Source organism: Streptomyces sp. NPDC060049, from assembly GCF_042736715.1.
Taxonomy (GTDB): Bacteria; Actinomycetota; Actinomycetes; order Streptomycetales; family Streptomycetaceae; genus Streptomyces.
Genome location: NZ_JBHWVV010000011.1, coordinates 1 through 57,671 on the forward strand (window position 1 = coordinate 1; position 57,671 = coordinate 57,671).

Here is a 57,671-nt window from a genome sequence, read left to right on the forward strand (position 1 = left end):
GGGACCCCCGCGCCCGCGGCGGGTCAGGGGGGCGACCGGCGGTTGTTCGGGCTGACCCTGGAGGTCGGCCGGTCAGGCCCGGCCGCGGATCGGGCGGCGACGGCGGATCACGTGGGCGCCGGCGCCCAGGGCCGCGGCGCCCACGAGGCCCGCGCCGATGGCGGTCTCGGTGGCGGACGGGCCGAAGGAGCCGCCGAGGCCGCCCTGGGCGCCGTTGCCCTGCAGGATCGTGAAGCGGTGCGTGGCGACCAGGCTGCTGTCGTGGCACTTGACGGACAGCGTGTGGTGGCCGGGCGAGGCGTGGTTGAAGATGCGGACGGTCGCGAACCCGATGGAACCGGCCGACAGGTTCGTCTGCGGAAAGTTGCCGTGCGAGAAGACGATGCCGCCTCGGACGCAGCCGGCCGCGCTGACCTGCATCGAGGAGCCCTGGTGCACGGAGTACGGGTTGACGGTGACGTTGCTCGGACCACCGTTTCCGCCCGATGGCGGACCCGGGTTCGCGGAGGCGAACTGAGTACTGAGGCCGATCGCGGCGCAGGCAGCCGCGGTCACGGTAAGAGCGCGGAGAACACGCATGGTGGAACCTCCAGCGGGAAGCGCCCCGGAGCGGTGGCCCGGGCAAATCGACGAGAACGCGTCCCATCACGAACCCTCCGGCCGGGGCGCAACCAGCGCATTTCCGACTTTGGGCCGCAAGGTTGAGCGACACGCCGAGGCGCGGACAGGTTTGCTGACGGATCCGCAGGTCACGACCCGTCAGGCATTCATGTGACGATTACCTGGATGGGCGCACCCCTTCCGGCCCCACCACCCGTTCGCCCTTCCCCGATCGCCGTCCCGCGCACACCGCCTTAACGTGCGTGAAGCAGGGCGTACAGGGGTGGGAACAAGAACGCGGGTCGGGACCCCCGCGTCGGGAAGGGAGAACCATGACCGAGGACGAGAGTGAGAGGCCGTCGAGGAAGCGCTCCCCCTGGGGCGCCATCGCGCTGGTCATGCTCACCGGCCTCGCCATGATGCGCAACGGAGCCGATGTCGACGCCGGACCCCCGCAGCCGGCCGCCGCGGCGGCCGTCGGAGCGACGGCGACGGTCGGCTCGCAGGCCGACCGGACACCCGCCGAGCCACCCACGCCGCCGTCGGACATGGAGGTGCTGGAACACTCGTCGGTGCAGCGCGTCCGCATCCCGTCGATCAGCGTGGACGCACCGGTGATGACGGTCGGACTGGACGCTCAGGGCTGGATCGACGCGCCGCCCGCACAGGAGAGGAACCTGGCCGGCTGGTACCTCAACGGCATCTCGCCGGGTCAGCAGGGTTCGGCGGTGATCGTGGGCCACGTGGACAACGCGCAGGGCCCCGCGGTCTTCTTCGGCCTGGGCTCGGTCCGCAAGGGCAGCCGGATCGAGGTGGCGCGCTACGACGGGCGCACGGCGGTGTTCGAGGTGTACGGCGTGGAGGTCTTCGCCAAGAACGCGTTCCCCGGAGCCCGGGTGTACGGGGACACCGGGCACGCGGAACTCCGGGTGATCACGTGCGGCGGCGGCTACTCGAAGGCGGGGGGCTACGACGGCAACGTCGTCGTCTTCGCGCGGATGGTGGAGGCCCGCTGACCGATCGGAGGAACGGCGGACGGCGACGGCGGACGAAAGCCGCCGCCGTCGCGCCGGGTCAAGGGGTCCTGGTCCTCAGCGCGGCGGCAGAGCCGGCAGCGTCATCCGGTAGCCCCGCCCGAGCAGTTGCGGCAAGTAGTTCGCCAGCGCCTGCACGCTCTGCGAGCGGTTGCCGCCCGCGTCGTGGTTCAGCACGATCACGCCCGGCGCGGCCGCCTGCAGGACCCGCGACACGATCGTGGCCGTGCCCGGTTCCTTCCAGTCCAGGGTGTCCAGGGTCCAGGCGAGCGGCTCCATGCCGAGCTCGGCGCCGATCTCGAAGGCGGCCCGGTTCCATGCCCCGTAAGGAGCCCTGAACCACAGCGGCGCCTCGCCGACCGCTTTCTGTACGACTTCGCTCGTGCGGCCGATCTCGGAGGCGAGGGCGGGCCGGCTGAGCGTGGGGATGAGCGGGTGGGTCCAGGTGTGGTTGCCGATGACGTGGCCCTCGGCGACCATGCGGCGCAGCAGGTCCCGGTTGTCGGTGGCCATTTCCCCGCAGACGAAGAACATGGCCCGTACGCGGTAGCGCGCGAGGGTGTCGAGGATGTCCGGGGTGTAGCGGGGGTCGGGGCCGTCGTCGAAGGTGAGCGTCATGGCGCTCGCGGTGCTCGCGTCGGCCGGCAGTTCCAGGATCGGCCGGGTCCGTACGACGGGCTTCGCGGCGGCCACCTGCTCCGGGGCGCCTTCGGAGGTCATCGGCTGGAGCCGGTACGAGGACCCGCGCGGGCTCTGCGGCCGCACGGCGGGGGCTCCGGCGAGGGGCCCCGGCCCGCCGGCTCCGCCCGGTCCGGGTCCGAGGGGTGGTTCGCCGCCCGCCCCTAGGCCGGCGGCGGGCCCGGAGCCCGGCGGGCCGGGCTCGCCGCCGGTGACCATTCCCGCGGCGGCGGCGACCGCGAGGAAGACGGCGGAGCGCAGGAGCACGCGTCGCCCTACTGTCGGCTCGTCATTTTTCATTACTACTACGTATCAACGACATCGCCACGGATGTCGAGGGGCGCGGACGCGCCCTCTTGCACTCACCCGGTCAGCGCACCGGCCGGGCTTGTCATCCGCGGCGTACCAGCGGGAACGGCAGGGTCTCGCGGATCGTCAGACCCGTGAGGAACATGACGAGCCGGTCGACGCCGATGCCCAGCCCGCCGGTCGGCGGCATCGCGTACTCCAGCGCGTCCAGGAAGTCGTTGTCGATCTCCATCGCCTCCGGGTCGCCGCCCGCCGCCAGCAGCGACTGCGCGGTGAGGCGGCGCCGCTGTTCGACGGGGTCGGTCAGCTCCGAGTAGGCGGTGCCCAGTTCGGTCCCGAAGGCCACGAGGTCCCAGCGCTCGGCCAGCCGGGGGTCCTTGCGGTGCTGCCGGGTGAGCGGGGAGACGTCGGTGGGGAAGTCCTTGTAGAAGGTGGGCAGCCCGGTCCTCTCCTCCACCAGCCGCTCGTACATCTCCAGGACGACGTCGCCGCGGGTGTCGTCGGGCGTGTGCGGCACGGCCGCCCGGTCGCAGAGCCGCCGCAGCGCGTGTTCCTCCGTGTCCGCGTCGACCTCCTCGCCCAGTGCCTCGCTGATCGCCCCGTACATCGTCTTGACCGGCCAGGGACCGGAGATGTCGTGGACGACGAGCTTCCCGTCGGGGCCCGCCTTGTGGGCGACGGGCGAGCCGAAGGCGGCCGTGGCGGCGCTCTGGATCAACTCGCGGGTCAGGTCGAGCATCACGTCGTAGTCGGCGAAGGCCTGGTAGGCCTCCAGCATCGTGAACTCGGGGTTGTGCTTGTAGGAGACGCCCTCGTTGCGGAAGGTCCGGCCCATTTCGAAGACCTTCTCCATGCCGCCCACGCACAGGCGCTTCAGGTACAGCTCGGGCGCGATGCGCAGGTAGAGGTCGAGGTCGTAGGCGTTGATGTGGGTGCGGAACGGCCGTGCGTTGGCGCCGCCGTGGATCTGCTGGAGCATCGGGGTCTCGACCTCCAGGTAGCCCCGGTCCAGCAGGCCCTGCCGCAGGGCCTGGACCGCGCTGGAGCGGGCCCGTACGACGTCCCGCGCCTCGGGGCTCGCGACCAGGTCGAGGTAGCGGCGCCGGACCCGGGCCTCCGGGTCGGCGAGGCCCTTGCGCTTGTCGGGCAGCGGGCGCAGGCACTTGCCGGTGAGCTGCCAGGAGCCGGCGACCACGGACAGTTCGCCGTTCTTGCTGGTGCCGACCTCGCCGCTCACGATGACGTGGTCGCCGAAATCGACCTGCGAGGTGAAGGAGCCGAGCACCTCGGCGCCCGCCACGTCCCGGGTGAACATCAGCTGGACGTCGCCGGTCCAGTCCCGCAGGACGGCGAATACAACGCCGCCGAGGTCGCGGACGACCATCACGCGTCCGGCGACGGTGACCGGAACGCCGGTGCGGGAGCCGGACGGGGCGCCGGTGTGGGCGGCCTTCAGTTCGGCGACCGTGTGGGTGCGCGGGCGGATGCCCACGGGGTAGGGGTCGGTGCCGCCGGCCCGGATCCGCGCCAGCTTGTCGTGGCGGACCCGGACCTGTTCGGGCAGGCGCTCGGCCCGAGCCGCCCCGCCCTCCTCGCCCACGAGTTGCAGGCCGAGGGAGTCCATCGAAGGCAGGCCGGCCGTGTTGGCGGGTGCGGTGAGCCCGCGCGGGTGCCCGTTGCCCCACAGGGTGCGCATGCTCGGTACGGAGACGAAGCCCTCGGCGATGCCGGAGGCGAGGCTGACGCGGGCGAGCGAGCCGGCGTCCTGGTAGCAGAGGAACCGCGGGTACCAGTCGGGGCCGTACTTGACGTTGGAGCGGTACAGCGCCTCCAGCTGCCACCAGCGGGAGAAGAAGAGGAGCAGTCTGCGCCACAGTTTGAGGACGGGGCCGGCGCCGATCCGGCCGCCCTCCTCGAAGGCGGAGCGGAAGACGGCGAAGTTGAGCGAGATCCGGCGCACGCCCAGGCCCGGGGCCGCGGCGCAGAGCTCGGCGACCATGAACTCCATGACCCCGTTGGGTGCGGAACGGTCCCGGCGCATCAGGTCGAGGGAGATGCCGTCCTTGCCCCAGGGGACGAAGGAGAGCAGCGCGATCAGTTCGCCCTTGTCGTCGAACGCCTCCACGAGGAGGCAGTCGCCGTCGGCGGCGTCGCCGAGACGGTCCAGGGCCATGGAGAAGCCGCGTTCGGTCTCGGTGTCGCGCCACCGGTCGGCCCGGTCCACGATCATCTGCATCTCGTCCTCGGAGAGGGCGGAGTGGCGGCGGATGACGGTGGTGGCTCCGGTGCGCTTGACCCGGTTGACGGCCTGGCGGGTGACGCGCATGTCGCGTCCGTCGAGGTCGAAGCGGGCGACGTGCAGGATCGCCTCGTCGCCGAGCTGCAGGGCGCTGAGGCCGGAGCGGGCGTACGCGGTCGCGCCGTCCTCGGAGGCGCCCATGACGGCGGGCTGCCAGCCGTAGCGCCGGGCCACGGCGAGCCATGCGTCGATGGCGGGGGTCCAGGCGGCCGGGTCGCCGACGGGGTCGCCGCTGCCGAGGCAGACGCCGGCCTCGACGCGGTAGGTGACGGCGGCCTTGCCGTTGGGGGCGAAGACGACGGCCTTGTCACGGCGGGTGGCGAAGTAGCCGAGGGAGTCGGCGCGCCCGTACGCGCCGAGCAGGGCGCGGATGCGCGGTTCCTCGTCCCCGTGGAGGGCGGCGGTCAGCCGCTGGGAGCGGAAGAGGGTGGCGGCGGCGTTCAGCAGGGCGAGGGCGCCGAAGAGGCCGAGCAGGAAGTACAGCGGGCGGGGCGGGCGCCCGTCGAACTCGCGGGCCGAGAAGAGCCCGCCGAAGACCTGCTTCGCGGCCCAGTCCAGCCACTGCCCCTTGGGGAGGGTGCCGGGGAACAGCGCGACCAGTCCCCACCCGAGGAAGACGGCGGCGAGCAGGCCGAGGCCCAGCACGAGCATGGCCCGCCACAGCGCCCCGGGGCGGGAGGCGGCGTAGAACTCCTTGCGGGCGGCGACGAGGAGGGCGAGGGCCGCCACCGCGATGCCCAGGGAGACTCCGCCGACGACCTCGTAGCCGTTGGCGATGACCAGCAGGTTGACCACGATGAGCAGGGCCAGATAGGTGACGACGATCCACCAGGCGACCTTCTTGCGCATGCCCAGCGCGGCGGCGAGGAGGAAGAGGAAGACGGCATAGGCGAGGTTCTCGCTGACCGGGACGATGAAGAGGTCAAGGAAGCGCACGACGTGCCTCAGCAGCCGCCGCAGAGTCGGGGAGACCGCCAGCAGGGCGCAGAACAGGCCGAGCGCTCCGAAGAACGCGCCGAAGGCGTCGGGGACCCGGTTCAGCATGCGGTTCCGGGATCCGTGCGTCTCCTCCACCGTGGCAGTCATGATTCGCACTGTAAGGAGGGCGGCGCCCCTTCGCGCGTCGGGCGGTCGCGGGCCGTCCCGTAGCCTCGGAAACGTGAGAGAGCACGTGAACGCGGGATTCGAACGCGGTACGGACGGCCCGAAGGTGATCCTGGCCGGCGTCGACGGGTCGGAGTCCTCGCTCCGCGCGGCGGCGTACGCGGCAGGCCTGGCCCGGCGGCAGAACGCGCTGCTGGCGCTGGTGTACGTCCAGCCGGTGATGGCGGCCGGCGCTTCGCTGGGCGCACCGGTGGGCGCGGCCACCGAGGAGATCGCCGAGGGACTGGTGGCCGAGATCCGGGAGTCGGCGCAGCGCCTGAAGGGCGTCTACGACGTCCGCTGGCAGTTCCACACCTTCCGCGGCGATCCGTACTCCGGCCTGGTGGGCGCGGCGGAGGAGCTCCAGGCGGACGCCGTGGTGGTCGGGGCGTCGGAGCAGGCGGGGCACCGGATCGTCGGCTCGGTGGCGGTGCGTCTGGTGAAGGCGGGCCGCTGGCCGGTGACGGTGGTGCCCTAGCCTCGAGGGCCGGGGCCGGGCGCGGGGGGTGCGGTGTCCCGCGCTGACCTGCGCTGACCTGCGCCGGACTTCCCCCGGGGCGGCTACTTCGCCGCCGTCAGTCCGTCCTTGGCGGCGCCCCTGCTGAGGACGGCCTCGGTGATGGCGTCCCGGGCGCCCTCGTAGTCCTCCCGGCCGGGGTGTTCGGCGAGGGCGGCGGCGAGGTTGACGACCCGGCCGGCCGCGAGGTCCATCATCTGCGGGACGAACTCGGCCTTGGTGACCTGCCAGCGCTGCCCGGCGGCGGCCGGCGGCGCGAAGGTGAAGCGGCCGATGGAGCCGTAGTTGCCGCGCATGTCCCGGGCTCCGGTGTAGTTGAACATCTCGCCGGCCACCTGGTCGCCCATGCCGTAGACGACCCAGGTCCCGTTGACCTTCTCGTACGGCTGGGGGATGTGGGCGTGGGTGCCCAGGATCATGTCCACGTCGGGTCGCCCCGCGCTCTGTGAGGCGGTCAGCGCCTTGCCGAGCGCGAGCTGCTTCTCGTCGGGCTCGGTCTCCCATTCGGTGCCCCAGTGGAGGCTGACGAGGACGACGTCCGCCCCCGCCCGGCGGGCGGCCCGCGCGTCCGCGACGATCTTCTCCGGCTCCATCAGGTTGACGGCCCAGGGCTGCCCGTCGGGCATGGGGTAGCCGTTGGTGTCGTACGTGTACGCGAGGTGCGCGACCTTCGCCGATCCGGCGGTGTACATCGTCACGGTGCCCGCCTCGGCCGCCGTGCGGGCCGAACCGGCGTGCTTCAGGCCTGCCTTGTCGAAGGCGCCGAGGGTGCGCCCGATCCCGGCGGCGCCGCCGTCGAGGGTGTGGTTCGAGGCGGTGGAGCACCCGTCGTACCCGGCGTCCTTCAGCCCGTCGGCGACTTCGGGCGGCGACTGGAAGGCGGGGTAGCCGGTGAAAGGACCGCCGTCGGGCCCGTAGACGGTCTCCATGTGGCAGAGGGCCAGGTCTGCGGCGGAGACGACCGGCTTGACCCCGGAGAACATCGGCCGGAAGTCGTGGCCGTCGCCGTCCGCGTCGGAGGCCGCCCGCCGGATGACCGACTCGTGCGGCAGGACGTCGCCGCTCGCCACCAGGGTGAAACCCTTCGCGGCGGGGGCCGTGGTGGATCCGGGAGCTCCGGACGGTGCGGGAACCGCCGGCGAGCCGCCGAGGCGGGCGGGTGCGGGCCCGCCGGCGGAGCAGCCGGCGACGGCCGCGAGGACGACGCCGGCGAGGAGTGCGAGGGCGTGGCGGGTGCGTGCGGTCATCTGTCCCGGCTCTCCTCAGATAAGTACGACTAACCGATCAACTGCCAATCCATAGAAAGAGACGCCGCGAGTCAAGAGACGGCTCCGCATCCGGCCACCGCCTCACTCCAATGGCCGTTCGGCGCGCCGTTCGACCGTTCACCGCCCCGCGCGGCCGCCCACCGGACGACCCGGGTGCTTGGGCGCACCGGCTCCACCGGACGGTTCCCGGGCGGCTCCGTGCAGGTCAGGGTGGATCCGTCGAGCCCGAACGGCACCCCGAACAGACACCCGGAAGGAGCCTCTCGTGACCCTGGCCCCCACCCTCCGGCGCACGGACCCCGAGGCATTGGCCGAACTGCAGCACGAACACGGGAGGGCCCTGTTCGGTTTTCTGCTCGGCCTCACGGCCGGGGACGCGCAGCGCGCGGAGGACCTCGTACAGGAGACCCTGCTACGGCTCTGGCAGCATCCGGAGGTGCTGGCGAGCGGTCACGAGTCCCTGCGTCCCTGGCTGTTCACGGTGGCCCGGCGCCTCGCCATCGACGCCCGGCGGGCGCGCCTGTCGAGGCCGCTGGAGGTGGACCCCGAGGGCATGGAGCAGGCGCCGGCGCCGGGGGACGCGGTGGCGGGGTCGGTGACGGCCATCGACGTGCGGCGGGCCGTCGGGTCCCTGGGGCCGGAGCACCGGGAGGTGCTGATGCAGGTCTACTTCCAGGACCGCTCGGTGGCCGAGGCCGCGGCGGAGCTGGGCATCCCGGCCGGGACGGTCAAGTCCCGCACCCACTACGCCTTGAGAGCCCTGCGCAAGGGTCTCCAGGGCTACGGCTATGGCCTCGGCGCATAGGACCGGGGGGTCAAAGAATGACCCGAACGCTCACAGACCGGACATGAACCGCATCGAAATCGGCACTGGACCGTTCAAGTTGAGTAAACACGCCCCACTCCTCGATCCGCGCAAGGAAGGCTCGTGGCTGACGGCGGGACGGCTCGACGCATGCGGGAGAAGGTGGAACGGTGCAGCCCGAGGGTTCGAACGGCACCAGTGACGGCGGGGGCGGGCTGGCGGTCCCCATGGCATGGCTCTACGCGGAGTACATCGCGGACGAGTTGCTGCGCACGGGCCGGCTGATCCCGGTCAGCACGCTGGAGTTCCGTGCCGGGCGCGACACGCTCGCGCTGACGATCTACCTCTCGGACGCCGCCGGCGAGCTCTCCGGGATCCGGGTCGTCTCCCAGCTCGAGGAGTGGATGTCGCTGACGGCCTACGGTCACCCGTGGCGCGACTGGGTCCACACCCGGTTCCTGGCCCTGGGCGAGGAGGCCCGCGAACGCGGCCGCGGCGAGGACCCGGATCTGGAACTGGCCCGCGCGGCCTGGCGCTGGCTGGACCACACGGAACTGTTCGCCACCAACCTCGACCCCGGCCGCCACGGCCACGCCGACACCCCGCCGGGCCTGGACGAGAACGCCCGCATCTGGACCCCGGCCTGGCAACTGGGGCTCCCCCTGGGACACTTGGCGATGCACCTGTTCTGAGCGGTGCCCCTCGCAGCCGGCGCGGCTACCGCGGCCGGCGCGGGCCCGGAGCCTCCGCCGGGTCGGTGACCAGGCCGGTGAAATCCGCCTCGTTGCGTTCGGCCCGGACCACGTACGCGCGGGCGATGAGCCACAACACCGGGTACACCGGCACGCCGAGCGCGACCCAGACCAGCGGGCCCGAGGCGACGCGCGGGATCAGGAACAGGGGAGGCAGCAGCCCGACCAGCAGGACGAGCGCGGCCAGCGCGCAGAGTCCGGCGCGGAGCTGGCTGCGCATGAGGGCCCGCACGTAGGTGGCGCCGAGGGTCGTCTGCTCGGAGATCTCCGAGCGGGCCGGGGCGTGCGCGGGCGGCCGTCGGCGCACACCGCGCGGAACCCCGGTGACGACCTCCCGCCGGGGCGGCTGCGCCTGCTGTTCCTCGGCCACGGGCGGCAGTCTACGGGCTGTCCCGTAATCCCCGGTGGATCAGCGCGCGGCGTCAGATACGGTGCCCCGCAAGGCGGAGGAGCGTCCGCATACCGGGCGTATTCGGGCGTTCCGACAACGCGGCGAGGTGCCGTAGCTGTCGTCGTGCGCCCGCCGGGGATTACGGGACAGTCCTTAGGGCTGTGGCCGGGGCTGCCGGCGGGCTTGTGCGCGGCTACTTCAGCAGTCTGGAGAGCCGGCGGTCGGCGAGCGGCTTGCCGCCCGTCTGGCAGGTGGGGCAGTACTGGAGGGAGGAGTCGGCGAAGGACACCGAGCGGACGGTGTCCCCGCACACGGGGCACGGCTCGCCCGTCCGCCCGTGCACGCGCAGCCCGCTCTTCTTCTCGGCCTTGAGCCGGCCCGCGGCCACCCCGTGGGCCCGCTCGACGGCCGCGCCCAGGGTCTCGCGGACCGCCCGGAACAGGTGGTCCACCTGCGCCTCGTCGAAGGACGCGGCCAGTTTGAAGGGCGAGACCTTGGCGTGGTGGAGGATCTCGTCGCTGTACGCGTTCCCGATCCCGGCGATGACGGACTGGTCGCGCAACACGCCTTTGATCTGCCGCCGTTCACCGGCGAGCAGCGCGCCGAAGGCCTCGCGGTCGAAGCCCTCGGCGAGCGGGTCCGGGCCGAGGCGTGCGATGCCCGGCACCTCCTGCGGGTCGTGCACCACATATACGGCGAGCCGTTTCTGCGTGCCCGCCTCCGTGAGGTCGAAGCCGCCGCCGTCCTCCAGTACGAGGCGCAGGGCGAGCGGCCCCTTGCCGGGGCGCGGCGGCTGCGCCGGGACCTCGTCCATCCAGCGCAGCCAGCCGGCCCGGGCGAGGTGGGTGACGAGGTGGAGCTCGCCAATCGGCAGGGCCAGAAACTTCCCGTGGCGGGCCGTGGCCCCGGCCCGCTGCCCTTCGAGCGCGCTCAGGGGCGGGTCGTACGTCTTGAGCACGCTCACGGCGAGCGGGAGGACGCGCTCGACCACCCGCCCGGCGAGGTGCTCGTCGAGGAACTCCCGCAGGGCCTCGACCTCCGGCAGCTCGGGCATGTCCCCAGCCTGCCGTGGCCTCAGGCGAAGCGCGAGCTGGGGACGGGCCCGCTGGAGCCGATCCGGTCCCGGGGGCCGGTGAGCCAGAGCGGCGCGAGGGCCGCGGCATAGGCCCGGAACGCCCCGTCGGGGTCGGGCGGGGTCGCCCCGTCGCCCCCGTCCGGCGCCGGGTCGGCGGCGGCGACCTCGCGGGCGATCTCCTCCTCGGGCCGGGTGTCGTCCTCCCACGGCCTGACGGCGAACTGGGCCTGCAGGACGCTGAAGTCCGCGCTGACCGGCGGCGGGTCCGTCCACCGGGTGGCGTGTTCGTACAGGATCTGCCCGTCGGCCCGCTCGCCGAGGCTCGGGTCCGCTCCGCCGAGGTCGTAGGAGACGACGAGGGTGTCCGGCCGGCCGGGCTCGTACGGTACGGCGGGCAGCGCGAGCACGGTAGCGGCGGCCAGTCCGAGGATCCGGTCGTCCCGTCCGGGCAGCAGGGAGACGCGGGCCGGGCGCCGCCCGGTGGCGTCCAGGGCGATGGCGAGGCGGGCGAGGCCCCGGCGGCAGGTGGCGTAGGAGTCGCCGAAGTAGGCGTAGCGGCCGGTCATGCCGGCGTCGTAGCCGTACGGGGAGAGGGTGGCGAGCAGGGTGCCGGTGAGGGCGAACTGCCAGCCGCGCAGGTCCGTGGAGTCGAGCGGGCCGGCGGTGGCGGCGAGCTCGGCGCGGGCGAGCATGCGGCGCTGGCGGGCGTGGGCCCACTTCCAGGTGTCGTCCTCGGGCTCGGGGAGCCGGGCGGCGACGGCACGGGCGGCGGGAAGGTCTCCGGCGAGAAGGGTGTGGTGCGCGAGGAGGTACGTCTCGGGCCAGGCGGGCAGCCGCTCCCCCCGGGCGGCGAGCAGCGCGGCGGCCTCGGCGTGCCGTTCTTCGTCCTCCAGGGCGGAGGCGAGTTCGGCGAGCAGTGTGCGGGAGTCGGGGACCCGGGCGAGCGCGGCGCGCAGCGGGGCGACGGCGAGGAAGGCCAGGCCGTGCTCGACGCAGCCGTATCCGAGGTCGTAGAGGGCCTGGGGGTCGTCCGGCCGCTTCGCCGCGGCCCTCGCCGCACCGGCCAGCTCCTTGAAGCCGGCGGCATCGGCCAGGGCCCTTACGGCCAGGGCGAGTTCGGGGAGGGGCAGGGTCTCGGCGCGCGGGCGCAGCGAGCGTACGGCGCCGGGCAGATCGCCGGACTTCAACAGCTTGCGGAGTTCGTCCATGGCTTGGGTCATCGCCGCCGATCATCGGCGAACCGCCCGCGCGCCCGCAACGGACTTTCGGGCGCCCGTCGGGTACGGACGGGATCCTGCCGTCGCCGGCGAGTCCGCGGGCGGTGCACGCGCGGTCCGCCGGCGGTCCACCCGGGGGCCCGGAGCGGTTCGCAGCCCGCGTCCCGGATCACGTCATCGCGAACTCGCACCACACGCACTTGCCGCTCCCCCGCGGCTCCACGCCCCAGGCGTCCGCCAGCCGCTCCACCAGCAGCAGTCCGCGCCCCGACACTCCGGAGTCGCCCGCCTCCCTGCGTCGGGGCAGGGCGCTGGAGCGGTCCTCGACCTCCACCCGGAGGCGGCGTTCGGGGCCGGTCAGGACGCGCAGCGTCACGATCGCCGGGCCGTCCGTGTGCATCAGGGCGTTCACGATGAGTTCGTCGGCGACCAGTTCGATCTCGTCGGCCCGGTCCCGCGCGCCCCACGCCCGGACCGCCGCGCCGATCATGTGGCGGGCCGACACCAGGGCCTCCGGATCCGCGGGGGCCACGTGCTGCTGGAGGCGGCCACCGCCCTGCGGGGCGTCCTGCGCCTCGCGGCGCAGCAGGAGCAGCGCCATGTCGTCGTCGCCGCCCCGGTCGTCGACGACCTCGCACAGGCGGTCCGCGAGGAGCGCCAGGTCCGCCGGTCCGGTGCGGACGAGGGAGGCGAGGTGCCGGATGCCGTCGTCGAGGTCGGCGCCGGGCTGTTCCACCAGGCCGTCCGTGCACAGCAGAAGCGTTTCCCCCGGTCCCATCTCGACCGTCGTCACCGGATACTCCAGCCGCCCGAACTCGGCGGACAGCCCCAGTGGCATCCCGCCCTCCAGCATCAGCCGGCCGCACTCTCCGCCGCGCGTGCGCAGCAGGGGGTCGATGTGGCCGGCCCGGACCAGTTGCAGCACCCCGGTGGTGAGGTCGGCCTCGGCGTACGTGCAGGTCGCGAAGCGGTCGGTGTCCAGTTCGTGCAGGAAGACGGAGGCCCGCGCCATGACGGTGGCCGGCGAGTGCCCTTCGGCCGCGTAGGCGCGCAGCACGATCCGCAGCTGTCCCATGACCGCCGCCGCATGGGTGTCGTGACCCTGGACGTCGCCGATGACCGCGCCGACCCGGCCGCCGGGCAGCGGGATGACGTCGTACCAGTCGCCGCCGATGTCCTGGCCCATCCGGGCCGAGCGGTACCGCACGGCGATCTCCGCGCCCGGCACGGAGGGGATCCGTCGGGGCAGCATCGCCTGCTGCAGCCCCTCCGCGAGGTCGTGCTCCTGCTCCAGGAGCATCGCCCGCTGCAGGCTCTGCGCGATGCTGCTGCCGAGTGCGACGAGGAGGTTCCGCTCGTCCTGGGTGAAGCCGTCCTTGTCCTGGTAGAGCAGCCCGATGGCGCCGATGGGACGGGCCTGGGCGATCAGCGGCAGGTAGGCGGCCGCCGAGATGTGCATGGAGGAGATCTTCGCCCAGAGGCCGGGATACCCGGCGGCGAACTCGTCCGCCGAGTCGAGGAAGCGCGGCTGGAGGGAGCGGACGACCTCGCTCATCGGGTACTGCTCGTCGATGCGGGTGTAGCGGGTGCCGGGGACGAAGCTGCCCTCGGGTCCCTCGGCGACGAGGTGGATCCGGCCGGCTTCGACCAGGCCCATCACCATGCCCATGGAGCCGAGCCGTTCCAGGCCGTGGGCGTCGCCGAGCGCGTCGATGACGTCCTGGACGGTACGGGCGTGCGCGAGGGCGGCGGTGGTGCTCTCGACCACGGAGGTCTGGCGGCGCCGCTCCTCGTCCAGTCCGAGGCGTTCCGCCGAGTGGCTGAGCTCCTCGGTAGCGTCCCGGACGATGCCGATGATCCTGAACGGGCGGCCGTCCGGGCCCCGCATGACCCGGCCCTGGGTGTGCGTCCAGCGGTGCCGGCCGTCGCGGCAGCGGATGCGGAAGTAGGCGCCGTAGCTGTCGACACCGCTCTTGAGGGCGGAGGAGACCAGGGCGTCGAGCCGGACCGCCTCGGCGGGCGCGACGCGCGGCGCGAGGGACTCGGGCCGGCCGTCGTACTCCTCCGGGGGCGTGTCGAACACCTCGAGAGCGGCGGAGTCCATGTGCATGAGACCGGTGACGAGGTCCCAGTCGAAACTGCCCATGCGATTCAGCGCGAGCGACCGGTCCGGGTGCGCGGGCCAGTCGTCCGGCAGCGATACGGCGGTCAACACCGGTCCACCATGACACACGGGCCGGTCAGGCGCTCTCCAGGTACTGGCTGTCGTACGGGGACGAGGGCTGCTGGTCGGGGACGGAGTGCGGATCGGCGTAGGGGTCCGCGTAGGGGTCCGCGTAGGGGTCGTAGGGCGCGTACTGGTCGCTGGGGAGCGGGGACGCGCCGTCGGGGCCCACCGGGGCGCCCGGGTCGGACGGAAGGTCCCCCGGCAGGTCCGACGGGAGGTCGGACGGGAGGTCGGAGGCGGGCGGCGGGGCCGTGGGCCGTCCCGGGGGGACGTCCGCGGGAGGCGGCGTGGGAACCGCCGGGGTGTTCGGCGCGGTGCGCGGGGCGTCCGGAGGGCAGTCGGCCGCGTCCGGGCCGGGGCTCAGGCCGAGGCCCTGACCGGAGCTCGGCGTGCCGGGCGTGGGCGGCGCGGTGCGGGCGAGGCTGTTGCTGTCCCGGCTCGGGCAGGGATCGGCCGGCGTGGTGCCGGGCGGCGTCACGGGCCCGCTGGGAATGCCGTCGGCCGGGTCGTACGGGGGCGGTACCTGCGGCGCGCGGTCCTGGGCGCCGTCGTCGCCGGTCTTGCGTTCGAGCCAGGTGTTGTCGGTCATGTTGACGATGACCAGGTTGTTGATCACCTGGATGGTCGGTTCGATGACGATGACCTGGTTCGGCTGGTAGCCCGCCCAGGGGTCGCCCTTGAGTACCGGGGCCCCCGCGGCGGTGCGCGGCGCGAGCAGCGGGTTTCCGCAGGCGCAGCGGACGCGGGGCATTCCGTGGGCGTCAACGAGGACGGCGGTGCCGGCCTGCAGGACGGACTGGAAGGCGTTCGGCCGGCCGTCGGCGAAGCCGTGGTTCGTCACCCGGGTGTCGGCGCGCAGCACGACCGGGGTGAGGCCGCGCAGGAACTCGGGGATCCCCTCCTGCTCCACCTGGGTGGCCTCGGCGAAGGCACGGGCCTTGCCGTCGTCGGTGGTGAGGGCCTGGACCTGTGCTTCCACGTCGCAGCTGCCGAGCCGCTGGGTTCCGCCGTACAGGCCGGGGGTGGCCGCGTTGACGGTCCGGATGCCCTGGCCGCTCTGGTTGGGCAGCGGGGGCTGGACCGGCGCCGACTCGCCGGTGGCGGAGGAGGTCGTGAAGGGGTCGGGACCGGCCGAGGAGACGGGCTGGAGGTGGATTTCCTGGCTCTCGGCGACGGGCCCCTTGGTCTGCCCGTCGTCGCCCGGGGCGCCGCAGGCGGCGGCGAGGAGTCCGAGGACGGTGAAGAGGGCCGCACGGCCCGGTGCGTGACGACGCGGCGCCTGACGAGGTGTCGGTGCGTGCACGTTGCATCTCCCTTTTCGCCCCGGTTGCTCCCTCTTGTCTGCCGCATGCGGACGTCCCGCGCAACCCGGGGAGCGCCGGCCCGGTGGTTCCCCTCCCGCGGCCGCGCCGCGACCGCCGGATCGGCCGCCGTGTCCGCGGTCTCGCCGTGGACGCCCGCCCCGTCGGATACTGGACGGGATGGACTGGTTCACGGCGCCCGGATACTGGCTGGGGCGGCTGATCTTCCAGCGGGCCCTGGCCGGTGTCTACCTCGTCGCCTTCGCCGGGGCCGCCCTGCAGTTCCGGGCACTGATCGGGGCGCACGGCATGCTGCCCGTTCCGCGGTACGTGCGGTACGTGCCGCTGCGGCGCGCCCCGAGCCTGTTCCAGCTGCACTACTCCGACCGGTTCTTCGCGTTCTGCGCCTGGACGGGGGCGGCGCTCGCGGCGGCGCTCGTCGCGGGGGCCGCGGACGCCGTGCCGCTCGGCGCGGCGATGGCGATGTGGGCGCTGCTGTGGGTGCTCTACCTGTCCATCGTGAACGTGGGGCAGACCTGGTACTCCTTCGGCTGGGAGTCGCTGCTGCTGGAGACGGGCTTCCTGGCCGTCTTCCTCGGCAATGGCACGGCCGGGCCGCCCGTGCTGGTGCTGTGGCTGCTGCGCTGGGTGGTCTTCCGGGTGGAGTTCGGCGCCGGGCTGATCAAGATGCGGGGTGACGCCTGCTGGCGCAAGCTCACCTGCCTGTACTTCCATCACGAGACGCAGCCGATGCCCGGTCCGCTGAGCTGGTTCTTCCACCACTTGCCGAAACCGCTGCACAGGATGGAGTGCGCCGCCAACCACGTGACCCAGTTGATCGTCCCGGTGCTGCTCTTCGCCCCGCAGCCGGTGGCCTCGTACGCGGCGTTGGTGATCGTGGCGACGCAGCTGTGGCTGGTGCTGTCCGGGAACTTCGCCTGGCTGAACTGGCTGACGATCGTGCTCGCCGTCCCGGCCGTCGACTTCCCCCGGCTCTCCTGGATCCCGGGGCTCGGCGGGGCCGCGGGGACGCCCCCGGAGGCCGCTTTCAGGGAGGGTCCGCTCTGGTACGCGGTCCTGGTGTGCGCGCTGACCGCGCTGGTACTGGTCCTCAGCCGGCATCCGGTGGCCAACATGCTCTCCCGCGGCCAGGTGATGAACCGGTCCTTCGACTCCCTGCACCTGGTCAACACCTACGGGGCGTTCGGCACGGTGGGCCGGATCCGCGAGGAGGTCGTCGTGGAGGGGACCGCCGACCGGATGCCCTCCGAGGACGGCGCGTGGCGGGAGTACGGGTTCAAGGGCAAGCCGGGCGACGTGCGCCGCACGCCGCGCCAGTTCGCCCCGTACCACCTGCGCCTGGACTGGCTGATGTGGTTCGCGGCCCTGTCCCCCGGCTACGCGCGGGACTGGTTCGGGCCGTTCGTGGAACGGCTGCTGGCGGGCGACCGGGACACGCTGCGACTGATCCGGCACAACCCCTTCCCGGACGCCCCGCCGCGCTACGTCCGGGCGCGGCTGTACCGCTACCGGTTCACGACGTGGCGGGAACTCCGCGAGACGGGGGCGTGGTGGCACCGCACGCTGGTGCGCGAGTACATGCCGCCGACCCGCCTCGCGGAGAACCGCCGGCCCGGGTCCTCAGAGCCCGAGTAGTGCCGCCTCCCGCTCCGGCGATATGCCCTTGGCCGGCCGGTCGGAGCGCTGCGGGGCCACTCCGCCGAGTTTCTGGAGCCAGGTCCAGGTGTCGGCGACGGTCTCCTCGACCGGCCGGCACTCCAGGCCCGCAGCGAGGGCCTTGGTGACGTCGCCGCCGAACATGTAGTCGTGCAGCTCGCCCTCGGGGAGCCAGATCGGCAGCTCGGTCCAGGGTTCCACGCCGGCTTCCTCGATCCGGTCCTGGCCGGTCCAGTGGAACTCCGCTCCGCCGCCGGTCACCGCCGCGCAGGCGGCGAGAAGACCGCCCATCGTGGCGTGCCCGGGCGGGGAGACGACGTTGTACGGGCCGCCGAGCCCGGCCTTCGCGGCGTCCAGGGTCCAGTGCGCGAGGTCGCGGACATCGACGTACTGGAGCGGGAGACCGGGCCGGCCGGGGGCGAGCGTGGGACCGCCCCGCGCGGTGCGGTTCAGCCACCAGGGCAGCCGGCCGACGTTCTCGTACGGGCCGATGATGAGCCCGGCCCGGACCAGCAGGGCGCGGTCGCCGAAGGCTTCCACCGCCGCCATCTCGCCGCCGCGCTTGTCCTGCGCGTACTCGACGGCCTCGGCGTCGGGCGAGCCCTCGACCAGCGGGCCGTCCTCGGCCAGCCCGGCCGGAGCCGGGTAGGAGTACACCGAGCGGCTGGATATGTAGGCGTACCGGCCGACGCGGCCTGCGAGCAGCCGGGCGGTGTCGCGCACGGCGGTGGGCGCGCCGCCCCAGGTGTCGGCGACGAGGTCCCACTCCCCGTCGGCGAGGGCCTCCAGGCCGCCCGGGGCGGTTCGGTCCCCGTGCAGGGCCGTGGTGCCCGGCGGGGGCGCGTGGTGCCCGCGGTGGAAGACGGTCACGTCCCACCCGCGGTCCAGGGCGTCTTCGGTGATCGCGCGCCCGACGAATTCGGTTCCACCCAGCATCAGCAGCTTCATGATGATCAGCGTGCCCCGCGCGGGGCGTGCGCGTAACCCTTGATCGCCCACAGCGATGACGCCGACGGCGTACGGGTTCGGGGAACTTCCGAGCCCCCGTCGCCGGTCGTCGGCGCGGGGGCTCGGAGATGCCTCGGGGCAGCGGCCGCCTAGGGCCGCGGCCGGCCGCGGGTCAGTCGATGCCGGGCAGGATGTGGGGCTCCGCGAGGTCGTCCTCGTAGCCCGCGAGACGGATCGGGGCGGACCGTGCCCAGACCTCCAGGTTGCCGAGCGTCTCGGGGCGCTTGCCGCTCCGTGAACCCGTACGTTCCATCAGTGCCTGGTCGGTCTTGGTCAGTTCTGGTGTCACCGCGCACTCCTTCGTGTCGCGTAACCCGGCGGGCGGGACCGCGAGCCGGGACAGGAATAAAGGGATTCCGGACGCGGTGGCGCCTTGGTGGAGCGAGTGCCCGGGTGGGGCTCTCATGCCGATCAGAGTACACATATGAGCGGACCCCCGCTCGATGGAAAGGCAAAATCCACTCCGGACCGATTGTTTTCTCCCCGAATCCAGTACTAGCACCACGGCGCGTCGGCGGCGGCTGCTCCGCTCGGCGGCCGCCCACCGCCGGGGCACGTAACCCGGCCGTGGGCGTGTCGCGGGGCGGGCCCGGTACGGGAAACGGTCGCCGCGTGACCTACGACCGAACGGGTGGAACGCGGCGCGCCCCCGGTCCCTCTCGAAAGAGGGGCCGGGGGCGCGGAAGGGGCCGGGTGGGGCGGGCGGCCTACCAGTTGGCGGGCGCGTAGTCCTTCAGGAAGACACCGAACAGGTCCTCGCCGGCCTCGCCGCGCACGATCGGGTCGTAGACCCGGGCCGCGCCGTCGACCAGGTCGAGCGGGGCGTGGAAGCCCTCCTCGGCGAGACGGATCTTGTCCGGGTGCGGACGCTCGTCGGTGATCCAGCCGGTGTCCACGGCGGTCATCAGGATCTGGTCCTTCTGGAACATCTCCTGGGCGCTGGTGCGCGTCAGCATGTTGAGCGCGGCCTTGGCCATGTTGGTGTGCGGGTGGCCGGCGCCCTTGTAGCCGCGGCTGAAGACGCCCTCCATGGCGGAGACGTTGACCACGTACCGGCGGCCGGCCTCGGCCGCCGCCATCGCCGGGCGCAGCTTGCTGATCAGGATGAAGGGCGCGGTGGAGTTGCACAGCTGCACTTCGAGCAGCTCGATCGGGTCCACCTCGGACACGGTCTGGATCCAGCTGTTGGTGTCGTGCAGGTCCGGGACCAGGCCGCCCGCGTCGATCGCCGTGCCGGCGGCGATCCGCTCCAGGGAGGCGGAACCGGAGACGAGCGCGAGCTCGGTGATGTCCTGGGCGCTGAGCTTCTCGCCCTTGCCGGTGGGCAGGGCGGCGACGCGGTCGACGGTGCCGCTGCCGAAGGTGCCGATGACCTCGGCGGCGGGCAGTTCGCCGGCCGGCAGCGGAGCGCCCTCGGCGGCGACGAGCTCGCTGTAGGCGCCCGGGGAGCGGCGGACGGTCTGCGCGGCGTTGTTGATCAGGATGTCGAGCGGGCCCTCGGCGGCGACCGAGTCGGCGAGCGCGACGACCTGGGCCGGGTCGCGCAGGTCGATGCCGACGATCTTCAGGCGGTGCAGCCACTCGGAGCTGTCGGGCATCGCCTTGAAGCGGCGGATCGCGTCACCGGGGAAACGGGTGGTGATGGTGGTGTGCGCCCCGTCGCGCAGCAGCCGCAGCGCGATGTACATGCCGATCTTGGCGCGGCCGCCGGTGAGCAGGGCGCGCCGGCCGGTCAGGTCGGTGCGGGCGTCGCGTCGCGCGTGGTTGAAGGCGGCGCAGTCCTGGCAGAGCTGGTGGTAGAAGGCGTCGACCTCGACGTAGCGGGTCTTGCAGACGTAGCAGGAGCGCGGGCGCTGCAGTATGCCGGCGATCGGGCCCTTGGTGGCGGCGGTCAGCGCGTTGCCCTGGGTCTCGTCGTCGATGCGCTCGGCCGAACCGGTCGCGGTCGCCTCGGTGACGGCCTTGTCGTTGGCGGTCTTCGCGGCGCGGCGGTCCTGGCGGCGGCGCTGCTTGACCGTCCGGTAGAGGCCGGCGGTGGCGCGGCGTACGGTGATGGCGTCCGGGTGGTCGACATCGAGCTTGTCGAGCTCGTCGAGCACACTGAGGCAGAGGGCCAGCCGGTCGGGGTCGACGCCCGGCCCGTAGCCGTGCACGTGGTCCTGGCTGTCTTCGGTCACCGTCATGCCCGCTGCCGTTCCTTGATCACTCGTCCGCGTCCGCCTGCTGCGGAAGTCCTCAAAAGGGCTAGTGTACGGACCACCCGTCCGGGAAGACAAACCCGCTCCCGTGTACTGCGTACGGACTACTCCTCACGCCTGACGCGTGACCGAATGTAGGGGTCTGTAGGGGGAGGAATAGCTCCCGCCGGTCGGGCATTGTGGAATTCATGAGTGCCCTTGCCCTTTCGGTCCTGCTCTGCCTGGTGTCCGCGGTGGCCTACGCGGGCGGAGCGATCGTCCAGGAGCGGGTCGCGTCCGCCACGACGGGCCGGCCGTACGCCCCCGTGCGCCACGTCGGCTGGTACGTCGCCATCGCCCTGAACAGCTTCGGCGCGCTGCTGCACGTGGTGGCGCTGGCCTACGGGCCGCTGAGCCTGGTCCAGCCGCTCGGAGCGCTCACCATCGTCTTCGCGCTGCCGATGGCCGCTTTGTTCGTGGGGCGCCGGGCGAGCGGCGCGGCCTGGCGCGGGGCCCTTCTGGCCACCGCCGGGCTGGCCGGGCTGCTGGCCCTGACGGGCGGCGGCGGCTGGGCGGAGCAGTCCTTGTCCGGCGGGGAGCAGGCCATGCTGCTGGCCGCGACGGGGGCCGGGGTGGCCGTGCTGTTCGCGGCCGCGCTGCGGACGCGGCGGGCCGCCGCGCGCAGCGTGCTGCTGGCCACGGCCGCCGGTGCGGCTTTCGGCATGGCCTCGGTGTTCACGAAATCGGTGGCCGAGAGCTTCGCCCCCGACGCGCTGGTCCCACTGTGGCCGGAGCTGACCGCGGTCGCCGCGCTCGCCGGCGCCGGACTGCTGCTGTCGCAGGCGGCCTACCGGGGTGCCGGGCTCACGGCGCCGCTGGCCACGGTGACGGTGGCCAATCCGGTGGTCGCGGCGGCGGTCGGCATCGCGCTGTTCGACGAGGGCTTCCGGTACGGGGCGGCCGGCACCGCCGCGGCGCTGGCGAGCGCGGCGCTGGCGGGGACCGGGCTCGTCCTGCTCACCGTCGCGCCCCGCGGCGCGCAGGGCCTCATACCGTCGGAACCGCCGCGGGCCGGGGCTCCGGCCCCGGCCCTGACCCCGGCTCCGATGTCAGATGTCGACGCCGTGGGCCCGCAAGTACTTCAGCGGGTCGATGTCGGAGCCGTAGCCGGGTCCCGTGCGCATCTCGAAGTGCAGGTGCGGCCCGGTCGTGTTCCCGGTCGAGCCGGATCGGCCGATGCGCTGCCCTCCGGAGACCTGCTGACCAGCCTTGACGGTGAGCGCCGACAGGTGCGCGTACTGGGAGTACCGGCCGTCGGAGTGCCGGATGACGACCTGATAGCCGTACGCCCCGGCCCAGCCCGCTGAGACGACCTCGCCGGTGGACACGGACTTGACGGAGGTGCCGGTCGACACCGGGAAGTCGACGCCGGTGTGGTAGCCGCTGGACCAGGAGGAACCGGACACGCGGTAGGCGGTGCCGAGACCGGCGTCGACGGGAGCGGAGAAGCCTCCCGAAGGGGACTCCTGCTGGGAGGAGGCGGGCTGCGCCGCCGGCTTCTCGACCGGTTTCGGCGCCGGCTTCTCGGCTGGTTTCGACGCCGGCTGCTCGGCCGGTTTCTCGGCCGGCTTCTCCGCCGCCGGGGCGACGGGCTTGACCGGTTCAGCCGTGCGCGGCGGCTTCTCCGGGTTCTGGACGGGCGGCGCCGACGGCGCCGTGGTCACGCGCAGGGTGAGCCGCTGACCGGGGAAGATGAGGTCCGGATCGCCACCCACGGTGCCCCGGTTGGTCTCGTACAGCGCCTGCCAGCCGCCCTCGACGTGTTGTTCGGTGGCGATCGCCGAGAGCGAGTCCCCGGGCGCGACCACGTAGGGGTTGGGCAGGACCGTGGTCCCGGTCGGTTGCGGCGCGGTCTTCGACGGCGTGCCCTGTGGCGCGGCGGCCGTCCTCTCCTGGAGCTGCGCCCGCGCCTGGTGGGCCGGGGCAGCGGTCCCGGACTGGCCTCCGAGGGCCGGCGCCGGTCCGCTGCGGCTCAGTCCGGCCTGCTTCCCGCAGGCCGGCCAGGCCTGAGGGCCCTGCCCCTTCAACACCTTTTCCGCGACCGCGATCTGCTGTTCCTTGGTCGCCAGGTCGGCCCGGGCGGCGTATGCGGCGCCGCCGAAGGCGCGCCAGGTGCTCTGGCTGAACTGGAGCCCGCCGTAGTAGCCGTTGCCGGTGTTGATGTGCCAGTTTCCGGTGGACTCGCAGGAGGCGACCTTGTTCCAGGTGTCCACCGGGGCGGCGTGCGCGGCTCCGGCCCCGATCAGGGGTAACGCGATCCCGGCGCCACCGGCCGTGACCGCGAGCGAGGCCCGGTTGATGCCGCTCGGCTGATACCGGCGGTGCCGGCCCCGTACACCCATGGGTGCCCCCACTGCAGACGTCAGGAACCGCACAACTTAACGTCACGACCCGAGCATGACAAGGTCCACAACAACAGCTGCCCGAGCGGTAGTTGATTACCCGCCAAAGACAGGGGGGGTAGGGGGATCCGCGCCGATGTAGCGTCGGTGTCCGGCCTTCGTCCGCACGTCGAAGCAGCGCGCGGGCACCGCCCAGGCACCATGCAGGCATGACGGAAGCAGCACCGAAGCAGCACCGACGCACTCAGGAGCGCACCCCATGAGCAGCAGCACGGCCCAGATCGGCGTCACCGGTCTCGCGGTGATGGGCAGCAACCTCGCCCGCAACTTCGCCCGCAACGGATTCACCGTGGCCGTCCACAACCGCACGGCCGCCAAGACCACCGCCCTGGTGGAGGAGTTCGGGCACGAAGGCGCCTTCGTTCCGGCGGAATCCGCGAAGGAGTTCGTGGACGCGCTGGAGCGCCCGCGCCGTCTGATCATCATGGTGAAGGCCGGCGAGCCGACCGACGCCGTGATCCGGGAGTTCGCTCCGCTGCTGGAGCCGGGCGACGTCATCATCGACGGCGGCAACGCCCACTTCGAGGACACCCGCCGCCGCGAGAAGGAGCTGCGCGAGCAGGGCCTGCACTTCGTGGGCGTCGGCATCTCGGGCGGTGAGGAGGGCGCGCTGCTCGGCCCGAGCATCATGCCCGGCGGCTCCGAGGAGTCGTACGCCTCGCTCGGCCCGCTCCTGGAGAAGATCTCCGCGAAGGCCGCCGACGGTACGCCCTGCACCTCGCACGTGGGCCCCGACGGCGCCGGCCACTTCGTCAAGATGGTCCACAACGGCATCGAGTACGCCGACATGCAGCTCATCGCCGAGGCCTACCACCTGCTGCGCGAGGTCGCCGGCTACTCCCCCGCGAAGATCGCCGAGACCTTCCGCACCTGGAACGAGGGCCGGCTGGACTCGTACCTGATCGAGATCACCGCCGAGGTGCTCGCCCACGAGGACGCCGCGACCGGGCTGCCGTACGTGGACGTCGTCACCGACGCCGCCGAGCAGAAGGGCACCGGCCGCTGGACCGTGCAGATCGCCCTGGACCTGGGCGTTCCGGTGTCGGGCATCGCCGAAGCCGTCTTCGCCCGCGCGGTCTCGGGCCACGGCGAGCTGCGTACGGCCGCCCGCGACCTGGCCGGCCCGAAGGCCGAACCGCTCTCCCCGGAGGCCGCGGCCGCCTTCGCCGCGCAGGTCGAGCAGGCGCTGTACGCCTCGAAGATCGTCTCCTACACCCAGGGCTTCCATCAGATCCAGGCCGGCAGCGAGGAGTACGGCTGGGGCGTGGACCTGGGCGCCGTCGCCTCTCTGTGGCGCGGCGGCTGCATCATCCGGGCCGCGTTCCTGGACCGGATCCGCGCCGCGTACGACGCCCGGCCGGAGCTGCCGAGCCTGCTGGCCGACGCCGGGTTCGCCGAGGAGATCGGGGCCGCGCAGGAGGGCTGGCGCGAGGTACTGGTGGCGGCGGTCCGCCAGGGCGTTCCGGTACCGGCCTTCGCGGCTTCGCTGGCCTACTACGACGCCCTGCGCTCGCGGCGCCTGCCGGCGGCCCTGACCCAGGGCCAGCGTGACTTCTTCGGGGCGCACACCTACCGGCGCACCGACCGGGAGGGCTCGTACCACACCCTGTGGAGCGGCGACCGTTCCGAGGTCCGTACGGCCTGACGCGCGCAGCGAACCCCTCGGCGGCGCGGCGGGGCGAGAGGCCCGTCGCGCCGCCGGCTACGGGCGGCGCGACGGAAAGAGACGGCTTGGTGCTGTGGCCGGGAAGGTGTGCCGGGTCGCGGTGTTCGGTGCGGTGCATCTCCCCCAGCTACCGCTGGGAGGTGCCACCGGGGCGGAGGGCCACGGCTCGTACCGGACGTACCGCCGTGGCCCGACAACGCGGCGAAGTGCCGTGCCGGGCGCCGCGACCCGGTGGACCTTCCCGGTCACAGCACTGGCTGACCGGCTCGGGCCCCGGCGAGGGCGCGGGACCAGGGGGCGGCGGGATCGGATCGGGCTCGGGTACGGGACCCGGCGTCGGCGGCTCGGGCCTGGGCAGCGGCGCGGGATCGGGGAACGGCTTCGGGACCGGGACCGGATCGGGAATGGGAGGCTGTGTCATGCCTCCACCCTCCCCCGTCCCCGGCCCCGACGCCCGCCGGGCTACTTCCCCAGGGCGGCCGCGAGCCCGGACGCGGGGCTGGACAGGACCGGCACCGGGGTCGTGGCCAGGGTCGCCGCGCCGGCCATGGAGACCTGTGCGAGGACGATGACGTCGGCGTCGGTGACGGCGTCCGCCGAGGCGGCCACGAGGCCGAGGGAGCCGGCTTCGTCACCCGCCGCGAAACGGTCCCACGCCCCGTGGACCAGCCGGGTGCGGACCGACACCGGCCGGCCCGCCCTCAGGGCCTCTTCCCCGAGCAGCTCCGCCGTCGGGCCGAGCGTCGACTCCACCGTGGCCAGGACGACGATCCGCGGCCCGGCGCGGACCGCGGCGGCCGCCATGGGACGGTCGACGCGCAGTACCGGTACGCCCAGCTCGTGGGCCAGGGCCTCGCCGACGGCCCCGATGGTCGAGCAGGTGACCAGTACGGGCCCGGCGGACCCTTCGAGCAGTTCCCGTACGGCCGGAGCCTGCGACCCGGGTCCCAACACCCGGGCCCGCTCCAGCAGCTCCGGCACCACGAGGTGGCGCAGCCGCGCGCCGGGGTGGTGCCGCTCGCGCAGGGCCTCGAAGACCGGGACGTGCACGGGCGAGGTGTGCAGCAGGGTCAGGGCCGGCGCGGACGGCGTCACCACAGGTCCGGGTCCGCGTCCAGCTGCGCCTTGGCGGCCGCGACGACCCCGGCGGCCGCCCCGGGCGCCTGGTCGGGGTGTTTGGCCGCCCACCTCGCGGCATAGGGGCACAGCGGGACCACGGGCACGCCCTCGTCGGCCGCGATGCCGTAGAAGGTCCTCACCAGATCGCTGGCGATCCCGCGGCCCTCGTGCCCCGGCTCGACGACGGTGTGGACCGCCACGAGGGCGTGGGGCGCCCCGGCGAGCACGAAGTAGGCGAGGGAACCGACCACCGCTCCGTCCTGGACGGCCAGCAGCCTCCCGGACGTGCGGTCGTCGGCGATCGCGATCGGTCCGGCCTGCGGCATGGTTCCGCTCCCCTCAGACGGCAACAGCGTGGGGGCTGCGCTCCTGGTCCGTTCCCGGAACCGGGGCGGACGGATCGGCGCCCAGCTCGATGATGCGGTTGTCCGCGTCGACGTGCACGACGCGCGGCTTCAGCACCCGGGCCTCGGCGTCCTCGACCTGCGCGTAGCTGATGAGGATGACCAGGTCCCCGGGGTGCACGAGATGCGCGGCGGCCCCGTTGATCCCGATGACCCCGGAGCCGCGCTCGCCCTCGATGACGTACGTCTCCAGCCGGGCCCCGTTGGTGATGTCGACGATGTGCACGAGCTCTCCGGGCAGCAGGTCCGCCGCGTCGAGCAGATCGGCGTCGACGGTGACGGAGCCGACGTAGTGCAGGTCGGCCTGGGTGACGGTGGCCCGGTGGATCTTGGACTTGAACATGGTGCGAAGCATGAAGATACTCCCGATTCGTCTGCTCCCTGCCTGGTCAAGTCAGGTCAAGGGCGGTCTCCGGAGCCTACAACGATTCACTTGTCCGGTCAGCTGTCCCCGGGTCCGCCCGCCCGACACCGGACCCGGGTCGGCTCTGGGTCGGGGACGGCCGGCGCCGCTCCTTGGGCCGACCGGGTCGAGCCGGAGCACGGTCGGGGCACGGCTCCCCCGGCCCGGGCGCCGGCGCCCTAGGGTCTGGCTCGGTATCCCTACTTGAGATGGGACAGGCGCCCCCGGACACCTGGCACTCCGGCGGGGCGCAGGCGCCCGGTGCCGGCGGATGCCCCGGTTGAGGAGCGTGGATGAACGCCTGGGCCGTCGTGGTCGCCGGGGGTGCGGTCGTCGCCTACGGGGCACTCTCGCGGCGTCTGTCGACCACGGTGGTCTCGGGGCCGCTCGTGTTCGTGCTGTGCGGGCTGGCGCTCGGCCCTCTGGGCCTGGACCTCGTGGACCCGGCGCGGGACCTCGAGGTCACGCGGACCTTGCTGGAGAGCGCGCTCGTGCTCCTCCTGTTCGCGGACGCGGCCGGGATCAAGGCCCGGGACCTGCGCCGGGAGGAGTTCCTTCCGCTGCGGCTGCTCGCGGTGGGCCTGCCCGTCACGATGGCTCTGGGATGGCTGGCGGCGTGGCCCCTCCTGCCCGGGCTGAGCGTGTGGGAACTGGCCCTGGTCGCGATCATCCTGGCTCCGACGGACGCCGCGCTCGGCCAGCAGGCCGTCTCCGACAAACGGGTCCCGGCACTGGTTCGCGGCGGCCTGTCCGTGGAATCCGGACTGAACGACGGTCTGGCGCTTCCGTTCTTCGTGCTGGCCCTGGCGGCGGCGGGCGAGGGGCACGGCCATCCCGGCGTCGCCGAGACGTTCCTGCGGGCGCTGGTGCTCAGCAGTGCGATCGGAACCGTGGTCGGCCTGGCCGGCGCGAGGCTGTTGCGCTGGTCGCTCTCCCGGCAGTGGAGCAGCTCCGACTGGCAGCAGTTCCTGGTACTGGCCGTTCCGGTCATCGCGTACGCGGTGTGCGTCGCGGCCGAGGGCAGCGGCTTCATCGGCGCCTGGGTCACGGGACTGGCCTTCGGCGTCCACTTGCGCCGGACGCCCGCCGACCCGGGTCCCCGTCCCCGGGGCTTGGATCCCGAGCGGAGCACGAAGTTCACCGAACGCCTCGGCCTCCTGCTCTCCTCCCTCAGCTTCCTCGTCTTCGGCGCGGTCATCCTGGGACCGGTACTCCAGCACCTGACGTGGAGGCCCGTGGTCTACGCCCTGATCAGCCTGACCGTCCTGCGGATGCTGCCGGTCGCCCTCGCACTGGCCGGCACCGGTCTGCGCCCCGCCTCCGTGGCCTACATCGGCTGGTTCGGCCCGCGCGGTCTCGCCTCCTTGGTCTTCGGCTTGATCGCCTTCGAAGAGCACCTGCCCGGAGGGACCCTGCTGAGCGAAGTCATCGCCGTCACCGTCGGCCTGAGCATCCTCCTCCACGGAGCCTCCGCCCCCTACCTGGGAAGCCGCTACGGCGCGTGGTTCACCAGGACCCTGCACGGCAACCCGAACCTGCGGGAGAACGCGCTCTCCCCCGACGACGCGCCCCGCTGAAGGGCGGGCGTTGCCCGGCGCCCGCGCCGACGCCCACCGCTCCGGGGCGCCGGGGCGACCCGCGCTGCCATGCGTGGCGACCGGGACGGACCTAGGGTGGGGTGAGGCCGGCACTCACGGACACCCGATGCTCCGCCACCGTTCCCGGCCGGGCGCCGGGGGCACGCGGGAACCACATCCGGCATGGCCGCTCCATCGGAACCCCCGTCCTGGAGCCGCGCCCCGACCGACTCGACGGCCGCAGGGCCGGGCAGGAGGGCCTTGGATGCTGCAGCACGCGACCACGTCGATGCGCGCGTCACTCCACGCCACCCCGGAGGAACGCGCGGCACTCGGCAAGGAGGCCCGGCGCCGCTCACCGCGGTCGGGACACGCGGTGTACAAGCCCTCTGCGAACGGACGGGACCCGCTGGCGATCCTGGAGGCGCAGTCCGCGACCCGGGTGGCGGAACTGGTGCCGATCCGCTACAGCCGGATGACCGAGTCCCCGTTCCGCTTCTACCGGGGCGCCGCCGCGGTCATGGCCTCCGACCTGGCGGGCAGTCCCGACTCGGGGATCGCCGCCCAGTTGTGCGGGGATGCGCACCTGCTGAACTTCCGTCTGCTGGCGTCACCGGAGCGCGAGCTGATGTTCGACATCAACGACTTCGACGAGACCCTGCCGGGCCCCTGGGAATGGGACGTCAAGCGCCTCTCCGCGAGTTTCGTCATCGCCGCGAGGGCGAACGGCTTCGACGACGCCGAGCGCGCCCGCATCGTGAGCGGCACCGTGCGCTCGTACCGCGAGGCGATGATCCGCTTCGCCGGCATGGGCAACCTCGATGTCTGGTACGCGAAGATCGACGCCGAGCGTCTCAAGGCCCTGACCACCGGCCGGCTCCACAAGCGCGGACAGAAGAAGCTGGACCGCGCCCTGGCGAAGGCGCGGTCCCGGGACACCCTGCAGGCGTTCGGCAAGCTCACGCGGGTGGTCGACGGCCGGCCGATGATCGCCGCGGACCCCCCGTTGCTGGTACCGATCGCCGACCTGCTGCCGGACGCCGAGCGGACCACGCTGGAGCGTCAGTTCAGGGGCCTCGTCGAGCGGTACGGGGTAACGCTGCCCACCGACCGGCGTCACCTCCTGGCGGACTACCAGGTGGTGGACATCGCCCGCAAAGTGGTCGGGGTCGGCAGCGTCGGCACCCGGTGCTGGATCTTCCTGCTCCTCGGACGCAACAGCGGGGACCCGTTGCTCCTGCAGGCCAAAGAAGCCGACACCTCCGTGCTCGCCGAACACGTCGGGGCGAGCCAGTACCGCAACCAGGGCGAGCGGGTGGTCGCGGGACAGCGGTTGATGCAGGCGGCGAGCGACATGTTCCTCGGCTGGGAGCGGGTCGAGGGGATCGACGGCAAGCGTCGCGACTTCTATGTCCGCCAGCTGCGCGACTGGAAGGGCATCGCGATGCCGGAGACGATGTCGCCCGGGCAGCTTGAGGCGTTCGGCGGCGCCTGCGGCGTCACCCTGGCCCGCGCGCACGCGCGCTCCGGCGACCGGATCGCGATCGCCGCCTATCTGGGCGGCGGCGACTCCTTCGACCGGGCCCTCGTGACGTTCGCGGAGGCGTACGCCGACCAGAACGAGCGCGACCATCAGGCACTGGTCGACGCGGTGCGGGCGGGACGGCTCCCCGCAGAGGAGCCGGGAGGCGAGAGCGGTGACTGACCCGGGTACTTCGGGAGCCCCGTCGAGGGCGCACCGACGGGTCCTCGCACCCCTCGCCCTCGCGCAGTTCATCTGCAGCTTCGCCGGCTCCAACATGAACGTGATGATCAACGACATCAGCGAGGACCTCGACACCACGGTGCAGGGCGTGCAGGTCGCGATCACGATCTTCCTGCTCGTCATGGCCGCGTTGATGATCCCGGGCGGCAAGCTGACCGACCGGTACGGCCGCAAGCGCTGCTTCCTGGCCGGCCTCGCCGTGTACGGCGTCGGCGCCCTGCTGAGCGCCGCCGCCCCCGGCCTGGGCGTCCTGATCCTCGGCAACTCGATCCTCGAAGGTGTCGGCACGGCCCTGCTCATCCCGCCCGTCTACATCCTCACCACTCTGCTCTTCACGGACATGGCCTCCCGGGCCCGCGCGTTCGGGACCATCATGGCGTTGGGCGGCATCGGCGCCGCGGCGGGGCCGCTGATCGGCGGCCTCATCACCTCGTGGCTCAGCTGGCGGGCCGCCTTCGTGTTCCAGGCCCTGGTGATCGCATTGATCATCGTGCTGAGCCGTCACCTCGAAGACCCGCTGCCGCCGGATCCGACCCGCACCTTCGACACCGTGGGAGCCGTCCTCTCGGCCGCCGGCCTCGTCCTCGTCGTCATGGGCATCCTGGCCGCCGACGACAACGTATGGCTGATGATCGGCCTGCTCGTTCTCGGCACGCTCACGCTGCTGTGGTTCTTCCGCTACGTGCACGCTCGCGAGGCGGCGGGCAAGGAACCGCTGCTGTCCATCAGCCTGTTCCGCAACCGCACCTCCAACCTCGGCCTCGTCACCCAGAACGTGCAATGGCTGCTGCTCATGGGATCCTCCTTCACCGTGGCGGCCTATCTGCAGGTCGTACGCGGCTACGACGCCGTCCAGACCGGCGTCATCTTCACCGCGGCGACACTCGGACTGCTCGCCACCTCCCTGGCGGCCGAACGCCTCGCGAAACGGCGGCCCCAGCGCACCCTCATCACGGCGGGATTCGTCGTGACGATCGCCGGCGTCGTCCTCCTGATCGCCATGGTCAACAGCTTCCCGAGCGCATGGGCCTTCGTCCCCGGACTCCTCCTGCTGGGACTGGGCCTGGGCCTGATGCTGACCCCGTCGGTCAACATCGTCCAGTCGAGCTTCCCCGAGGCGCAGCAGGGCGAGATCTCCGGCCTGTCCCGCAGCGTGTCGAACCTCGGCTCCTCGCTGGGCACCGCGGTCGCCGGCACGATCCTCGTCGCCGGACTCAGCACGGGCGCCTACGCCACCGCCATGATCGTGCTCGCGGCCGTCGGTCTCATCGGACTCGCCGCCGCACTCGCCCTGCCCAAGAGCACGGCCGCAGGTGCCACGGCGGGGGCCCCGCGCTAGAACCACGCACCACCGCGATCAAGGGCCGTCTCGGCCTGCGGCATTCCGCAGGCCCGGTCAGCCGGCCCCGTGCCCCTCGTCTTCGCGCCGGTCGAGGAGGACGACCGCCACATCGTCCGCCAGGCGGCCCTCGGTGTGGCGCAGCAGTGCCTCGCGCAGGCCGTCCAGGAACGCCCGCCGGGTGCGGTCGCGCAGGGCCACCATGGTCTCGGGCAAGTCGAAGAACGCGCTGTCCCGGTCGCGGGCCTCGATGACGCCGTCGGTGCACAACAGCAGCCGGTCCCCCGGTGCGAAGGAATAGCTGTCCGTCCGGCCGGGCGGACCGTCGATGAACTCCTCGAGGCCGAGCGGCGGCAGGGGGACGGTGGGCGTCAGGGACCGGACCGCGCCGTCGCGCAGCAGCAACGGCGGCGGATGGCCCCGGTTGATCACCTCGATGTGCGGGCCGTCCGGTATCTGAGCCACGAGCGCGGTGACGAATCCCTCCAGGAGCGCGTCGCTGCCGCCGGCCACGCCCGCACCCGCGTCCGCCACGGCGGCGTCCCGCCGCAGCGCCGCGCCGCAGTGGTTGATGACCTCCACCAGGTCGTCCTCGTAGTGCACGGCCTCCCGGAACGCGCCCAGCACGACCGCGGCGGCCCGTACGGCGGGCAGTCCCTTGCCCCGGACGTCCCCGACGATCATCCGGACCCCGTACCGGGTCTGGACCACGTCGTACAGGTCGCCGCCGATCTGCGCCCCCGCCTCGGCCGCCAGGTACATGCTGGCCGCCCGTACGGGGCCCAGCCGGTCCGGGACCGGCCGCAGCAGGACCTCTTGGGCGGCCGTGGCGATCCGGCGGACCTGGTTGAGTTCCTTCTCCTGGCGCGTGCGGGCGGCGCGGCTCATCGTGAAGCTCGCCACCGTGACCAGGAACAGGGCGAAGAAGTTCGTGTAGACCTGCTGACCGCCCCAGGCCTGGTTGTAGGTGGCGGTGGTGACGCTGACGCCGACGGCCACCCCCGCCGCCGCGAGCGTTCCCCCGGGACCCATCGTCACCGCCGCCAGAGCGGGTGTCGCCACCAGCAGGGGGCCGGTGTACACGACGTGCGCCGGGGTGAGTTCGATGAGGAGCACCAGCAGGGCGACTGCGAAGGGCACGCACTCCGCGAGCACGAAAAGGACCTGGTGTCGGCCGCCGGCTCCCGATCCTGGGGGCGAGCGCAGGGGCGCTCTCATGACTACAGCCTGCCTCCACCGGAAGCACGGCCGCCACTCCGGTGCACCGGTGCACCGGTGCCCGGAGGCGGCCGGCCGGTCGCGGAACCGCGCCCGGACCGCTACTGACAGTGCTCCCCGCTGCCGATGGCCCCGTGCGGTTGGAAAATGAAGTATGGGCCACCTCCTTGGACGGTTCCGGCGCCCGCTGCCCGGCTCGACCACGAGCTCTTCCCCTCCGCCCAAAGGAAGGGCGCGGCGGCCGCAGCGCCTGTCCTCCCTGCTGAGCGTGCGCAGCGTGGCCGGCGAGGTGTTCCTCCTCCAGCTGGCCGTCGTGGTGCTCCTCGTCGCCGCCGCGGTGGTGGCGCTCGTGGTGCAGGCCCGGAGCGCCGCCATGCTGGACGCCCGGAACCGTACGCTCGCCGCCGCCGGAACGTTCGCGGAATCCCCGGGCATCGTCGCGGCCCTGCGCAGCCCCCATCCGAGCGCGGTGCTGCAGCCGAGCGCCGAGGCGGCCCGGAAGATCGCCGGGGTCGACGGCATCAACGTGTACTCGCTCGACGGAGTCACCCTCACCCACAGCGACCCGCGACAGATCGGGAAGCACGTCGTCGGCCCCTTCTCCAAGGCGGCGGCCGGCAGGTCCTTCACCGAGACGTTCGAAGGGTCCCTCGGCCAGTCCGTGGTCTCGGTGGTCCCGGTCAAGGACTCCGACGGCCGGGTCATCGCCGTCGTCGCCTCCCCGGTCACGGTCCAGAACGTCCAGGGCATGGTGAACCGGCAGCTGCCGGTCGTCGTCGGCAGCGCGGCCGCGGTGCTCGCCCTGTCCGCCGGCGGAACCGCTCTGGTGAGCCGTCGGCTGCAGCGCCGGACCCATGGTCTGGGACCGGCCGAGATGACGAGGATGTACGAGCACCACGACGCGGTGCTGCACGCCGTGCGGGAGGGCGTACTGATCGTCGGCGGCGGCGGACGGCTGCTGCTGGCCAATGACGAGGCGCGGCGGTTGCTGGACCTGCCGGTGGACGCGGAGGGGCTCCCCGTCACCGAGCTGGGTCTGGAGGAGGGGCTCGCCGATCCGATCGCATCGGGCCGTTCCGCGACCGACGAGCTGCACATGGCCGCCGATCGGCTCCTGGCGGTGAACATCCGGCCCACCGCGCCCTTCGGGAAGGCCGGGACCGTCGTCACGCTGCGGGACACCACCGAGCTGCGGGCCCTCTCCGGCAGGGCCGAGGTGGCCCGCGAGCGGCTGAAGCTGCTCTACGACGCGGGGGTGCAGGTCGGAACGACGCTGAACGTGGAGCGCACCGCGGAGGAACTGGCAGAGGTGGCGGTCCCGCGGTTCGCCGACGTGGTCACGGTCGACCTGCTGGACCCGGTGGTGCGCGGCGAGGAGCCGCCCGAAGCGAGCACCGAGATGCGCCGCACCGCCGTCGTCGGCCTCCAGGGCGACCATCCGCTCTCCCCCGTCGGCACGCTGATCCGGTTCGCTCCCACCGGCCCCATGGCCGCCGGGCTGGCCGGCCGCCGCGCGGTCCTGGAGGCGGACCTGCGCGCCTCCCACCGCTGGCGTGCCCAGAACCAGGCCAACGCCCTGCAGATCCTGGACCGCGGCATCCACTCCCTGATCGTCGTGCCCCTGCGGGCTCGGGGCGTGGTGCTGGGGATGGTGGGCTACTGGCGCGGCCAGGACTCCCCGCCGTTCGACGAGGAGGACGTGTCCTTCGCCGAGGAGCTGACCGCCCGGGCGGCCCTGTCCGTCGACAACGCCCGCCGCTACACCCGCGAGCACAACATGGCCGTCACCCTGCAGCGCAGCTTGCTGCCACGGGGCGTACCGGAGCAGTCCGCCGTCGAGGTCGCGCACCGCTACCTGCCCGCCCAGGCCGGGGTGGGCGGTGACTGGTTCGACGTCATCCCGCTGCCCGGCGCCCGAGTGGCCCTGGTGGTCGGCGACGTCGTCGGCCACGGTCTCCACGCCGCCGCCACCATGGGCCGCCTGCGCACCGCCGTCTACAACTTCTCCACACTCGACCTGCCCCCGGACGAACTCCTGAGCCACCTGGACGAGCTGGTCACCCACATCGACACCGACGAGCAGGAGTGGCAGGGGATCACCGGAGCCACCTGCCTGTGCACCATCTACGATCCCGTCTCCGGGCAGGTGACGGCCGCCACCGCCGGGCATCCCGGCCCCGCTGTGGTCGGCCCCGACGGAACCGTGTCCTTCCCCGAGGTGCCGGTCTCCCCGCCCCTGGGCCTGGGCGCGGGTCTGCCCATGGAGACCATGACGGTCACCCTGCCCGAAGGCTCCCGGCTGGCACTCTTCACCGACGGGCTCATCGAGAGCCGCGACCGCGATCCGGACGCGGGCCTGGCAGCGCTGCGCGCCGCCCTGGCCGGGCCCGCCCGCACCCCGGAGGAGACCTGCACCGCGGTGATCGACGCGATGCTGGCCACCAGGCCCAGCGACGACGTCGCGCTGCTGGTGGCCCGCACCCGCCGGCTGGATCCCGCGCGGATCGCCGAGTGGGACGTGCGACCCGACCCCGCGGCGGTCTCCCCGGTGCGCAACGCGTGCGCCCGCCGACTGGCGGACTGGGGCCTGGAGGACATCGCCTTCACCACGGAACTGATCCTCAGCGAGCTGCTGACCAACGCCATCCGCTACGGCACGGAGCCCATCCGGGTGAGGCTGCTGTACGACCGCAGCCTGGTCTGCGAGGTCTCCGACGGGTCCAGCACCTCCCCGCACCTGCGCCGGGCCGCGGACACCGACGAGGGCGGCCGCGGCCTGTTCCTCGTCGCACAGTTCGCCGAGCGCTGGGGCACCCGTTACACCGCCCGCGGGAAGATCATCTGGAGCGAGCAGGCCCTCCACGACGGGGCCGCGCCGCCCGCGATGGACCTCGGGGAGGCGCTCCTGGCCGGGTGGGGCGACGAGGGGTTCTGAGTGCGCGCCGGTACGGCAGCCGCGGGGAAGACGGCGAACACCACCGCAGGGGACTGCGCGGGCGGGGCCGCCGACCGTACGCTGGCCTCGATCCGTACGCGAACGCCCGTTATGGAGCCTTTGTGCCCGTACCCCGTCTCCGGACAGCCTGTGTCGCCGCCTGCCTGGCCCTCGCGGCAGCGCCCCTCGGCGCCTGCGGTGACAAGCCCGCCGCCGCGCCCAGAGCACCCGCGGTGGCCACCTCGGCGGCGGACGCCGGCGGCATGGCGGCACTGACCGCGGCGGCGAAGAAGGAGGGGACGCTCCACACGATCGCGCTCCCGCGCGACTGGGCCAACTACGGCGCGCTGATCGACGGCTTCGAGAAGAAGTACGGGATCGAGGTCGTGGTGGAGAACCCGGAAGGGACCAGCCAGGACGAGATCAACGCCCTGAAGGAACACAGGGGCGACGGCCGCGCCCCCGACGTGATCGACGTGGGGGGCTCGTTCGCCCAGTCCGCGGCCCGCCAGGGGCTGCTCGCTCCCTACGAGGTCGCCGAGTACGACCAGATCCCCGAGGAACAGAAGGACCCGAAGGCCCGCTGGTACAACAACTACGGCGGCTACGTCTCGATCGGCTGCGACGCCAAGCGCGTCAAGACCTGCCCCGCGACCTTCGCCGATCTGCGCAAGCCCGAGTACAAGGGAAAGGTCGCGCTCAACGGCGACCCCACCAAGTCCGGCTCCGCCTTCGCCGGGGTCTATGCCGCGGCCCTGGCGAACGGGGGTTCCTTCGACGACATCCAGCCCGGTATCGACTTCTTCGCCGAGCTCAGCAGGAACGGCAACTTCATCCCGGTCGAATCCTCACCCGCCTCGATCGCCAAGGGCCAGACCCCGATCAGCATCGACTGGGACTTCCTCAACCTCGGATACGCCGACGAGTTCCGCGAGAAGGGAGCGGACGTCGACTGGCGGACCGCCATCCCCTTCGACGGCAGCTTCGCCGAGTACTACGCCAACGGGGTGAACAAGGATGCCCCGCACCCCGCGGCGGCACGTCTGTGGCAGGAGTACGTCTTCAGCCCGGAGGGCCAGAACATCCGGCTCGGCGCCTACGCACGCCCCGTCCTCATGGACGCGATGGAGAAGAACGGCACCCTCGACAAGGCCGCCGCCGAGAAACTGCCGACGGTCGAGGGCACGCCGACGTTCCCGACGGAGGCCCAGACGGAGAAGGCCAGGAAGACCGTCAACCGCGGCTGGGCCGAGGCCGTCGCGCGGTGAGGACACGGCGGTCCGGCCGGGCGTGCCGCCGCCCGGTCCGCCTGTCGGGTCGTGGACGTACCGAGGCCGGGCGAGCCCTCGCGGGCTGCCCGGCCTCGTCGTACGCGGAGCTCCCTCCAGGCGGGGCGGGCTGTTATTCGAGCAGCTCCGCGTACGAGCCCATGGCCAGGGCGATGTCCGCCTGGGCCCAGAACCGGTGGTACGTGAAGACGGGCGCGGCGCCGCCCGCGAGGTAGGCCTCGACCTTCGGCCAGGCCGGGTCGTCCTGGTAGAAGGTGCGGAGCGACGCGAAGGTGGACGAGGAGTTCACCGTGTCGCCGTTCGGCATCGTGCCGGTCCACGCGTCGGGCACGTACACCGGGTCGTCGAAGCGGTTGTAGTCGGTGCGGGTCTCCTGGACGGCGACGCCCAGCGGGTCCTGGTGGTGGGCCCACATGCCGTCGAGCAGGGCCTTGGCGACCCGCTTGGCCTCGGCGTGCCCGGACTTCGCCGCGTAGTAGGTCAGGGTCTTGGCGTAGGCCGCGGCCACGCCCACGTCGTCGGTGTAGTCGGCGACGGTGACGTGCAGGCCCGCGTTGGCGCCGGGAGCGGACGCGTTCCAGGTGTCGGGTGCGCCCGACCACTGGAGGGTGGAGGGGACGCGGTAGGTGCCGTCGGGGTTGATGGTGGTCTTCGACAGGGCCCAGCCGACCCACTTGTCGAGCACGGCCTTGGCGGCCGCGTCGCCCGACTGCCGGTAGTACTCGGCGACCCGCTCCATGGACCAGGCCTGGAAGCCGAACCACTGGTTGGACGCCGGGTCGTGGTAGACGGGCTTCTCGTCGTAGAAGAGTCCGTGGAAGGTGGGGGTCCCGGCGGGGGGCTGTGCGTAGCGCCCCTGCCAGCTGTTGGTGGCTCCGCCCGCGATGGCGCCCTCGTCGGACTGGAGCCAGCGGTAGAACTCCAGCTGCCGGTCGAGGCTGGTCGCCCAGTCCGTGGCGCCGGTCGATGACTGGGGCTTCAGCGGGGCGTACTCGCTGAGCGCGTAGGCGGCGAGCGGGTTCTGGTAGCCGCCGTGGGCGTGGCTGGAGCCGATGCGCCAGGACCAGCCGGCCGAGGTGTCGGCGGCGCCGCCCCAGGCGTAGTACCAGGACATCAGGTAGTGCGCGCTGTCCTTGCCGGTGCCGGCGGGGCAGGCGGTCGGGCCGACGCAGTTCCCGGCCTTCTTGAAGTACTTGTCGAACATGGAGTACCGCAGGTAGTCACCCATCTTGGCCGCCTTGGAGACGGTCGCGGTGACCTGGGTTCCCTTGCCCTGCTCCTTGGCCCAGACGTCGGCCCAGTAGGCGGCCTGGACGGCACGCGCGTCGGCGTCCGGGGCGTTGGTGAACTTCCACTGCTTGGCGTAGGAGGAGTCACCCGTGAAGAGGTCGAGGTAGCCGTTCTTGCCGCCGAAGGCGAACTTGTCGCAGGTGGGGTGCGGAACGGTCTCCCAGACCGACTCCTGGGGTCCGCGCTGGAAGGTGTTGATGTACGAGGGTCCGGTCGCGGCCGGTCCGGCGGAGCACTTGCCGGGCTCGTTGCCGAAGCCGTAGACGTTGTCGACGTCCTGGAGCCAGTGCATGCCGTAGATGTCGTCCGTGCCGTACGCGCTCTTCAGTTCGCCGGCGATCGGGTCCACGCCGGCGGTGACCGTCCCGTCGAGCTTGGCGGGGTACTGCGAGGGAAGGTCGTGCTCGGGGGCGTAGGTGGCGGGCTTGGAGGCGTTGTAGGAGCCGGTCGTGGCCTGGTCGGCATGGGTGGGGATCATGAACTTCTCCATGGTGTCCCACGCACCGTTGAACTTGGTCCAGTCCCCGGTGATCTTCCCGTACATCGCCTGGAGCCAGATCAGATAGCTGTACGCCTCCGAGGTCGTCTCGTGCCCGTGGTCAGGGGCCTCGACGATCAGCGTCTCGACGGAGTGGTACGGGATGCCCTCGGGCGAGAAGTAGCCGTTGGCCGGGTTGGTGATCTTCCCGTGGAGGTCGAGGAAGCGGGCGTCGTAGGTGGAGCCGGCGGCGAGTTGGGTCGCGCCGACCTCGACCTTCGCATGGCCGGGCGCGGTCGCGGTGAAGACGGCGGAGCCGCTGCCGGTGGTCCCGGCGGCGACCGTCACCTTCTGGGCCGTGCTCCAGTTCGCCGGGGTGAAGGTGAGCGTGGCGGGCGTCGCGGCGAGGTCGGTGTTCCCCGAGGTGCGGGCGACGCTCACCGTGACGTTCGCGGCCGGCTGCTTGGAGAGCTTCAGATCGAAGGTGCCCGTCTCCCCGCGGCGTACGGAGAGCTGCGCGGGCGCGGCGACGAGCGCGGGGCCGGCCGCCACGGTGATGCCGACGGGCGCCGACTCGGCGGAGGCGCCGAGGCTGTCGTAGGCCTTGGCGTAGAGGGAGTGCGAACCGGCGGCGAGGGCGGTGGCGGAGAGGGCGAAAGGCGCCGTGGTGTCCGCACCCAGGAGCGTGGTGCCGCTGTAGAACTCGACCTTGCCGACGGTGGCGCCGTCGGCCGCCGCGGCGGTTGCGGCGAGCGGGACGGGGTCGCCGGCGGTGTAGACGGCGCCCGCGGCGGGGCTGGTCAGGACGGCGACCGGGGGCTGGTGGGCTCCGGTGCACGAGGTGCCGTTGACGGCGAAGGAGGTGGGGGCGGCGTTGGTCCCGCTGTAGGAGAACTGGGCGCCGGCGGTGACGGCGGCGCCCGCGGCGACGGTCTTGTTCCAGGCCGCGGCCGCGACGCTGACGGTCTTGCCGGACTGGGACCAGGTGCCGTTCCAGCCGTTGGTGAGCTGCTGGTTGCCCGAGTAGCCGTAGGTCAGGGTCCAGCCGTCGAGCGGGGTGGCGGACCGGTTGGTGAGGGTGAGCTCGGCGGTGAAGCCCGAACCCCAGTCATTGGCCTTGTAGTCGACGCTGCACTGCACCGCGGCGGCCGCGGCGGTGGTGGCGCCGACGGCCGTGAGGCCGAGGGGAAGGAAGAGGGAGAAGGCCGCGGCCGACGCGGTCAGCAGCCTGCGTCGTCCGGGTGGTCTGGGTGGGGGGTGTACAGACATGCGGATGGTTCTCCTCGTGGCTCGGGGAGACGGGGATGGGCGCGCACAAGCTCCCCATGAGTGGGAGCGCTCCCATACGATGCGCACGAGCTTTGACCCAGTGGGAGCGCTCCCACTCTGCCGACGCCACCCACCGCCGTCAAGATGCGGGAAGAGTCGAAGGCTTTCCGCCGGGAGTTTGGGCAACTCCGCTCGGTTGCCGGTCAGTTGCCGATGCGGGCCACGAGGAGGGCGACGTCGTCGTCGGCCGCCGCCGGGACGAGGTGGGTGATCAGCGAGTCGCACAGGTGGTCGAGCTGGCGCTGCGGATCCGCGAGCCTCAGCGTCAGTTCGGCCAGCCGCTCGTCGAGGTCGGCCCCGCGGGCTTCGATCAGTCCGTCGGTGTAGAGCACGAGGAGGCTGCCGGGAGGCACCGTGAACTCGGTGGGAGTGAAGGCGACGCCCCCGACCCCCAGCGGGACGCCGGGCGGGGTCTCCACGAGGCTGACCGTGCCGTCGGGGAGCACGAGCGCGGGGGGCGGGTGTCCGGCCCGGGTGACGGTGCACTGACCGGTGGACGGGTCGCAGACGATGTACAGGAAGGTGGCCAGCATCGGCTCGGCGAGATCACCGAGGACGGCTTCCAGCTGGTGCAGCACCCCGACGGGCGAGAGGTCCAGGCGGGCGAGGGCCCGTACGGAGGCGGACAGCCGGCCCATGACCGCCGCCGCGGCGATGCCGTGCCCCATGACGTCGCCGATGAGCAGGGCCGCCTTGCCGCCGGCCAGGGGCAGGACGTCGTACCAGTCGCCGCCGACCTCGTTGACGTCGCTCGCGGGGAGGTAGCGGTGGCCGACCTCGAAGCCCGGGGGCGGGCTGATGTGCTGGGGGAGCATGCTGCGCTGGAGGATGACGGCGGTCTCGTGCTCCCGGTGGTAGAGCCGTGCGTTGTCGATGCTGAGCGCGGCGCGGGCGGCGAGTTCTCCGGCGAGGGTGACGTCTTCGGATCCGAAGGCCCCGATCCGACGGCTGCGGTAGAAGGTGGCGACGCCGAGCACCGTTTCCCGGGCCACCAGGGGCGCCATGATGAACGAGTGCACCCCCACGGCGACCAGCTGCGCGGGCTTGGCCGTGTGCCGGGCGGCGGAGGCGACGGCCTGCTCGTCGAGCCGGGTGACCAGGAAGCTCTGCCGGGCCGCGAGGGCCTGCGTGTAGGGGGCGGTCGCGGGGAAGAGCAGGGTCCTGCCGAGGGGGGCGAGGATGTCGGTGACCTTGGATCCGGACAGGGGGGCCTTGCCGAGGCGGCGCAGGGCGGCCCCGCCGGTCAGCCCCATGCCGGGCTCGTCGCCGCGCGCGAGCGCGTCCAGGACGTCCACGGTGACGGCGTCGGCCAGGCGCGGCACGGCGAGATCGGCGAGTTCCTGCGCGGTGCGCTCCAGTTCCAGGCTGGAGCCGACGCGCATGCTGGCCTCGCTGAGCAAGGCGAGCCTGCGCCGTCCCGCCTCGGCTTCCACGTGGTCGCGCTGCTGGTCGGTGATGTCGACGAGCGAGGCGATGACACCGATCGCCATGTGGGCGGGATCCTCGACCCGTACGTAGGAGCAGGACCACACCCGGTCGTGGTCCGGTTCGGCGGGCGTCCGTCCGACGCGGCGGCGGTCCAGGAGCGGCCGCCCGGTCTCCAGGACTTCCAGCATCGCCTCCTCCATCTCGCGGGCGTTCACCTCCGGGAGGATCTCGGCCAGGCGGCGTCCGACGTGCGCCGACTCCGGGAGGCCGTTCATGGCTTCGAGCGCGGCGTTGACCTGCAGGAAACGCAGCTGTGTGTCGAGGACGGCGATGCCGACCGGGGAGCGGGCGAACAGACCGTCCCACACCGCCGACGAGCCCCGGATGCGCCGTGCCGCGTGGGCGTCGGCGACGAAGACCAGCACCGTTGCCGCACCGTGCAGGCGGTCGGACACCGGCGAGGCCCAGATCTCCACCTCAAGCGGGTGCCCGTCGCGGTGCCAAACGGTCACGGTGCCCATCACGCCCCGCCCGGCGGCCGCGGCCTCCCACAGGGACCGGCCCAGGCTGCGATCGGATCCCGGGTGGAGCAGGTCCGCGATGTTGCGGCCCACCATGTGCTGAGGGGCGTAGCCCAGCAGTTCCTGCGCGACCTGGTTCCATCGCACGACCGTCCCGTCGGCGCTGGTGGCCACCAGCGCTACGGGCAGTACGCCCAGCCATCCGCCGGCGGCCTGCGCGGCGCCGCTGATCAGCTCGTCGACCGGGATGTGCTCACTCATCTGGCACCTGTGCCCATCGCCGCGGCGGCCTCGCCCTGGGTTCCGGCGGCCGCCGTGACGCTCCGAGTCGCCGGGCGGGACGCGCCGGGAACCACGTCTCCACGGAACCATCGTCTGCCGCCGGGCGCGACACCGCCTCTCGACCGGCCTCCCGGGGGCGGTCACGGTCTGCTCGCATCCGGTGACGGTGTCGCGGTCCCCTCCCGTACGAGGCGTCCACCGCGTCCACGGCGTCGTCCCGGCCGTCGGAGCCGGCTCGGTGCCCTTGCTCCGCACGGCCCGGACCGGCCGCCCCGCCTCCCCCCGCACGCGGGGGGAGGCGGGGGCGGCCGGTCCGGGCACTCACCGCAGGGCGGGGGGTGTCACAGCTTGCGGCAGAGCAGCGCGGCTGGCGTCTTGCCCTTGGACCACGCTCCGGTGAAGGCGACACCCGCGGCGTACTCGTCGCTCGCGCACTGCCCCTTGAAGTTGCCCTGCGCGAACTCTCCGCCCGGACCCGCGGCCGGCCGGTTGTCACCCCGGTCGAACCAGACGGTACGGCCGTTGGTGGCGAGCGTCCTGGCCGCCTGGGCGCACAGGACCGCGGAGACCGCCTGGCCCCGCACGCTGTAGCCGGTCATGAACTGGTTGGGCCCGCACTGGTACTTGGTGTAGCCGCCCGCCCAGTCGCCCTGCTGTACGTAGCGCTCGTCGCTCACCACGGTCGGCGCCGGGCCGGCGGCCGCCAGACCGGCCGCCCCGGCGTCGGTGCACAGCCCGCGCCCGTCACGGTGCGACAGGCCGACGAGCCGCTGCCCGTCGGGGCACGCCCCCTTGCGGGCGCCGGAGTCCCAGTCCCCGAGCGCCCGTACGCGCGTCGACTGGACGGCGTCGGCGTGGTCGAGGTTGAGCATGTCCCAGGTGTCGGTGACCGCGACCTGACCGGTCTTCTGCGGCGCGGTGACGAGCCGGTTCCAGGGGGCGGCGCGCCAGTCGCCGCCGTCCAGGATGCCCGAACGGCGTCCGGCGGCGTCGAAGTTCAGGATCGACCAGCTGCCGTGCCCGGTCCATCCGACCAGCGGCCAGTAGGCGAAGTCGGTGTCGTTGGCGACCAGGTAGTCCACGAAATTGCCGAACCAGGCGCGGGCCTGGGGGTTGGTCTCGTCGCTGCCGATGCCGAACTCGCTGATCCACAGCGGCGCGGTGAAGTGACGGCCGGTTTCGGCCGTGACGTAGAACGCCTGGCGCTGAAGCGTCGCGAACAGGTCCTCGCGGGAGAGCTCCTGGTAACGGGGGTCGTGGGTCTCGCCCATGCCGGTCGCGCCGGTGTGGTTCGGCCCGGTGTAGCCGTAGAAGTGCGCCGCGTACACGAGCTTGTTCGAGGCGACGAGGGTGTGCGAGAGGGTGCGTACCGGTTCGAGCGTGGGGCGGCCGTGGGGCAGCCCGTCCGCGGGTATGCCCTGCCAGTTGATGCCCTCGACGACCACCAGCAGGTCGGGGCTGACCTCGGTGAGGAGGCGGTCACCGAGGCGCTGGGAGGCGGCCCACCAGTCGTGGTCGTTGCCCCAGTTCCAGTTGGCGTCGTCGGTGATGGTGCGGCGGACCTCGTTGTAGAGGTCGGCGCCGACGACGCGCTTGTTGTCCTTGTAGCGGCGGGCGAGGCCGATCCAGTCGTTCTCCCACTGCGCGGTCGACTGGCTGGTGTTCCAGCGCTCGTTGCCGTCCAGGCCGCAACAGAAGCGCGAGGTGTTGGTGTGGTTGTTGAGGATCACCGCGAAGCCCTCGGCCGTACTGGCTGCGATGACGGCGTCGAAGACCTGGAGGGGCGTCTTGCCCCGCAGTTCCGGATTGGCGGCGACCGAGGCGTCGGAGACCGGGCGCTGGTCGTGCAGCATCTCGTTCGAGAACGGCAGCCGGATGCTGTTGATGCCCAGGTCGTGGAAACCGGCGAGGATGCGCGGGATCGGCGCGCGGTCCAGGCCGAGCGGCATCTGGTCGGCCTTCTCGCCGTCGTGGTGGGCGGCCGGGTCGTTGATGTCACCCGACCCGCTCCAGGACCCCTGCGCTCCGTGCCAGTTCGCGGACTTGAGCTTGAAGCGGTTGCCGTCGGCGTCGACGACGTAGCGGCCGCGCGTACTGAGGGGCGGACGCCAGGACTCGGACAGGACGTCCGGCGTGCCGGCTGTCACCGCGGTCGCGGTCGTCGTGGTCGTGGACGCGACGGCCGTGGAGGCGCCGAGCGTCCCGAGCAGGAGCGCCGCGGCGAGTGCCGCGGGTAGTAGGTGTCTTCTCACTGTGTCCTCCGGGGGGCCTGGGGGTGGACGTGCGTGGTGGGACGCTGTTCGATGGTGCGGTCGTACGGCGGTGCGGTCGTGCGCGGTGCGGCGGTGCGGTCATGTGGCGGTGCGGTCGTCCAAGCGGCTGCCGCCGCCGAGGACGGCGACGCCCCGCGGGGCGAGGCTCACGCGGCGGACGAGGGGCCTCGCGGCGTCGAGGAGGTCGCGGCGGCCGGCCGGCAGCGCCACCTCGTGCGTGTCCTCGGTGTGGTTGAGCAGGAAGAGGACGTCGTGGCCCTCTCCGCGGCGGACCGTCGCCTGGACGCCGGCGGGCAGGCCGGGCAGCACCGGGGCGACCCCCGCGTCGGCGAGCGCGCGGTCGACGATGGCGCGCATCGTCGCGGGATCGGGGCGGGTCGCGACGTAACGGGCGGTCCCCCTGCCGTGGGTGTGGACCGTGGCCGCGGGGCGGTCGTCGTCCCAGTCGGGTCCGGCGAAGAGCAGTTCGGGGCGGGCGCCGGTGAGCTTCACGTCCTCGCGCCACAGCGACGCCGGCGCGGGAGCCGGTGCGTCGGCCCGCGGGGCGCGCAGCGCGACGGCCTCGCCCTCGGCGGCCGGCCAGAACTCCTCGACCCGTACACCCAGTACGTCGCTCAGCGCGGCGGGATAGCCGCCCGTGTGCACGCGGTCGTGCTCGTCGACGATCCCGGTGAAGAACGAGGCGAGGAGGGAGCCTCCGTCCGCCACGAACGCGCCGATCCGGGCGGAGTCCTCGGCCGACAGCAGGTAGTGGCTGGGCAGCACGAGCAGCTTGTACGGGGAGAGGTCGGCGGAGGGATGGACGACATCGACGCCGACGCCCGCCTCGAAGAGCGGGGAGTAGTGGTCGATGACCCGGTCGATGCAGCGCACCCCTTGCGAGGGGTGCGAATCGAGCTCGAGCGCCCACCAGTTGGCCCAGTCGAACAGGACCGCGACCTCGTTGCGGATGCGCGTGCCGGTGAGCTCGGGCACCAGGGCCAGTTCGCGGCCCAGCTCGCGCACCTCGGCGTGCACGCGGGTCCCGGCACCCGCGTGCGGGACCATGCCGGAGTGGAACTTCTCCGCGCCGCCGCGGGACTGGCGCCACTGGAAGTACATGACGGCGTCCGCGCCCTGCGCGACGGCCTGCCAGCTCCACAGGCGCATCCGGCCCGGGCTCTTCCCCCCGTTGCGGCCGCGCCAGTTGACGGCGGACGGAGCCTGCTCGGTCAGCAGCCAGGGCTTGCCTCCCGCCGCACCGCGCAGGAGGTCGTACGACAGGGCCGCGCCGATGTGCGCCGCGTCCCAGTGCGGGTCCGGGTAGCTGTCGAGGGCGAGTACGTCCATCTCGGGCGCCCAGGAGTGGACGTCGACCGCTTTGTGCCCGGCGAGGAAGTTGGTGGTCACCGGGGTGTGGGGTGTGATGCGGCGCAGCACGTCGCGTTCGAGGGTGAAGCACGTGCGCAGCGCGTCGCTGCTGAAGCGCTTGAAGTCGAGCTGCTGGGAGGGGTTGGGGTAGGTGGGTGCGGTGCGCGGGGGCAGGACCTGGTCGAAGGAGGCGTAGCGCTGCGACCAGAAGTCGGTGGACCAGGCTTCGTTGAGTGCGTCGACGTCGCCGTACCGGACCCTGAGCCAGTTCCGGAAGTCGGCGGCGGAGATGTCGCAGAAGCATTCGGCGACGTGGATCCCGTACTCGTTGCCGACGTGCCACAGGCCCAGGGCCGGGTGATCGCGGTAGTGCGTGGCGACGGCCTCGACGAGGCGGACGGCCCGGTCGCGGAAGACCGGGCTGGAAGGGCAGAAGTGCTGGCGGCCCCCTGGGGAGAGAAGCCCTCCGGAGGCGGTGACCGGCAGGATCTCGGGGTGCTCCACGGCGAGCCACGGGGGTGGCGAAGCGGTCATGGTGGCCAGGTCGGCGGTGATGCCGTGGGCGGCCAGATCGTCCATGACGGTGTCGAAGTAGCCGAAGTCGTAGGCGTCGCGTGAGGGTTCGACGCGCGCCCAGGCGAATATGGCCAGGTTGACGAGGTTGACGCCCGCCTCGTTCATCAGGCGCAGGTCTTCCGCGCGGGTGGCGTCGTCCCACTGTTCGGGGTTGTAGTCGCCGCCGAATCCCAGGCCGCCCAGTCGCGTGCCGAGGGTTCGAGCACGGTCTTGTGCAGGAGAGTTCATCTTCTGTGCCCCTTCAGGTACTTCAGGACGTGTCGCGTCTCGTGTGCGCGTACCGGTGGCCGTGTGCGCGCCGGCAACCGCGGCCGCGCGCGGGTCGGCCGGCCGCCTGTGCGGGGCCGCGATCAGCCGGGGTCAGTCGAGGTCGGTCGGGGTCGGTCGGGTTCGGTCGGGCTAAAGCCGCGGCGGCGCCGTGCTGCCGCGCCGCACCAGGGTCGGCTCGACCGAGACGATGGACGAGTAGGACGACGGAACCCCGTCGATCTGGCTCAGGAGCCGGTCGACACACGCCGCGCCGACGCGTGAGAGGTCCTGGTCCACCGTGGTCAGGGGCGGGAGGAAGAAGCCGGATTCGGGGATGTTGTCGAACCCGACCACGCTGACCTCCTCCGGCACCGAACGCCCCGCTTCGCACAGCGCCCGGACGGCGCCGAGCGCCATCTGGTCGTTGGCGGCGAACACCGCGGTGACCTCGGGACGGCCGGCGAGCTCCCGGCCGGCCAGGTAGCCGCTCTCGGCGCTCCAGTCGCCGTGGACGGCCGGAGGCACCGGAGCCCCCGCCGCCCGGAGCACGCGCTGCCACGCCTCGGCGCGGCGTCGTGCGGGGTGGGAGTCCTGCGGGCCGGCCAGGTGCCACACCGTGGTGTGTCCGAGCTCCAGCAGGTGTCGTACGGCGATCTCCGCGCCGACCGCGTGGTCGGTGTGGACGCCGGGATAGCGGTGGTCGTCACCGCCGTCGACGACCACGACCGGGAGCGCCAGCGGGAGCAGCAGCGAGCCGCTCAGGATCTGTGCCTCGTTGACGATGACTCCGTCGACCGCGTGACCGCTCAGCTTGCGGAAGGCTTCCAGCACCGCCTCCTGGGTCTGTGCCTGCGGGACGACGACGTTGACGGAGTACTCGGTGGACTGCACCGCGGAGACGATCGACTCCAGGGTGCGCGCGTTCCCGTGCGCCTTGAGGTCGAAGGTGATGACGCCGATCATCCGGAACTTGCCGGTGGCCAGCGCACGGGCGGCGGTGTTGGGCCGGTACCCGAGCATGCGCACGGCCCGGACGACCTTGTCGCGGGTCGCGTCGTCGACGCGGGCGGTCGCGTTGACGACACGGGAGACGGTCTGCGCCGAGACCCCCGCCATGGCCGCGACGTCCGCCATCGACGCGGGCCGGGGACGGTCCGCTGCCGGGGTGCGGGGCTTGCGGGGCCGCTGCCCGTCCTTCGCCATGGTGCAGCTCCTCTCGCACGGTGATGCCCGGCATCCTACCGACCGCCATCATGTTTGCGCGAACATGCCGTGTTGGTCAACAGATAGCCCGAGGTCGATCCGGTGGGCCGCCTGACGGCCGATCGCGCGTCCGGTCGCTGAAAGCCGCTGTATGCACGGGATTTGCTGCCACGACAGTTCCCTTGGCCAAAACTATTGACACTCACTCAGACCTGTCGACACACTTCCGAACCGCGCCACCGTGTTGGCGCTAACATGCATCGGAGGTCCTACCCGTGAGAGTCGACCAAGCCCCGGTCGGCGACGGAGACGTCAGCCGCCACCGCCGGGCACCGCGGTGAAGCGCGGCGCTGTTCGGCGCAACCTCACCGCCCACGCCTTCTTCCTGCCGTTCCTCTGCGTCTTCGTCGTCGGGGTCGTCGCCCCGCTGGTGTACTCGGTGAACCTGAGCCTCTACCAGGAGCGCATGGTCGGCGGGATGGTCTTCACCGGGCTGGACAACTACACCAAGGCATTCAAGGACAACCTGTTCCATGCCGGACTCGGCCGCGTCGCGCTCTTCTTCGCGATCCAGGTACCGCTCATGCTCGGCCTGGCGCTGGCGGCCGCCCTCGCGATCGACAGCGGACGGCTCCGCGCGCCGGGGCTGTTCAGGATCGGCATCTTCGTGCCCTACGCCGTCCCGGGTGTGGTCGCGGCCCTCATGTGGGGCTACCTGTACGGCGACCGCTTCGGCCTGGCCGGAGAGATCGGCGACCTCCTGCACACGGAACTGCCCGACTTGCTCTCCGGGGGCTGGATGCTCGCCTCGATCGGCAACATCGTCACGTGGTCGTACGTCGGCTACAACATGCTGATCTTCTACGCCGCCCTGCGCTCCATCCCCGAGGAGCTGTACGAAGCGGCCGAGGTCGACGGCGCCGGAGCCTTCCGCAAGGCGTTCAGCATCAAACTGCCGGCCCTGCGCCCCGCACTGCTGATGGCCACGACGTTCTCGGTGATCGGCAGCTTCCAGCTCTTCAACGAGCCGAGCGTGCTGCAGTCGCTGGCGCCCGCCGTCGTCTCCACGAACTACACGCCCAACATGTACGCCTACAGCCTCGCCTTCGAAGGGCGCCAGTTCAACTACTCGGCCGCCGTCGCGGTGTTGCTCGGCCTGGTGACCGTGGTCGTCGCGTACGCGGTCCAACGCGCCACCGCCCGAAGGGAGAACCTCCTGTGACCTCCGCCGCGCCCCGGCACGTCAACCGGCGCCGCCGGGGCGGATCCACCGCCTTGACCGTGGCGATGGGCCTGATGCTCGCGTACACGCTGATCCCCTTGCTCTGGCTCGCCATCAGCGCGACGAAGTCCAACCAGACCCTCTTCGACTCGCCCGGCCTGTGGTTCGGTGACGGCTTCCATCTCTTCGACAACATCCGGGACGTCTTCACCTACGACGACGGGATCTACCTGCGCTGGTTCGGCAACACCGTGCTCTACTCGGTGGTCGGCGCGGGCGGAGCCTCGGTCATCGCGACCATGGGCGGGTACGCCCTGGCCAAGTTCGAGTTCGCGGGCCGGCGGGTGCTGTCCGCCCTGGTCATCGGGGCGATCTCGATCCCGGCGTCCGCGCTCGCGGTCCCGACGTACTTGCTGTTCAGCGACATGGGCATCGTCAACACACCGTGGGCGGTCCTCCTGCCCTCCCTCGCCAGTCCCTTCGGGCTGTACCTGATGCGGGTGTACGCGACCGAGGCCGTCGCGGACGCGATGCTGGAGGCCGCGCGCCTCGACGGCGCCGGTGAATTGCGGATCTTCCTCACCATCTCGCTGCGCCTGCTGGCCCCCGGCTTCGTCACGGTGCTGCTGTTCACCCTCGTCTCGACCTGGAACAACTACTTCCTGCCGCTGATCGTGCTCAACGACCCGGAGCTGTTCCCCCTCACGGTGGGGCTGCGCCAGTGGGACTCGCTCGCACAGGGCGGCGCCGGCGCGGGCGCGATACCGATCCTCCCCCTGGTGATCACCGGCAGCCTGCTGGCGATCGTCCCGCTGATCGTCGCGTTCCTCTTCCTCCAGCGGTTCTGGCAGTCGGGACTGGCCGCCGGCGGCGTCAAGCAGTAGGGCCCACCCACCCCTCTCCACTCCCCACCGAAAGGATCCGACATGAGCAGGTCCCTGCGGCTGCCGGCTCTCGCCCGCACGCTCACCGCGGCCACCGCCCTGACCCTCTCCCTGTCCCTCACCGCGTGCGGCGGCGGATCGGGCGGCTCCGACGCCGGCAAGAAGGCCGACCCCGCCGCCGTGCTGGCCGCACTCGACAAGCCCGCCGAGATCACCTTCTGGACCTGGGTCCCGAACATCGACAAGACGGTCGCCCGGTTCGAGAAGAAGTACCCGAAGGTCAAGGTCAACGTCGTCAACGCGGGCCGCTCCAAGGACCAGTACACCAAGCTGACCACCACCCTCAAGGCCGGCGAGGGCGCCCCCGACGTCGCGCAGGTCGAGTACTTCGCGCTCCCCCAGTTCGCGATGACCAAGTCGCTCGTCAACCTCGCCGACTACGGCGCGGCGGGGCTCGAGGACCGGTTCGCCCCGTCGGCCTGGTCCCAGGTGAGCATCGCGGGCGGGATCTACGGCATACCCCAGGACAGCGGGCCGATGGCGATGTTCTACCGCAAGGACATCCTCGACAGGTTCGGCGCGACACCGCCGACCACGTGGGAGGAGTACGGCGCGCTGGCCAAGAAGATCGGTGACGCCGACCCGAACGTCCGCATCACCTACGTCGATCCCGGAGACGCGGGCACCTCCAACAGCCTGATCTGGGACTTCGGCGGCAAGCCGTACACCGTCAACGGCACCACCGACGTCACCGTCGACCTGAAGGACGACAAGGGCGCCAAGGCCTACGCCGACACCTGGGGCCCCCTGATCGAGGACAAGCTGGTCGACTCCACCGCGAGCTGGAACGACGAGTGGTGGAAGTCCATGGCCTCCGGGAGGTACGCGACCTGGCTGGCCGGCGCCTGGGCGCCCGCGGTACTGGAGCAGAACATCCCGCAGAGCAAGGGCCAGTGGTCGGTCGCCCCCATGCCGGGCGGCGTCAGCGCGGAGAACGGCGGCTCGTCCGTCGCGGTCACCACGCAGGCGAAGAACAAGGAGGCCTCGGTGGCCTTCGCCCAGTGGCTCAGCTCCGACCCTGAGGCCGTCAAGTCGCTCAACTCCGAGGTCGGCCTGTTCCCCGCGACCAAGGTGCTGCTCGACGACCCCGGCTTCCGCAGCGCCGAAGTGCCGTTCTTCCCCGGCGCCAAGCCGAACGAGGTCTTCGCCGACATGTCGAAGGCCGTGCGGCCCGGCTGGCAGTACCTGCCCTTCCAGGTGTACGCGAACGCCGTCTTCAAGGACTCCGTCGGCCAGGCGCTGCAGCCCGGCGGGAACCTGCCCGCCGCTCTGGTCACCTGGCAGGACCGGCTGAAGGTCTACGGCAGGGAACAGGGCTTCACCGTCAAGTAGTACGCAGCATCCGTTCGTTCGACGGCGGGCGTCGGGTCCCGGGATCCGGCGCCCGCCCACGAGGAAAGACCGATCACGTATGACGACACTCGAACTCCCCCTCCTCGACGGGGAGCACTGGTGGGGCGGGGCGGTCGCCGAGGGGCGGCACATGCCGTACCCCGACGGCTACACCTTCGACCTGCGCGACGTGCTGGCCAACCAGGGCATGCCGCTCCTGCTCTCCGACAGGGGCCGCTGGGTCCACAGCGAGCGGACCTTCACCTTCACGATCCGCGACGGCCGGTTGAGCGCGCACACGCACGAACCCGACGCGGTCATCGAGTTCGGCGAGGGACACGGCGATCTGCGCGGCGCCTACCGGCACGCGCTCACCCGCCACTATCCGCCGTCCGGCACGATGCCGGACCCGATGCTCTTCGGCGCACCGCAGTACAACCTCTGGATCGAGACGGTGTTCGAGCCGACGCAGGCCAAGGTACTGGCCTACGCGGAGCGGCTGTTGGCGGAGGGCTTCCCGCCCGGCGTGCTGATGATCGACGACCGGTGGAGCAACGACTACGGCGACTGGACCTTCCATCCCGGCCGCTTCCCCGACCCGGCGGACATGGTCGCCCGGCTCCACCGGCTCGGCTTCAAGGTGATGCTGTGGCTCGTGCCCTACGTGACCCCCGACTCCCCCACCGCGCGGCAGTTGGGCGACCAGGGCCTGCTGGTCCGCGACACCGGTCCCGGCGCGGACGGGCGCGCCAAGGTCGCCTCGTGGTGGAACGGCTGGAGTGCCGGCCTCGACCTGCTCGACCCCCGTGCGCGGGATTGGCTCACCGGACGTCTGGAGGTGCTGCGGGACGAGATCGGCATCGACGGGTTCAAGTTCGACGGGGGCGACGCGCCCTGGTGGCGCGCGCTCGGGTGCGCGGACCCGGAGGCCTACACCCACGCGTGGAACCGTTTCGGCGTCGACTGGCCGCTCAACGAGTTCCGGGACGCGTGGAGGGCGGCGGGCCTGCCCCTCGCCCAGCGCCAGCAGGACAAGTACCACCTGTGGGAGGGGCGCTTCGGACTCGACAGCCTGATCCCGAACGCCCTGGCGCAGGCCCTGACCGGCCATGCCTTCACCTGCCCCGACATGATCGGCGGCGGCGAGTTCCGCTTCGTCCCGGGCGAGGGCGGCGAGGGCTTCGACGAGGAACTCTTCGTCCGCTACGCGCAGATCGCCGCACTGTTCCCCATGATGCAGTTCTCCATGGCGCCGTGGCGCGTGCTCTCCCCCGACAACCTCGCCTTCGTCCGCGCGGCCACCCGCCTGCACACCGGGCTCGCCCCGGAGATCCTCGCCCTCGCCGAGCACGCCGCGGCCACGGGCGAGCCGATCCAGCGCCCCCTGGAATGGGCCTTCCCCCACCAGGGCTACGCGGAGGTCACGGACCAGTTCATGCTGGGCGACTCCCTGATGGTGGCCCCGGTCGTGACCAAGGGTTGCGGCGGGCGGGAGGTCCTCGTCCCGCCGGGCACGTGGCTGGCTGACGACGGCCGGTCGTACGAGGGCCCGGCGACCGTATGGTTCGACGCGCCCTTGGCCCGGCTGCCGCATCTGCGCCGCACCGCCGAGCCGAAGGGCTGAGGCGAGGGACCGAAGGCCGCGGGCACGGGGGCGTCGCGCCACCGTGCCCGCAGCCTTGGGTCCTGCCGTCACGGTGGGGCCGGGCCGGGCACCACTGCGGCGGCAGGACCAGCGTCCGCCCCGGTCGCGCTACGGCGTCCCGGTCGTCGGCGCGAGCCGGCGGGCGCCCGCGGCGGGCGTGACCTCCAGGATGCGCGGGGGCCGGTAGCCGGCGGCCTCGAAGTCGTCCGTGACGGCCTCGCCGACCGGGCCCTCCCGGCCGGCCTCCACCAGCGCGATGACGGAGCCGCCGAAGCCGCCTCCGGTCATCCGGGCGCCGAGTGCCCCGGCGCCCAGCGCCGCGCTCACGACGAGGTCGGTCTCCGGGCAGGAGACCCGGTAGTCGTCGCGCAGCGAGGCGTGGCCGGCGGTGAGGATCGGGCCGAGCGCGCCGACCTCGCCCTCCCGCAGCCGGGAAACGGCTTCGACGACCCGGGCGTTCTCCGTCACCACGTGGCGGACCAGCGGGGCGAGCTCCGCCGGCAAGGCGCCGAGGGCCCGGTCGAGTTCACCGGTCGGCAGGTCGCGCAGGGCGGGCAGGCCGAGCAGGGCGGCCGCGCGTTCACAGCCCGCGCGCAGGGAGGCGTACGCCCCGTCGCCGAGGTCGTGGGTGACCCGGGTGTCGATCACCAGCAGCCGCAGCCCCTGCCCCCGCAGGTCGAAGGGCACCTGCTGGTGGCTCTCGGGGGTACGGGCGTCGAGGTGGAGGGCGGCCTCGGCGGTGCAGCAGACGGAGGCCATCTGGTCCATGATCCCGCAGGGGACGCCGGCGAAGCCGTTCTCCGCGCGCTGGGCGATCCGTGCCGATTGCGGCCCGCTCAGACCGAGTTGGTACAGCTCGTCGAACGCGACGGCGACCGCGCACTCCAGGGCGGCGGAGGAGGAGAGCCCGGCGCCCGTCGGTACCGTGCTGTCGAAGTGGAGGTCCGCGCCCCCGACCTCGTGTCCCGCCTCGGCGAGTGCCCAGACCACGCCGGCCGGGTAGGCGGTCCAGCCCGTCACGACTCCGGGGCTCAGCCCGTCGACCGCCAGGTCGGTGATCCGGCCGTCCCCCTGCGCGCTGTGCAGCCGCAGCCGCCCGTCAGTGCGGCGGCGGGCGGCGAGCAGGGTGGTCTGCGGGAGGGCGATCGGGAGGGCGAACCCGTCGTTGTAGTCGGTGTGTTCACCGATCAGGTTGACCCGGCCCGGCGCCGCCCAGACGCCGTCCGGGTCGCCGCCGAAGAGCCGCCGGAAGTCGTCCGCGGCCCGGCCGGCCCGGCTGTCGTCCCACTGAGCCGTCCGGTTCACGACAGGGCCTCCCGAAGTCGCCGCGCGGCCGTCTCGGGGGCCACGTCGTTGATGAAGGCTTCCGTCCCGGATTCCGTCCCGGCGAGGAACTTGAGCTTGTCGGCCGAGCGGCGGACGGTGAACAGCTCCAAGTGCAGGGCCAGTTCCGTGCCCTGCGTGCGGGGTGCCTGGTGCCAGGCGGAGATGTACGGGGTGGGGGTGGGCGCCTGCGGCTGCCCCGGCACGGGAAACAGACGGTCGAACCGGCGCAGGAGGTCGAGGTAGATGCCGGGGAACTCGGCCCGCTCGGCCTCGGTGAGGCAGGTCAGGTCGGGGACGCGGCGGTGCGGGTAGAGGTGCACCTCGTACGGCCAGCGGGCGGCGTAGGGGACGAAGGCGGTCCAGTGCTCTCCGGCCGTCACCACCCGCTCCGTGGCGGATCGGGCGGCCGACAGCAGGTCCTCGAAGAGGTTGCGCCCGGTGGCGGCGCGGTGGGCGGCCGCGGCGGCCGTCATCTTGGCGGTGCGCGGGGTCACGAAGGGGAAGGCGTAGATCTGGCCGTGCGGGTGGGCGAGCGTCACCCCGATCTCGGCCCCGCGGTTCTCGAAGCAGTACACCTGCTCGACCTCCGGGAGGGCGGAGAGCTCCGCGGTGCGGTCGGTCCACGCGTCCAGGACCAGGCGGGCGGCGGCCGGGGTGAGGTCGGCGAACGCGGCTTCGTGCTCCGGGGTGAAGCACACGACCTCGCAGCGTCCGGCGGCGCCGGCGAGGGAGGGGAAGCGGTTCTCGAAGACGGCCACCTCGTAGTCGGCGGCGGGGATCTCGCCGAGCCGGCCGTCCCGGGAGGGGCAGAGCGGGCACTCGCCGGCGGGCGGGTGGTAGGTACGGGCCTGTCGGTGGGAGGCGATCGTGATCCAGTCGCCGGTCGCCTCGTCGCGCCGCAGTTCCGGGTGACTGCTCACGCGGTCCAGCGGGCGCAGGTCGGGCGCGTCGCGCACGACGGTCTCGTCGCGGTCGAAGTAGATCAGTTCGCGGCCGTCCGCGAGTTTCGAGAGGGTCTTCTTCACCCGCCAAGACTAAACAGATTTCAAAACAAATCAACAGCACAACGATGGAGATCCGCCAGAATCCAACATTACAACCATGCTATGTTGCTGCTTTCTGACCGGATTCCCCTGATACCCGGGAGTGACCCGTGGCCGAACCCGCTGCGCAGCTGGCCCACCAGCGGCGCGCGTTCATCCTCGAGGCGGTCCGGCGCGACGGCTCGGTACGGGTGGCGGACCTGGTCGGACAGCTCGGCGTGTCGGACATGACGGTCCGCCGGGACCTGGACGCCCTCGCCCGGAGCGGCTCGGTGGAGAAGGTGCACGGCGGGGCCGTCGCCATCGCGGGGACCAGCGGGCACGAGCCCGGGTTCGACGCGAAGGCCGATCTGGAGGGGGCCGCCAAGGCCGCCATCGCGGTGACGGCCGCGGCCCTGGTCGAACCGGGCAGCGTGGTCGCGGTCTCGGGCGGCACCACCGCGCACGCCGTCGCCGCCCGGCTGCTCGGCGTCCCGCGGCTCACGATCGTCACCAACTCCCTGCCCGTGGCCGACCTGGTACGGGCCGCCGGCCGCGACGGCGGGCCCGCGGCCCCCACCCTGCTGCTCACCGGCGGCTCCCCCACGCCCTCGGCCGCGCTCGTCGGGCCGCTGGCCGACCTGGTGATCGGCTCCCTCCACGTGGACCTGCTCGTCCTCGGGGCGCACGGGGTGACGGAGGAAGCCGGGCTGACCACCCCCAACCTCACGGAGGCCCAGACCAACCGGGCACTGGTCGCCTCGGCGCGGCGGATCGCCGTCGTGGCCGACCACAGCAAGTGGGGAGTGGTCGGGCTCAGCGGTTTCGCGGCGCTGCGCCAGGCCGACTGGTTCGTGACCGACGCGGGCATGCCGGAAACGGCCCGCGCCGTCCTCGCGGAGGCGGTGGGCGAACTCCTCGTCGCGGGCGAGGAGCAGTAGGGGCCGCTGCCCGGATCAGGCTCCGGGCTCCTCGGGAGCCGGTCCGGTGGTGGCCCGGATGACCAGTTCGGGGTCGAACAGGAGCTCCCCCGCCGGTACGTCCCGGTTGCTGACCAGTGCCAGCACGCTGCGGCCCACTTCCAGGGCCAGCCTGTCGGCCGGCTGCCGCACCGTGGTCAGGGGCGGGTCCGTGAACTCGGTGATGGCCGAACCGTCGTAGCCCACGACCGAGACGTCGCCGGGCACCGAGCGGCCCTGGCGGCGGACGCCGCGGATCGCACCGAGGGCCATGTAGTCGCTGGCCGCGACGATCGCGGTGGCGCCCAGCGCCAGCAGCGGGCCGACGGCGGCCTGGCCGCCCTCCACCGTGTAGGACTGGCGCACCACCCAGCGCTCCGGGCCCTCGATGCCGCGCTTGGCCATGGCCTCCACGAAGCCCCGCACCCGGCGGTCGGCGGGCTGGTTGCCCGCCGGTCCCGAGGCCATCCCGATCCTGCGGTGACCCAGCCGGTAGAGGTGGTCGACGGCCAGTTCGGCGGCGAGCGCGTCGTCCGTGGAGAAGACCGGGGTGGGCACCCCGTCGGCGAACTCGCCGTTGATGCCGACGTAGGGGACCCGGCGCTGGCGCAGGAGTTCGTACGTCTCCGTGTCGGCCCCCTCGACGGTGTTCGACGCCGAGAGGAAGACGACGGCGGCGACACCCTTGTCGACGAGAGCGGAGATGAAGTCCCGCTCCTGCACTCCGCCCGGGAAGGCGGGGCACAGGACCGTCTTCAGTCCGTGCGGGGCGAGTGCCGACTCGATGCGCTCGGCCACGTCGGCGAAGAAGGGGTTGGAGACGAACTCGGTGATCACCGCGACCAGTTGGCCCTGCGTCTGCCGTTCGTATCCCAGCTCTGCCATGGCCTGTTCGACCGCGTCCCGCGTCTTCTTCGACACGCCCTGGCGTCGGTTGATCACCCGGCTGACGGTCGCCTCGCTGACCTGCGCGCGAGCTGCGACCTCGGTGATACCGACCTTCATCGCGGTCCTTCCGTGATCGTGAGCGATACCAGACCGCCGCGCGGCACCGCCAGCGAGCGTGCTCCCTCCGGCAGATACGTCGGCGGACCGTCCATGATACGGCCGTCGGGGCCGTGGACCACGCCCATGACGCCGACGCCACCGCCGCGCACCTCCACCATCACCCGGTCCCGGTCCGAGCCGTTGACCAAGTGGAAGTGCCGGTGGGCGGAGAAGTCCAGCGGGACGACCCGGTCGCCGTGCACGCTGATCAGGCAGTGCTCCCCGGCACTCGCCCGGACCAGCGGGTACAGCTCGTCGGGACGGCCCGGCTCCACCTCCCCGTCGAGCAACAGCTCCCGGTGCAGGCGCCACTGGCCCAGCCAGAAGCCGATGGCCTCCCGGTGGGCCGGCGGTACGCGGTCCAGCCGTACGGAGATCTGCGGCACCGCGTGCAGCGCCCCGATCAGCTGCCGCGCCACCGTGGCCACGGGCGCGTCGGACGACCACAGGAGCATGTCGGAGTGGACGGCGCCGCCGACGGCGAGCAGTGCGGTGTCCAGGGTGCGGACCCGGTTGGCGGTCGCGTCCGCCGGGCAGTCG

42 protein-coding genes and 1 pseudogene (1 of these 43 running past the window's edge) are annotated in these 57,671 nt (G+C 72.4%); 17 read left to right on the forward strand and 26 right to left on the reverse strand.

The window, feature by feature from the left end; translation table 11 throughout:
* Nucleotides 1–72 precede the first annotated feature (72 nt).
* Nucleotides 73–579 (reverse strand): hypothetical protein, encoded by a 507-nt coding sequence (locus tag ACFWBY_RS21350; protein ID WP_385343031.1) that lies wholly within the window; start codon nucleotides 577–579, stop codon nucleotides 73–75.
* A 353-nt stretch (nucleotides 580–932) separates the two neighbouring features.
* On the opposite strand from ACFWBY_RS21350, the gene ACFWBY_RS21355 reads away from it, so the two are divergent.
* Entirely contained in the window at nucleotides 933–1,616 is a 684-nt protein-coding gene (locus ACFWBY_RS21355; RefSeq protein WP_385343034.1) for a class F sortase, read from the forward strand.
* Nucleotides 1,617–1,691: 75 nt separating this feature from the next.
* Here ACFWBY_RS21355 and ACFWBY_RS21360 read toward each other — a convergent pair whose 3' ends face one another.
* Together ACFWBY_RS21360 and lysX are read right to left on the reverse strand one after the other, a co-directional pair.
* Nucleotides 1,692–2,612 (reverse strand): polysaccharide deacetylase family protein, encoded by a 921-nt coding sequence (locus ACFWBY_RS21360; RefSeq protein WP_385343036.1) that lies wholly within the window; start codon nucleotides 2,610–2,612, stop codon nucleotides 1,692–1,694.
* A 91-nt stretch (nucleotides 2,613–2,703) separates the two neighbouring features.
* Complete coding sequence (gene lysX / locus ACFWBY_RS21365) at nucleotides 2,704–6,006, reverse strand: bifunctional lysylphosphatidylglycerol synthetase/lysine--tRNA ligase LysX (protein ID WP_385343039.1); 3,303 nt, start codon at nucleotides 6,004–6,006, stop codon at nucleotides 2,704–2,706.
* Nucleotides 6,007–6,079: 73 nt separating this feature from the next.
* Here lysX and ACFWBY_RS21370 point away from each other — a divergent pair, with 73 nt between their 5' ends.
* Nucleotides 6,080–6,541 (forward strand): universal stress protein, encoded by a 462-nt coding sequence (locus ACFWBY_RS21370; RefSeq protein WP_385343042.1) that lies wholly within the window; start codon nucleotides 6,080–6,082, stop codon nucleotides 6,539–6,541.
* An 83-nt stretch (nucleotides 6,542–6,624) separates the two neighbouring features.
* On the opposite strand, the gene ACFWBY_RS21375 is transcribed toward ACFWBY_RS21370, so the two are convergent.
* Nucleotides 6,625–7,827, reverse strand: a complete 1,203-nt coding sequence (locus ACFWBY_RS21375; RefSeq protein ID WP_385343045.1) for a CapA family protein — start codon at nucleotides 7,825–7,827, stop codon at nucleotides 6,625–6,627.
* A 292-nt stretch (nucleotides 7,828–8,119) separates the two neighbouring features.
* Here ACFWBY_RS21375 and ACFWBY_RS21380 point away from each other — a divergent pair, with 292 nt between their 5' ends.
* Together ACFWBY_RS21380 and ACFWBY_RS21385 are read left to right on the forward strand one after the other, a co-directional pair.
* A complete protein-coding gene (locus ACFWBY_RS21380; protein WP_385343083.1) occupies nucleotides 8,120–8,653 on the forward strand; it encodes a sigma-70 family RNA polymerase sigma factor in 534 nt (177 codons plus the stop codon).
* A 170-nt stretch (nucleotides 8,654–8,823) separates the two neighbouring features.
* Nucleotides 8,824–9,345 (forward strand): hypothetical protein, encoded by a 522-nt coding sequence (locus ACFWBY_RS21385; protein WP_385343048.1) that lies wholly within the window; start codon nucleotides 8,824–8,826, stop codon nucleotides 9,343–9,345.
* A gap of 25 nt (nucleotides 9,346–9,370) precedes the next feature.
* Here ACFWBY_RS21385 and ACFWBY_RS21390 read toward each other — a convergent pair whose 3' ends face one another.
* The 5 genes from ACFWBY_RS21390 to ACFWBY_RS21410 all read right to left on the reverse strand — a co-directional run bounded on the left by ACFWBY_RS21390 (nucleotide 9,371) and on the right by ACFWBY_RS21410 (nucleotide 15,618).
* Entirely contained in the window at nucleotides 9,371–9,775 is a 405-nt protein-coding gene (locus ACFWBY_RS21390; RefSeq protein ID WP_385343051.1) for a hypothetical protein, read from the reverse strand.
* Between the two features lie 214 nt (nucleotides 9,776–9,989).
* Nucleotides 9,990–10,850 carry an Fpg/Nei family DNA glycosylase gene (locus ACFWBY_RS21395; protein ID WP_385343054.1) on the reverse strand — a complete coding sequence of 287 codons (861 nt, stop codon included), beginning with the start codon at nucleotides 10,848–10,850 and terminating at the stop codon, nucleotides 9,990–9,992.
* Nucleotides 10,851–10,870: 20 nt separating this feature from the next.
* Nucleotides 10,871–12,091, reverse strand: a complete 1,221-nt coding sequence (locus ACFWBY_RS21400; RefSeq protein WP_385343056.1) for a hypothetical protein — start codon at nucleotides 12,089–12,091, stop codon at nucleotides 10,871–10,873.
* A gap of 166 nt (nucleotides 12,092–12,257) precedes the next feature.
* The gene (locus ACFWBY_RS21405) at nucleotides 12,258–14,321 is read right to left on the reverse strand and encodes a SpoIIE family protein phosphatase (RefSeq protein ID WP_385343059.1); all 2,064 of its coding nucleotides are present in this window, start codon (nucleotides 14,319–14,321) and stop codon (nucleotides 12,258–12,260) included.
* A 7-nt stretch (nucleotides 14,322–14,328) separates the two neighbouring features.
* Nucleotides 14,329–15,618, reverse strand: a complete 1,290-nt coding sequence (locus ACFWBY_RS21410) for a DUF6777 domain-containing protein (protein WP_385343063.1) — start codon at nucleotides 15,616–15,618, stop codon at nucleotides 14,329–14,331.
* A gap of 178 nt (nucleotides 15,619–15,796) precedes the next feature.
* Here ACFWBY_RS21410 and ACFWBY_RS21415 point away from each other — a divergent pair, with 178 nt between their 5' ends.
* Nucleotides 15,797–17,272 carry a lipase maturation factor family protein gene (locus ACFWBY_RS21415; RefSeq protein ID WP_385343066.1) on the forward strand — a complete coding sequence of 492 codons (1,476 nt, stop codon included), beginning with the start codon at nucleotides 15,797–15,799 and terminating at the stop codon, nucleotides 17,270–17,272.
* Here the strand turns inward: ACFWBY_RS21415 and ACFWBY_RS21420 are convergent.
* The 3 genes from ACFWBY_RS21420 to ACFWBY_RS21430 form a co-directional block, all read right to left on the reverse strand.
* Nucleotides 17,258–18,241: an NAD-dependent epimerase/dehydratase family protein gene (locus ACFWBY_RS21420; protein ID WP_385343069.1), complete on the reverse strand. Its 984-nt coding sequence runs from the start codon at nucleotides 18,239–18,241 to the stop codon at nucleotides 17,258–17,260. The two genes, ACFWBY_RS21415 and ACFWBY_RS21420, sit on opposite strands and share 15 nt — an antisense overlap.
* 172 nt (nucleotides 18,242–18,413) lie before the next feature.
* Complete coding sequence (locus tag ACFWBY_RS21425) at nucleotides 18,414–18,590, reverse strand: hypothetical protein (RefSeq protein WP_385343072.1); 177 nt, start codon at nucleotides 18,588–18,590, stop codon at nucleotides 18,414–18,416.
* Between the two features lie 418 nt (nucleotides 18,591–19,008).
* A complete protein-coding gene (locus ACFWBY_RS21430; protein WP_385343074.1) occupies nucleotides 19,009–20,484 on the reverse strand; it encodes an SDR family NAD(P)-dependent oxidoreductase in 1,476 nt (491 codons plus the stop codon).
* A gap of 203 nt (nucleotides 20,485–20,687) precedes the next feature.
* Between ACFWBY_RS21430 and ACFWBY_RS21435 the strand changes: the two are divergent.
* A pseudogene (locus ACFWBY_RS21435) lies at nucleotides 20,688–21,458 on the forward strand (DMT family transporter); the annotation flags it as partial.
* Between the two features lie 129 nt (nucleotides 21,459–21,587).
* Here the strand turns inward: ACFWBY_RS21435 and ACFWBY_RS21440 are convergent.
* Nucleotides 21,588–22,880, reverse strand: a complete 1,293-nt coding sequence (locus tag ACFWBY_RS21440; protein WP_385343077.1) for a transglycosylase family protein — start codon at nucleotides 22,878–22,880, stop codon at nucleotides 21,588–21,590.
* 259 nt (nucleotides 22,881–23,139) lie between these two features.
* Here ACFWBY_RS21440 and gndA point away from each other — a divergent pair, with 259 nt between their 5' ends.
* Nucleotides 23,140–24,585, forward strand: a complete 1,446-nt coding sequence (gene gndA, locus ACFWBY_RS21445) for an NADP-dependent phosphogluconate dehydrogenase (protein ID WP_385343080.1) — start codon at nucleotides 23,140–23,142, stop codon at nucleotides 24,583–24,585.
* A 483-nt stretch (nucleotides 24,586–25,068) separates the two neighbouring features.
* Here gndA and ACFWBY_RS21450 read toward each other — a convergent pair whose 3' ends face one another.
* The 3 genes from ACFWBY_RS21450 to panD are packed head-to-tail and all read right to left on the reverse strand — an operon-like array spanning nucleotide 25,069 to nucleotide 26,484.
* A complete protein-coding gene (locus ACFWBY_RS21450) occupies nucleotides 25,069–25,701 on the reverse strand; it encodes an aspartate/glutamate racemase family protein (RefSeq protein WP_385341263.1) in 633 nt (210 codons plus the stop codon).
* Nucleotides 25,698–26,051 (reverse strand): GNAT family N-acetyltransferase, encoded by a 354-nt coding sequence (locus tag ACFWBY_RS21455; RefSeq protein ID WP_385341261.1) that lies wholly within the window; start codon nucleotides 26,049–26,051, stop codon nucleotides 25,698–25,700. The genes ACFWBY_RS21450 and ACFWBY_RS21455 overlap by 4 nt, the downstream gene beginning before the upstream one ends.
* A 13-nt stretch (nucleotides 26,052–26,064) precedes the next feature.
* Nucleotides 26,065–26,484 carry an aspartate 1-decarboxylase gene (gene panD / locus ACFWBY_RS21460; protein WP_030870250.1) on the reverse strand — a complete coding sequence of 140 codons (420 nt, stop codon included), beginning with the start codon at nucleotides 26,482–26,484 and terminating at the stop codon, nucleotides 26,065–26,067.
* A gap of 341 nt (nucleotides 26,485–26,825) precedes the next feature.
* Here panD and ACFWBY_RS21465 point away from each other — a divergent pair, with 341 nt between their 5' ends.
* From ACFWBY_RS21465 to ACFWBY_RS21475, 3 genes are all read left to right on the forward strand, one after another.
* Nucleotides 26,826–28,109 (forward strand): cation:proton antiporter, encoded by a 1,284-nt coding sequence (locus tag ACFWBY_RS21465; RefSeq protein ID WP_385341258.1) that lies wholly within the window; start codon nucleotides 26,826–26,828, stop codon nucleotides 28,107–28,109.
* Between the two features lie 265 nt (nucleotides 28,110–28,374).
* On the forward strand, nucleotides 28,375–29,814 hold the full coding sequence (locus ACFWBY_RS21470; RefSeq protein WP_385341256.1) for a DUF2252 domain-containing protein: 1,440 nt from the start codon (nucleotides 28,375–28,377) through the stop codon (nucleotides 29,812–29,814).
* Complete coding sequence (locus ACFWBY_RS21475; RefSeq protein ID WP_385341255.1) at nucleotides 29,807–31,213, forward strand: MFS transporter; 1,407 nt, start codon at nucleotides 29,807–29,809, stop codon at nucleotides 31,211–31,213. The genes ACFWBY_RS21470 and ACFWBY_RS21475 overlap by 8 nt, the downstream gene beginning before the upstream one ends.
* A gap of 57 nt (nucleotides 31,214–31,270) precedes the next feature.
* On the opposite strand, the gene ACFWBY_RS21480 is transcribed toward ACFWBY_RS21475, so the two are convergent.
* Nucleotides 31,271–32,431: a PP2C family protein-serine/threonine phosphatase gene (locus ACFWBY_RS21480; protein ID WP_385341253.1), complete on the reverse strand. Its 1,161-nt coding sequence runs from the start codon at nucleotides 32,429–32,431 to the stop codon at nucleotides 31,271–31,273.
* A gap of 268 nt (nucleotides 32,432–32,699) precedes the next feature.
* On the opposite strand from ACFWBY_RS21480, the gene ACFWBY_RS21485 reads away from it, so the two are divergent.
* Nucleotides 32,700–35,366, forward strand: a complete 2,667-nt coding sequence (locus tag ACFWBY_RS21485; RefSeq protein ID WP_385341251.1) for a SpoIIE family protein phosphatase — start codon at nucleotides 32,700–32,702, stop codon at nucleotides 35,364–35,366.
* 122 nt (nucleotides 35,367–35,488) lie between these two features.
* Nucleotides 35,489–36,634, forward strand: a complete 1,146-nt coding sequence (locus ACFWBY_RS21490) for an ABC transporter substrate-binding protein (protein WP_385341249.1) — start codon at nucleotides 35,489–35,491, stop codon at nucleotides 36,632–36,634.
* 133 nt (nucleotides 36,635–36,767) lie between these two features.
* Here ACFWBY_RS21490 and ACFWBY_RS21495 read toward each other — a convergent pair whose 3' ends face one another.
* From ACFWBY_RS21495 to ACFWBY_RS21515, 5 genes are all read right to left on the reverse strand, one after another.
* Entirely contained in the window at nucleotides 36,768–39,692 is a 2,925-nt protein-coding gene (locus ACFWBY_RS21495) for a glycoside hydrolase family 48 protein (protein WP_385341247.1), read from the reverse strand.
* 203 nt (nucleotides 39,693–39,895) lie between these two features.
* The gene (locus tag ACFWBY_RS21500; RefSeq protein WP_385341245.1) at nucleotides 39,896–41,962 is read right to left on the reverse strand and encodes a SpoIIE family protein phosphatase; all 2,067 of its coding nucleotides are present in this window, start codon (nucleotides 41,960–41,962) and stop codon (nucleotides 39,896–39,898) included.
* Between the two features lie 362 nt (nucleotides 41,963–42,324).
* Nucleotides 42,325–44,235 (reverse strand): glycoside hydrolase family 5 protein, encoded by a 1,911-nt coding sequence (locus ACFWBY_RS21505; RefSeq protein ID WP_385341243.1) that lies wholly within the window; start codon nucleotides 44,233–44,235, stop codon nucleotides 42,325–42,327.
* Nucleotides 44,236–44,334: 99 nt separating this feature from the next.
* Nucleotides 44,335–46,410 carry a beta-galactosidase gene (locus ACFWBY_RS21510; protein WP_385341241.1) on the reverse strand — a complete coding sequence of 692 codons (2,076 nt, stop codon included), beginning with the start codon at nucleotides 46,408–46,410 and terminating at the stop codon, nucleotides 44,335–44,337.
* Between the two features lie 171 nt (nucleotides 46,411–46,581).
* Complete coding sequence (locus tag ACFWBY_RS21515) at nucleotides 46,582–47,565, reverse strand: LacI family DNA-binding transcriptional regulator (RefSeq protein ID WP_385341265.1); 984 nt, start codon at nucleotides 47,563–47,565, stop codon at nucleotides 46,582–46,584.
* A 406-nt stretch (nucleotides 47,566–47,971) separates the two neighbouring features.
* Between ACFWBY_RS21515 and ACFWBY_RS21520 the strand changes: the two genes are divergently transcribed.
* The 4 genes from ACFWBY_RS21520 to ACFWBY_RS21535 all read left to right on the forward strand — a co-directional run bounded on the left by ACFWBY_RS21520 (nucleotide 47,972) and on the right by ACFWBY_RS21535 (nucleotide 52,756).
* Nucleotides 47,972–48,856 (forward strand): carbohydrate ABC transporter permease, encoded by an 885-nt coding sequence (locus tag ACFWBY_RS21520; protein WP_385341239.1) that lies wholly within the window; start codon nucleotides 47,972–47,974, stop codon nucleotides 48,854–48,856.
* The gene (locus tag ACFWBY_RS21525) at nucleotides 48,853–49,740 is read left to right on the forward strand and encodes a carbohydrate ABC transporter permease (RefSeq protein WP_385341237.1); all 888 of its coding nucleotides are present in this window, start codon (nucleotides 48,853–48,855) and stop codon (nucleotides 49,738–49,740) included. The genes ACFWBY_RS21520 and ACFWBY_RS21525 overlap by 4 nt, the downstream gene beginning before the upstream one ends.
* A 42-nt stretch (nucleotides 49,741–49,782) precedes the next feature.
* A complete protein-coding gene (locus tag ACFWBY_RS21530; protein WP_385341235.1) occupies nucleotides 49,783–51,132 on the forward strand; it encodes an ABC transporter substrate-binding protein in 1,350 nt (449 codons plus the stop codon).
* A 79-nt stretch (nucleotides 51,133–51,211) separates the two neighbouring features.
* Nucleotides 51,212–52,756, forward strand: coding sequence for a glycoside hydrolase family 31 protein (locus ACFWBY_RS21535; protein WP_385341234.1), 1,545 nt, complete (start codon nucleotides 51,212–51,214; stop codon nucleotides 52,754–52,756).
* Nucleotides 52,757–52,885: 129 nt separating this feature from the next.
* Here the strand turns inward: ACFWBY_RS21535 and galK are convergent, their stop codons facing one another.
* Together galK and galT are read right to left on the reverse strand one after the other, a co-directional pair.
* Nucleotides 52,886–54,082 (reverse strand): galactokinase, encoded by a 1,197-nt coding sequence (gene galK, locus ACFWBY_RS21540; protein WP_385341232.1) that lies wholly within the window; start codon nucleotides 54,080–54,082, stop codon nucleotides 52,886–52,888.
* Complete coding sequence (galT, locus tag ACFWBY_RS21545) at nucleotides 54,079–55,128, reverse strand: galactose-1-phosphate uridylyltransferase (protein ID WP_385341230.1); 1,050 nt, start codon at nucleotides 55,126–55,128, stop codon at nucleotides 54,079–54,081. Before galT ends, galK begins: the two co-directional genes overlap by 4 nt.
* 128 nt (nucleotides 55,129–55,256) lie before the next feature.
* Between galT and ACFWBY_RS21550 the strand changes: the two genes are divergently transcribed.
* A complete protein-coding gene (locus tag ACFWBY_RS21550) occupies nucleotides 55,257–56,066 on the forward strand; it encodes a DeoR/GlpR family DNA-binding transcription regulator (RefSeq protein ID WP_385341228.1) in 810 nt (269 codons plus the stop codon).
* Nucleotides 56,067–56,081: 15 nt separating this feature from the next.
* Here the strand turns inward: ACFWBY_RS21550 and ACFWBY_RS21555 are convergent, their stop codons facing one another.
* Nucleotides 56,082–57,089 carry a LacI family DNA-binding transcriptional regulator gene (locus tag ACFWBY_RS21555; protein ID WP_385341226.1) on the reverse strand — a complete coding sequence of 336 codons (1,008 nt, stop codon included), beginning with the start codon at nucleotides 57,087–57,089 and terminating at the stop codon, nucleotides 56,082–56,084.
* Nucleotides 57,086–57,671, reverse strand: partial view of a glycoside hydrolase family 36 protein gene (locus tag ACFWBY_RS21560; RefSeq protein WP_385341225.1) — the 3' portion only. It continues 1,199 nt past the right edge of the window; only the last 586 of its 1,785 coding nucleotides appear in the window; the start codon falls outside the window, past its right edge; the stop codon is at nucleotides 57,086–57,088. The genes ACFWBY_RS21555 and ACFWBY_RS21560 overlap by 4 nt, the downstream gene beginning before the upstream one ends.

Bases quoted from the DNA above. Each gene is read 5' to 3' on its own strand.
- ACFWBY_RS21350 (WP_385343031.1), bottom strand. From the start codon at position 579: ATGCGTGTTCTCCGCGCTCTTACCGTGACCGCGGCTGCCTGCGCCGCG.
- ACFWBY_RS21355 (WP_385343034.1), top strand. From the start codon at position 933: ATGACCGAGGACGAGAGTGAGAGGCCGTCGAGGAAGCGCTCCCCCTGG.
- ACFWBY_RS21360 (WP_385343036.1), bottom strand. From the start codon at position 2,612: ATGAAAAATGACGAGCCGACAGTAGGGCGACGCGTGCTCCTGCGCTCC.
- lysX (WP_385343039.1), bottom strand. From the start codon at position 6,006: ATGACTGCCACGGTGGAGGAGACGCACGGATCCCGGAACCGCATGCTG.
- ACFWBY_RS21375 (WP_385343045.1), bottom strand. From the start codon at position 7,827: ATGACCGCACGCACCCGCCACGCCCTCGCACTCCTCGCCGGCGTCGTC.
- ACFWBY_RS21395 (WP_385343054.1), bottom strand. From the start codon at position 10,850: ATGCCCGAGCTGCCGGAGGTCGAGGCCCTGCGGGAGTTCCTCGACGAG.
- ACFWBY_RS21400 (WP_385343056.1), bottom strand. From the start codon at position 12,091: ATGACCCAAGCCATGGACGAACTCCGCAAGCTGTTGAAGTCCGGCGAT.
- ACFWBY_RS21415 (WP_385343066.1), top strand. From the start codon at position 15,797: ATGGACTGGTTCACGGCGCCCGGATACTGGCTGGGGCGGCTGATCTTC.
- ACFWBY_RS21420 (WP_385343069.1), bottom strand. From the start codon at position 18,241: ATGAAGCTGCTGATGCTGGGTGGAACCGAATTCGTCGGGCGCGCGATC.
- ACFWBY_RS21430 (WP_385343074.1), bottom strand. From the start codon at position 20,484: ATGACGGTGACCGAAGACAGCCAGGACCACGTGCACGGCTACGGGCCG.
- ACFWBY_RS21440 (WP_385343077.1), bottom strand. From the start codon at position 22,880: ATGGGTGTACGGGGCCGGCACCGCCGGTATCAGCCGAGCGGCATCAAC.
- gndA (WP_385343080.1), top strand. From the start codon at position 23,140: ATGAGCAGCAGCACGGCCCAGATCGGCGTCACCGGTCTCGCGGTGATG.
- ACFWBY_RS21455 (WP_385341261.1), bottom strand. From the start codon at position 26,051: ATGCCGCAGGCCGGACCGATCGCGATCGCCGACGACCGCACGTCCGGG.
- panD (WP_030870250.1), bottom strand. From the start codon at position 26,484: ATGCTTCGCACCATGTTCAAGTCCAAGATCCACCGGGCCACCGTCACC.
- ACFWBY_RS21465 (WP_385341258.1), top strand. From the start codon at position 26,826: ATGAACGCCTGGGCCGTCGTGGTCGCCGGGGGTGCGGTCGTCGCCTAC.
- ACFWBY_RS21470 (WP_385341256.1), top strand. From the start codon at position 28,375: ATGCTGCAGCACGCGACCACGTCGATGCGCGCGTCACTCCACGCCACC.
- ACFWBY_RS21480 (WP_385341253.1), bottom strand. From the start codon at position 32,431: ATGAGAGCGCCCCTGCGCTCGCCCCCAGGATCGGGAGCCGGCGGCCGA.
- ACFWBY_RS21495 (WP_385341247.1), bottom strand. From the start codon at position 39,692: ATGTCTGTACACCCCCCACCCAGACCACCCGGACGACGCAGGCTGCTG.
- ACFWBY_RS21500 (WP_385341245.1), bottom strand. From the start codon at position 41,962: ATGAGTGAGCACATCCCGGTCGACGAGCTGATCAGCGGCGCCGCGCAG.
- ACFWBY_RS21510 (WP_385341241.1), bottom strand. From the start codon at position 46,410: ATGAACTCTCCTGCACAAGACCGTGCTCGAACCCTCGGCACGCGACTG.
- ACFWBY_RS21515 (WP_385341265.1), bottom strand. From the start codon at position 47,565: ATGGCGGACGTCGCGGCCATGGCGGGGGTCTCGGCGCAGACCGTCTCC.
- ACFWBY_RS21530 (WP_385341235.1), top strand. From the start codon at position 49,783: ATGAGCAGGTCCCTGCGGCTGCCGGCTCTCGCCCGCACGCTCACCGCG.
- ACFWBY_RS21535 (WP_385341234.1), top strand. From the start codon at position 51,212: ATGACGACACTCGAACTCCCCCTCCTCGACGGGGAGCACTGGTGGGGC.
- ACFWBY_RS21555 (WP_385341226.1), bottom strand. From the start codon at position 57,089: ATGAAGGTCGGTATCACCGAGGTCGCAGCTCGCGCGCAGGTCAGCGAG.